General features: G+C 61.7%; 53 protein-coding genes, 1 tRNA gene and 1 pseudogene. 6 read left to right on the top strand and 49 right to left on the bottom strand.

What is annotated here, in order from left to right; translation table 11 throughout:
- The 3 genes from CMI59_RS10835 to CMI59_RS10845 form a co-directional block, all read right to left on the bottom strand.
- On the bottom strand, window positions 1-962 hold a 962-nt coding region (locus tag CMI59_RS10835; RefSeq protein WP_293328275.1), incomplete at its 3' end, for a biotin carboxylase N-terminal domain-containing protein.
- A gap of 11 nt (window positions 963-973) precedes the next feature.
- A complete protein-coding gene (locus CMI59_RS10840) occupies window positions 974-2,566 on the bottom strand; it encodes a carboxyl transferase domain-containing protein (RefSeq protein ID WP_293328276.1) in 1,593 nt (530 codons plus the stop codon).
- Window positions 2,567-2,578: 12 nt separating this feature from the next.
- Window positions 2,579-3,751: an isovaleryl-CoA dehydrogenase gene (locus tag CMI59_RS10845; protein WP_293328277.1), complete on the bottom strand. Its 1,173-nt coding sequence runs from the start codon at window positions 3,749-3,751 to the stop codon at window positions 2,579-2,581.
- Between the two features lie 139 nt (window positions 3,752-3,890).
- Between CMI59_RS10845 and CMI59_RS10850 the strand changes: the two genes are divergently transcribed.
- On the top strand, window positions 3,891-4,487 hold the full coding sequence (locus tag CMI59_RS10850) for a TetR/AcrR family transcriptional regulator (protein ID WP_293328278.1): 597 nt from the start codon (window positions 3,891-3,893) through the stop codon (window positions 4,485-4,487).
- A 7-nt stretch (window positions 4,488-4,494) separates the two neighbouring features.
- Window positions 4,495-4,896, top strand: a complete 402-nt coding sequence (locus CMI59_RS10855; RefSeq protein WP_293328279.1) for a nuclear transport factor 2 family protein — start codon at window positions 4,495-4,497, stop codon at window positions 4,894-4,896.
- A gap of 3 nt (window positions 4,897-4,899) precedes the next feature.
- Here CMI59_RS10855 and CMI59_RS10860 read toward each other — a convergent pair whose 3' ends face one another.
- Window positions 4,900-6,090 carry an acetyl-CoA C-acyltransferase gene (locus CMI59_RS10860; protein WP_293328280.1) on the bottom strand — a complete coding sequence of 397 codons (1,191 nt, stop codon included), beginning with the start codon at window positions 6,088-6,090 and terminating at the stop codon, window positions 4,900-4,902.
- Window positions 6,091-6,180: 90 nt separating this feature from the next.
- Here CMI59_RS10860 and CMI59_RS10865 point away from each other — a divergent pair, with 90 nt between their 5' ends.
- Window positions 6,181-7,089, top strand: a complete 909-nt coding sequence (locus tag CMI59_RS10865; protein WP_293328281.1) for a phosphatase PAP2 family protein — start codon at window positions 6,181-6,183, stop codon at window positions 7,087-7,089.
- 39 nt (window positions 7,090-7,128) lie between these two features.
- Here CMI59_RS10865 and CMI59_RS10870 read toward each other — a convergent pair whose 3' ends face one another.
- The 6 genes from CMI59_RS10870 to CMI59_RS10895 form a co-directional block, all read right to left on the bottom strand.
- Complete coding sequence (locus tag CMI59_RS10870) at window positions 7,129-8,118, bottom strand: kelch repeat-containing protein (RefSeq protein WP_293328282.1); 990 nt, start codon at window positions 8,116-8,118, stop codon at window positions 7,129-7,131.
- A gap of 93 nt (window positions 8,119-8,211) precedes the next feature.
- Entirely contained in the window at window positions 8,212-9,594 is a 1,383-nt protein-coding gene (gene mgtE, locus CMI59_RS10875) for a magnesium transporter (RefSeq protein ID WP_293328283.1), read from the bottom strand.
- 160 nt (window positions 9,595-9,754) lie between these two features.
- Window positions 9,755-9,841 (bottom strand) — tRNA-Leu (locus CMI59_RS10880).
- A gap of 103 nt (window positions 9,842-9,944) precedes the next feature.
- A complete protein-coding gene (locus CMI59_RS10885) occupies window positions 9,945-10,778 on the bottom strand; it encodes a phosphoadenylyl-sulfate reductase (RefSeq protein WP_293328284.1) in 834 nt (277 codons plus the stop codon).
- The gene (locus CMI59_RS10890; protein ID WP_293328285.1) at window positions 10,775-11,335 is read right to left on the bottom strand and encodes an NAD(P)-dependent oxidoreductase; all 561 of its coding nucleotides are present in this window, start codon (window positions 11,333-11,335) and stop codon (window positions 10,775-10,777) included. The genes CMI59_RS10885 and CMI59_RS10890 overlap by 4 nt, the downstream gene beginning before the upstream one ends.
- A 171-nt stretch (window positions 11,336-11,506) precedes the next feature.
- Entirely contained in the window at window positions 11,507-11,755 is a 249-nt protein-coding gene (locus tag CMI59_RS10895; protein ID WP_293328286.1) for a FliM/FliN family flagellar motor switch protein, read from the bottom strand.
- Window positions 11,756-11,818: 63 nt separating this feature from the next.
- On the opposite strand from CMI59_RS10895, the gene lipB reads away from it, so the two are divergent.
- Window positions 11,819-12,514, top strand: coding sequence for a lipoyl(octanoyl) transferase LipB (lipB, locus tag CMI59_RS10900; RefSeq protein WP_293328287.1), 696 nt, complete (start codon window positions 11,819-11,821; stop codon window positions 12,512-12,514).
- On the opposite strand, the gene CMI59_RS10905 is transcribed toward lipB, so the two are convergent.
- The 10 genes from CMI59_RS10905 to CMI59_RS10950 all read right to left on the bottom strand — a co-directional run bounded on the left by CMI59_RS10905 (window position 12,511) and on the right by CMI59_RS10950 (window position 24,247).
- The gene (locus tag CMI59_RS10905) at window positions 12,511-13,542 is read right to left on the bottom strand and encodes a polymer-forming cytoskeletal protein (protein ID WP_293328288.1); all 1,032 of its coding nucleotides are present in this window, start codon (window positions 13,540-13,542) and stop codon (window positions 12,511-12,513) included. The genes lipB and CMI59_RS10905 overlap by 4 nt on opposite strands.
- Window positions 13,543-13,650: 108 nt before the next feature.
- Complete coding sequence (locus tag CMI59_RS10910; RefSeq protein WP_293328289.1) at window positions 13,651-15,666, bottom strand: acetyl/propionyl/methylcrotonyl-CoA carboxylase subunit alpha; 2,016 nt, start codon at window positions 15,664-15,666, stop codon at window positions 13,651-13,653.
- Window positions 15,667-16,440 (bottom strand): hypothetical protein, encoded by a 774-nt coding sequence (locus CMI59_RS10915; RefSeq protein WP_293328290.1) that lies wholly within the window; start codon window positions 16,438-16,440, stop codon window positions 15,667-15,669.
- 11 nt (window positions 16,441-16,451) lie between these two features.
- Complete coding sequence (locus CMI59_RS10920; protein ID WP_293328291.1) at window positions 16,452-17,984, bottom strand: acyl-CoA carboxylase subunit beta; 1,533 nt, start codon at window positions 17,982-17,984, stop codon at window positions 16,452-16,454.
- 247 nt (window positions 17,985-18,231) lie between these two features.
- On the bottom strand, window positions 18,232-19,041 hold the full coding sequence (locus tag CMI59_RS10925) for an ATP12 family protein (protein WP_293328292.1): 810 nt from the start codon (window positions 19,039-19,041) through the stop codon (window positions 18,232-18,234).
- Between the two features lie 20 nt (window positions 19,042-19,061).
- The gene (locus CMI59_RS10930) at window positions 19,062-20,870 is read right to left on the bottom strand and encodes an AsmA family protein (protein WP_293328293.1); all 1,809 of its coding nucleotides are present in this window, start codon (window positions 20,868-20,870) and stop codon (window positions 19,062-19,064) included.
- Between the two features lie 11 nt (window positions 20,871-20,881).
- Window positions 20,882-21,574 carry an HAD family hydrolase gene (locus CMI59_RS10935; protein WP_293328294.1) on the bottom strand — a complete coding sequence of 231 codons (693 nt, stop codon included), beginning with the start codon at window positions 21,572-21,574 and terminating at the stop codon, window positions 20,882-20,884.
- Window positions 21,571-22,569 carry an RluA family pseudouridine synthase gene (locus CMI59_RS10940; protein ID WP_293328295.1) on the bottom strand — a complete coding sequence of 333 codons (999 nt, stop codon included), beginning with the start codon at window positions 22,567-22,569 and terminating at the stop codon, window positions 21,571-21,573. Before CMI59_RS10940 ends, CMI59_RS10935 begins: the two co-directional genes overlap by 4 nt.
- Window positions 22,566-22,946, bottom strand: a complete 381-nt coding sequence (gene crcB, locus CMI59_RS10945; protein WP_293328296.1) for a fluoride efflux transporter CrcB — start codon at window positions 22,944-22,946, stop codon at window positions 22,566-22,568. The genes CMI59_RS10940 and crcB overlap by 4 nt, the downstream gene beginning before the upstream one ends.
- Window positions 22,943-24,247, bottom strand: coding sequence for a replication-associated recombination protein A (locus CMI59_RS10950; protein WP_293328297.1), 1,305 nt, complete (start codon window positions 24,245-24,247; stop codon window positions 22,943-22,945). The genes crcB and CMI59_RS10950 overlap by 4 nt, the downstream gene beginning before the upstream one ends.
- Before the next feature lie 171 nt (window positions 24,248-24,418).
- On the opposite strand from CMI59_RS10950, the gene CMI59_RS10955 reads away from it, so the two are divergent.
- Window positions 24,419-24,625, top strand: a complete 207-nt coding sequence (locus CMI59_RS10955) for a (2Fe-2S)-binding protein (RefSeq protein ID WP_293328298.1) — start codon at window positions 24,419-24,421, stop codon at window positions 24,623-24,625.
- A 92-nt stretch (window positions 24,626-24,717) separates the two neighbouring features.
- Window positions 24,718-25,200 (top strand): bacterioferritin, encoded by a 483-nt coding sequence (bfr, locus tag CMI59_RS10960; protein WP_293328299.1) that lies wholly within the window; start codon window positions 24,718-24,720, stop codon window positions 25,198-25,200.
- A gap of 6 nt (window positions 25,201-25,206) precedes the next feature.
- Here bfr and CMI59_RS10965 read toward each other — a convergent pair whose 3' ends face one another.
- The 29 genes and pseudogenes from CMI59_RS10965 to CMI59_RS11105 all read right to left on the bottom strand — a co-directional run.
- Window positions 25,207-26,670: a DegQ family serine endoprotease gene (locus CMI59_RS10965; RefSeq protein WP_293328300.1), complete on the bottom strand. Its 1,464-nt coding sequence runs from the start codon at window positions 26,668-26,670 to the stop codon at window positions 25,207-25,209.
- A gap of 202 nt (window positions 26,671-26,872) precedes the next feature.
- Window positions 26,873-27,304, bottom strand: coding sequence for a 50S ribosomal protein L17 (gene rplQ, locus CMI59_RS10970; RefSeq protein ID WP_293328301.1), 432 nt, complete (start codon window positions 27,302-27,304; stop codon window positions 26,873-26,875).
- Window positions 27,305-27,372: 68 nt separating this feature from the next.
- The gene (locus tag CMI59_RS10975) at window positions 27,373-28,389 is read right to left on the bottom strand and encodes a DNA-directed RNA polymerase subunit alpha (protein WP_293328302.1); all 1,017 of its coding nucleotides are present in this window, start codon (window positions 28,387-28,389) and stop codon (window positions 27,373-27,375) included.
- Between the two features lie 154 nt (window positions 28,390-28,543).
- The gene (rpsK, locus tag CMI59_RS10980) at window positions 28,544-28,933 is read right to left on the bottom strand and encodes a 30S ribosomal protein S11 (RefSeq protein WP_167089670.1); all 390 of its coding nucleotides are present in this window, start codon (window positions 28,931-28,933) and stop codon (window positions 28,544-28,546) included.
- Between the two features lie 60 nt (window positions 28,934-28,993).
- Complete coding sequence (gene rpsM / locus CMI59_RS10985) at window positions 28,994-29,362, bottom strand: 30S ribosomal protein S13 (RefSeq protein WP_293328303.1); 369 nt, start codon at window positions 29,360-29,362, stop codon at window positions 28,994-28,996.
- Between the two features lie 334 nt (window positions 29,363-29,696).
- Window positions 29,697-30,269 carry an adenylate kinase gene (locus tag CMI59_RS10990; protein WP_293328304.1) on the bottom strand — a complete coding sequence of 191 codons (573 nt, stop codon included), beginning with the start codon at window positions 30,267-30,269 and terminating at the stop codon, window positions 29,697-29,699.
- Entirely contained in the window at window positions 30,266-31,597 is a 1,332-nt protein-coding gene (gene secY, locus CMI59_RS10995) for a preprotein translocase subunit SecY (protein ID WP_293328305.1), read from the bottom strand. The genes CMI59_RS10990 and secY overlap by 4 nt, the downstream gene beginning before the upstream one ends.
- A gap of 73 nt (window positions 31,598-31,670) precedes the next feature.
- Window positions 31,671-32,159 (bottom strand): 50S ribosomal protein L15, encoded by a 489-nt coding sequence (gene rplO / locus CMI59_RS11000; protein ID WP_293328306.1) that lies wholly within the window; start codon window positions 32,157-32,159, stop codon window positions 31,671-31,673.
- Window positions 32,160-32,190: 31 nt separating this feature from the next.
- Window positions 32,191-32,391: a 50S ribosomal protein L30 gene (gene rpmD, locus CMI59_RS11005; protein WP_293328307.1), complete on the bottom strand. Its 201-nt coding sequence runs from the start codon at window positions 32,389-32,391 to the stop codon at window positions 32,191-32,193.
- A 20-nt stretch (window positions 32,392-32,411) separates the two neighbouring features.
- Window positions 32,412-32,966, bottom strand: coding sequence for a 30S ribosomal protein S5 (gene rpsE / locus CMI59_RS11010; protein ID WP_293328308.1), 555 nt, complete (start codon window positions 32,964-32,966; stop codon window positions 32,412-32,414).
- Window positions 32,967-32,978: 12 nt separating this feature from the next.
- Window positions 32,979-33,332, bottom strand: a complete 354-nt coding sequence (gene rplR / locus CMI59_RS11015; RefSeq protein ID WP_293328309.1) for a 50S ribosomal protein L18 — start codon at window positions 33,330-33,332, stop codon at window positions 32,979-32,981.
- A 12-nt stretch (window positions 33,333-33,344) separates the two neighbouring features.
- Window positions 33,345-33,878, bottom strand: a complete 534-nt coding sequence (gene rplF / locus CMI59_RS11020; RefSeq protein ID WP_293328310.1) for a 50S ribosomal protein L6 — start codon at window positions 33,876-33,878, stop codon at window positions 33,345-33,347.
- Window positions 33,879-33,925: 47 nt separating this feature from the next.
- Window positions 33,926-34,324, bottom strand: a complete 399-nt coding sequence (gene rpsH / locus CMI59_RS11025) for a 30S ribosomal protein S8 (protein WP_293328311.1) — start codon at window positions 34,322-34,324, stop codon at window positions 33,926-33,928.
- A gap of 13 nt (window positions 34,325-34,337) precedes the next feature.
- Window positions 34,338-34,643 carry a 30S ribosomal protein S14 gene (rpsN, locus tag CMI59_RS11030; protein ID WP_293328312.1) on the bottom strand — a complete coding sequence of 102 codons (306 nt, stop codon included), beginning with the start codon at window positions 34,641-34,643 and terminating at the stop codon, window positions 34,338-34,340.
- Between the two features lie 42 nt (window positions 34,644-34,685).
- A complete protein-coding gene (gene rplE, locus CMI59_RS11035; protein WP_293328313.1) occupies window positions 34,686-35,246 on the bottom strand; it encodes a 50S ribosomal protein L5 in 561 nt (186 codons plus the stop codon).
- Complete coding sequence (gene rplX, locus CMI59_RS11040) at window positions 35,239-35,556, bottom strand: 50S ribosomal protein L24 (protein ID WP_293328314.1); 318 nt, start codon at window positions 35,554-35,556, stop codon at window positions 35,239-35,241. The genes rplE and rplX overlap by 8 nt, the downstream gene beginning before the upstream one ends.
- On the bottom strand, window positions 35,556-35,924 hold the full coding sequence (rplN, locus tag CMI59_RS11045) for a 50S ribosomal protein L14 (protein WP_167089696.1): 369 nt from the start codon (window positions 35,922-35,924) through the stop codon (window positions 35,556-35,558). Before rplN ends, rplX begins: the two co-directional genes overlap by 1 nt.
- 44 nt (window positions 35,925-35,968) lie before the next feature.
- Window positions 35,969-36,205: a 30S ribosomal protein S17 gene (gene rpsQ / locus CMI59_RS11050; RefSeq protein WP_293328315.1), complete on the bottom strand. Its 237-nt coding sequence runs from the start codon at window positions 36,203-36,205 to the stop codon at window positions 35,969-35,971.
- An 11-nt stretch (window positions 36,206-36,216) separates the two neighbouring features.
- Window positions 36,217-36,423, bottom strand: a complete 207-nt coding sequence (rpmC, locus tag CMI59_RS11055; protein WP_293328316.1) for a 50S ribosomal protein L29 — start codon at window positions 36,421-36,423, stop codon at window positions 36,217-36,219.
- Between the two features lie 63 nt (window positions 36,424-36,486).
- Window positions 36,487-36,906: a 50S ribosomal protein L16 gene (gene rplP / locus CMI59_RS11060; RefSeq protein WP_293328317.1), complete on the bottom strand. Its 420-nt coding sequence runs from the start codon at window positions 36,904-36,906 to the stop codon at window positions 36,487-36,489.
- Window positions 36,907-36,971: 65 nt separating this feature from the next.
- On the bottom strand, window positions 36,972-37,682 hold the full coding sequence (rpsC, locus tag CMI59_RS11065) for a 30S ribosomal protein S3 (protein WP_293328318.1): 711 nt from the start codon (window positions 37,680-37,682) through the stop codon (window positions 36,972-36,974).
- Complete coding sequence (gene rplV, locus CMI59_RS11070; protein ID WP_167089706.1) at window positions 37,682-38,062, bottom strand: 50S ribosomal protein L22; 381 nt, start codon at window positions 38,060-38,062, stop codon at window positions 37,682-37,684. Before rplV ends, rpsC begins: the two co-directional genes overlap by 1 nt.
- A 3-nt stretch (window positions 38,063-38,065) precedes the next feature.
- The gene (gene rpsS / locus CMI59_RS11075) at window positions 38,066-38,341 is read right to left on the bottom strand and encodes a 30S ribosomal protein S19 (RefSeq protein ID WP_167089707.1); all 276 of its coding nucleotides are present in this window, start codon (window positions 38,339-38,341) and stop codon (window positions 38,066-38,068) included.
- A gap of 11 nt (window positions 38,342-38,352) precedes the next feature.
- Window positions 38,353-39,186 carry a 50S ribosomal protein L2 gene (gene rplB, locus CMI59_RS11080; protein ID WP_293328319.1) on the bottom strand — a complete coding sequence of 278 codons (834 nt, stop codon included), beginning with the start codon at window positions 39,184-39,186 and terminating at the stop codon, window positions 38,353-38,355.
- A 43-nt stretch (window positions 39,187-39,229) separates the two neighbouring features.
- Window positions 39,230-39,520 (bottom strand): 50S ribosomal protein L23, encoded by a 291-nt coding sequence (locus CMI59_RS11085; RefSeq protein ID WP_293328320.1) that lies wholly within the window; start codon window positions 39,518-39,520, stop codon window positions 39,230-39,232.
- Complete coding sequence (gene rplD, locus CMI59_RS11090; RefSeq protein ID WP_293328321.1) at window positions 39,517-40,137, bottom strand: 50S ribosomal protein L4; 621 nt, start codon at window positions 40,135-40,137, stop codon at window positions 39,517-39,519. Before rplD ends, CMI59_RS11085 begins: the two co-directional genes overlap by 4 nt.
- Window positions 40,137-40,931, bottom strand: a complete 795-nt coding sequence (gene rplC / locus CMI59_RS11095) for a 50S ribosomal protein L3 (RefSeq protein ID WP_293328322.1) — start codon at window positions 40,929-40,931, stop codon at window positions 40,137-40,139. The genes rplD and rplC overlap by 1 nt, the downstream gene beginning before the upstream one ends.
- Window positions 40,932-40,968: 37 nt before the next feature.
- Window positions 40,969-41,277 carry a 30S ribosomal protein S10 gene (rpsJ, locus tag CMI59_RS11100; RefSeq protein ID WP_167089717.1) on the bottom strand — a complete coding sequence of 103 codons (309 nt, stop codon included), beginning with the start codon at window positions 41,275-41,277 and terminating at the stop codon, window positions 40,969-40,971.
- 70 nt (window positions 41,278-41,347) lie between these two features.
- Window positions 41,348-41,445, bottom strand: a pseudogene (locus tag CMI59_RS11105) (elongation factor Tu); the annotation flags it as partial.

Raw genomic sequence — 41,445 nt, forward strand, 5'->3', positions numbered from 1 at the left:
GCGACGCGGAGCTGCCATTCGACGAGGTCCTGCCCGGTGATCGCTTCCGTTACGGGATGCTCCACCTGAAGCCGTGTATTCATCTCCATGAAGAAGAAACGATCCCTGGAGAGACCGTTGGAGCCGTCCGCGATGAACTCGATCGTTCCCGCCCCACGGTAGCCGATGGCAAGCGCGGCCTTCACCGCCGCATCGCTCATCGCATCGCGCATGTCGGACGGCATGCCTGGCGCGGGCGCCTCCTCGATCACCTTCTGGTGGCGGCGCTGAAGCGAGCAGTCGCGCTCCCAGAGCGACACCGCATTGCCGTGACCGTCCGCGAAGACCTGCACCTCGATATGGCGCGGGCTCGTCACGAATTTCTCGATCAGCACACGTTCATCACTAAACGCGGAACTCGCCTCGCGCTGTGCGGACTTCAAAGCCTTGGCGAAATCGTCGGCTGCATCCACGCGGCGCATGCCCTTGCCGCCGCCACCCGCAACCGCCTTGATAAGCACCGGATAGCCGATGCGCTCCGCTTCGCCCGCGAGAAATTCCGGGTCCTGATTGTCGCCGTGATAGCCGGGCACGACAGGCACGTCCGCCTTTTCCATCAGCGCCTTGGCAGCGTCCTTGAGCCCCATGGCGCGGATCGCCTCCGCCGGCGGCCCGACGAAGATAATGCCCGCTTCCACACAAGCCTCGGCAAAGGCTGCGTTCTCCGACAGGAAACCGTAGCCCGGATGGATCGCCTCCGCGCCGGTGAGCTTCGCCGCCTCGATGATCTTTTCAGGACGAAGGTAGCTTTCCGCCGCCGCTGCCGGACCGATATGCACGGCCTCGTCGGCTTCCGCCACATGATAGGCATTCGCGTCGGCATCCGAATAGACCGCGATGGTGCGCAGGCCCATCGCCCGCGCGGTGCGGATGACACGGACAGCGATTTCGCCGCGATTGGCGATGAGAAGAGAGTTGAACATGGATCGCTGCCTCACATCCTGAAGACGCCGAACTTCGTGTCCGGCACGGGCGCATTGAGCGTGGCTGAGAAGGCGAGCGCCAGCACGCGGCGCGTCTCGGAAGGCGCGATGATGCCATCATCCCAGAGCCGCGCTGTCGCGAAATAGGGATGTCCCTCTTCCTCATACTTCTCACGGATCGGCGCCTTGAAGGCTTCCGCCTCTTCCTCCGTCCATTTCTCGGCATCGCGATGCACGGTTGCCAGCACGCTGGCCGCCTGTTCACCGCCCATGACGGAGATGCGTGCATTCGGCCAGGTGAAGAGGAAACGCGGGGAATAGGCGCGTCCGCACATGCCGTAATTGCCCGCGCCATAGGAACCGCCGATCACCAGCGTGATCTTCGGCACATTGGCGCACGCCACGGCGGTCACGAGCTTCGCGCCATCCTTGGCAATGCCGCCCGTTTCGTATTCGCGGCCGACCATGAAGCCCGCAATGTTCTGCAGGAAGAGAAGCGGGATTTTCCGCTGCGCGCAAAGCTCGATGAAATGCGCGCCCTTGAGCGCCGATTCCGAAAACAGGATGCCGTTATTCGCGACGATCCCGACCGGAATGCCGTGCAGATGCGCAAAGCCGCAAACCAGCGTCGTGCCGTAGAGCTTCTTGAACTCGTCGAAGGCCGAGCCGTCCACCAGCCGCGCAATCACCTCGCGCACATCATATTGCACGGAGAGCGAGGACGGCACCACGCCGTCGAGTTCCGCCATGTCGTAAAGCGGGGCTACCGGCTCTTTCAGCGGAATGTCGATGGACTTCTTGCGGTTGAGCGTGGACGCGATCTGCCGGGCAAGCGCCAGCGCATGCGCATCGTCCACCGCGTAGTGGTCCGTAACGCCTGACTTGCGCGAATGCACATCCGCGCCGCCCAGATCTTCGGCGGTCACGATTTCGCCCGTCGCCGCCTTCACCAGCGGCGGACCGCCCAGAAAAATCGTGCCCTGATTGCGCACGATGATCGTCTCGTCGGACATGGCCGGCACATAGGCCCCACCCGCCGTACAGGACCCCATGACGACCGCGACCTGCGGAATGCCCGCAGCGGACATGCGCGCCTGATTGTAGAAGATGCGGCCGAAATGCTCGCGGTCGGGGAAGATGTCGGCCTGGTTCGGCAGGTTCGCCCCGCCTGAATCCACGAGGTAGAAGCAAGGCAGATTGTTTTCCAGCGCCACTTCCTGCGCGCGTAGATGCTTCTTCACCGTGACCGGGTAATAGGTGCCGCCCTTGATCGTCGCATCATTGCAGACGATGACGCATTCCTGCCCCGCCACACGGCCGATACCGGTGATGATGCCCGCCGCATTGATGTCCTCTCCATAAAGGCCATGCGCGGCCATGGGCGAGAGTTCCAGAAACGGCGTGCCCGGATCGATGAGCCCGTACACCCGTTCGCGCGGCAGCATCTTGCCGCGCTTCACATGCCGCTCGCGCGAACGCTCATCGCCGCCCAGCGCTGCCTTTTCGCGCTGCGCGTTGAGATCGGCGGTGAGCGCCGCCATCGCCTCGGCATTCGCCTTGAACTTGTCGTCGCGCGTGGAGACGCCGCTTTGCAGGATGGACATGGCCCGCCTCCCTTACGCCGTCTCGTTGAAGAGTTCGCGACCGATCAGCATGCGGCGGATTTCGCTCGTACCCGCGCCGATCTCGTAAAGCTTCGCGTCGCGCAGCAGCCGGCCCGTCGGGTAATCGTTGATATAGCCGTTACCGCCCAGCGTCTGGATCGCTTCGAGCGCCATCCAGGTCGCTTTCTCGGCGGCATAAAGGATCGCACCCGCCGCGTCCTTGCGCGTGGTCTGACCGCGGTCGCAGGCCTTGGCGACGGCATAGACATAGGCCCGGCAGGCATTCATGGTCGAATACATATCGGCGAGTTTGCCCTGCATGAGCTGGAAATTGCCGATGGGCTCACCGAACTGCTTGCGCTCATGCACATAAGGGATCACCGCGTCCATGCAGGCCTGCATGATGCCGAGCGGCCCGGCGGAAAGCACGGCGCGCTCATAGTCGAGACCGGACATCAGCACGCGCACGCCTTCATTAAGCTTGCCGACGATATTCTCCTCCGGCACCTCGCAATCCTCGAAAACGAGTTCGGCGGTGCTGGAGCCGCGCATACCGAGCTTGTCGAGCTTCTGCGCCGGGCTGAACCCCTTCATCCCCTTTTCGATGATGAAGGGCGTAATGCCGCGCGGGCCGCCTTGCGGATCGGTCTTGGCATAGACGATCAGCACCTCGGCGTCCGGGCCGTTGGTGATCCACATCTTGTTGCCATTGAGGATGTAGCGGTCGCCCTTCTTCTCCGCCTTGAGCTTCATGGAGACGACATCGGACCCCGCCCCCGGCTCCGACATGGCGAGCGCGCCGACATGCTCGCCGGTCATCAGCTTTGGCAGATATTTGCGCTTCTGCGCATCCGAGCCGCAGCGGCGGAGCTGGTTCACGCAGAGATTGGAATGCGCGCCATAGGAAAGGCCGACGCTCGCCGAGCCGCGGCTGATCTCCTCCATCGCCACGACATGCTCCAGATAGCCGAGCCCCGTGCCGCCATATTCCTCTTCCACCGTCATGCCCAGAAGGCCCAGCTCGCCCATCTGCGGCCAGAGATCGCGCGGGAATTCGTTCGTCTTGTCGATCTCGTCGGCGCGAGGGGTGATCTTGTCGGCCGTAAAGGCGCGCACCGTGTCGCGGATCGCGTCGGCCGTCTCGCCGAGGTCGAAATCGAGCGAGGGGTATTCATTGGGCAGCATGGAAGCCTCTCCTCACAGAATGCCGGATCGACCGCGGCGGTCGGCGGGATTACGCATTTGACCGGCAGCCATCATTCCTTATTATAAAAACGAACATACGTTCTTTTATTTTTCGCCGCAAGCGGGGAACCCGTCCGAAATGTCCAGAACCGCCGGCTCATCTGGCGCCAAGACGCTGGCCGCGATCCGCGAGGCCGGGCTCCAGCTTATCTACGAACATGGCTATGAAGCGATGACACTGCGCCGCCTCGCCCGGAAGGTCGGGCTGCAGCCGGGGTCGCTCTACAATCACATCGCGACCAAGCAGGAGCTGCTGTTCGACCTCATCCACAATCACATGATTACCCTCATGGAGAGCCTGGACAAGGCGCTGGAAGGCCATACGAACCCTGTGGAGAGCCTCAAGGCGTTCACCGCCTTCCACCTCACCTATCACATCGAGAGAAAGCGGGAGGTCTTCATCGGCTCGGCGGAGCTGAGAAGCCTCGACCCGGAAAACCGCGAGATCATCGTCGGCCTGCGCCGAACCTATGAAGACCGTCTCTGCGCCATTCTGGAGGCAGGTGTCGCCTCGGGCGACTTCATCGCGGAAGACGTTCGGGTGGCCGCCTATGCCATACTCGCCATGCTGACCGGCATCTGCACATGGTACGATCCGGGCGGCCGCATCGACCGGAAAGCGCTGATCCGCATCCATGAGCAACTGGTGCTCGACGGCGTGACAAAAAACAGGTGAGGACCCCATGTCGAAAAGCCCCGCAGCCGAGAAGTTTCTCAGCCTCTGGTATGCCTATATCGAAAACCACGATCCGGCCCTGCTGGACAAACTCGTGGCGGAAAAGACCGGCATCTCCTCCCCCGCCTTCTTCGCGCCGAAATACGACCGCCCCTATGTGATGGCGATCCTGCGCGCCGTGGCCGAAGGATTACAGGACTTCGAATACACGAAGGAATGGTTCGACGGGAACGAGATGATCCTGGAATTCGAGGGCCGTCTCGGCGACACGAAGCTCAAGGGCATCGACCGCATCACTGTGAACGAAAACGGGCAGATGGAACATATCGAGGTTCTCATCCGCCCGTTGAACGGTTTGGTCGCACTGGCCGAGCATGTGAAGGCCGCACTGACGAAAGCGGCCTCCTAGACCTCAGAGACGTTCGACCGCCAGAGCCGTCGCTTCACCGCCGCCAATGCAGAGCGAGGCGACGCCCTTCTTCGCATCTTTCTGCTTCATCGCATTGAGCAGCGTCACGATGATGCGCGCGCCCGACGCACCGATCGGGTGGCCCAGCGCACAGGCACCGCCATAGACGTTCATATTGTCGTGGCGAATATCGAGTTCGCGCATCGCCGCCATGGCGACCACGGCAAAGGCCTCGTTGATTTCCCACAGATCGACATCGCCGGTTTTCCACCCGGTCTTTTCCATCAGCGTTTCGATGGCGCCCACCGGCGCGGTGGTGAACCATTCCGGCGCGCGGGCGTGGGAAGCATGGCCGCGAATGACGGCGAGCGGTTTCAGCCCGCGCCGTTCCGCCTCCGACATCTTCATCATGACGAGCGCCGCCGCGCCGTCCGAGATCGATGACGAGTTCGCCGCCGTCACCGACCCACCTGCCGCAAAGGCCGGCTTCAGTGTCGGGATCTTGGCTGGATCGGACTTGTCCGGCTGCTCGTCGCCCGTCACCTCCACCGAGCCCTTTTTCGACTTCACTTCCACCGGCACGATTTCATGGGAAAAGGAGCCGTCGTGATTGGCCTCACGCGCCCGCTTCAGCGATTCGATGGAATAGGCGTCCTGCATCTCGCGGTTGAACTGATAGTGCTTTGCCGTCTCCTCGGCGAAATGGCCCATCAGATAGCCGTCATAGGCGTTTTCCAGCCCATCGAGGAACATATGATCCTTCACTTCCGCATGGCCGAGCCGCATGCCGCCGCGCGCCTTGGGCAGGAGATACGGTGCGTTGGACATGCTCTCCATGCCGCCGGCCACGATCACCGCGCCATTGCCCAGCGCCAGCGCGTCATGCGCCTGCATCACGGCTTTCATGCCGGAGCCGCACACCTTGCTCACCGTGGTGCAGGGTGTGCTTTCATCGAGCTTCGCGCCCAGCGCCGCTTGGCGCGCCGGAGCCTGACCGACGCCCGCCGTCAGCACGCAGCCCATCAGCACCTCGTCCACCGCCGTATGGCTGAGACCGGCCTTCTCGCAGGCCGCCTCGATCGCTGTCGCGCCGAGTTCCGGCGCCTTGAAACTCGAGAGCGCGCCCTGAAAACCGCCCATGGGCGTGCGCGCAGCGCTGACGATGACGATGGGATCCTTGCTCGCGTCTGACATTTCCGCTTCCCGTGTTTATTATGGCCGCCGGGCTCCCGGCGATGATTGTTCGCCGGGGAGGATAGGAGAGATGGGGAGAGAGAAAAAGCCTTGTACAGCATTCTTCACGATATGAACTGGGTCCTTCCGCTGCGGAACGACCTCGCGACAAACATATTTTACGGCTTCACCTTTCTCGGCTACGCCCCCTTCTTCCTCATCTTCCTGCCCATCGGCTATTGGCTATGGGACCGGGATATGTTCACCCGCCTCGTCGTCCTGATCGGCCTGACTGCGGTTCTCAATGGCTGGTTGAAGGATTTCTGGCAGGACCCGCGCCCGGCAGCCCGGTTTCAGCTCGATGCCGACCGCGTCGCGGATTCCTACGGGCGCCCGTCGGGCCATGCCCAGGTTGCCGTCGCCATGTGGTTCTGGCTTGCCTGGGAAATGCGACGCCCATGGGCGTGGGCCGCAGCGGCCTTCATTGCCTCCGGCGTCATTTTCAGCCGCCTCTATCTCGGCGTGCACGACATCGACGACGTGCTGGCCGGCACCATCCTCGGCTTCATCACGCTCGGTATCTTCGCCTGGCTGGTCAGCGAGCGCGTCATCGCCTTCATCCGCAGTCTGCCCGCGGGCTTTGAATTCGCCGTCATCATCGTCTCGATCCCGGCCCTCTGGATCATCTGGCCCAATGGCGAAAATCCCGCACCGATCGCCAGCGTTCTCTTCCTGTTGCTGGGCTGGTTCGCCGGCGCGGCGCTGGACAAAAAGGCCGCCCCGCATAAGCCGGTCCTTCCCGCCTGGTGGCTCCAGATCGTCATGGCTATCGGCGGCACGCTGGGTCTCTTTGCGCTGCGTGCCGGTGCGACGAAACTGGTGGTGGCAACAGACCTCGGCCACCCCGTCGCGGGGCTGGCGGTATCGGCCCTGCTCGGTTTCTACGCCACCGGCATCGCACCCTGGATATTCCGCAAGCTCGGCCTGATGAAACCGGGCGCATCTCACGCCAAGGCATAGGGCGGCACGGCGGCGGCCTTCACCTTTCCGGCTTTCGGATTACTTGGCCGTGGAGAAAATTTCCACGACATCGCTCTCGGTGAACACCGAATAGAAACCGGCGCCGGGGCTGCCGCCCGCAACGACGAGTTTGCCGTCATCAGCTGCCGCGACCGCGCCATGACGTGGCGTCGGCAGCGCGACGGACTTGCGCCAGCCCGCCTGCCCGTCCAGGTCCATCACATAATGGTCGCCATGCGTTTTGGGCGGATCGCGCTGTTCGCCGCCCAATACGTGAATGGCATTGCCGAGAACGACCGCGACATGGCCCGCGCGGGGCGACGGCAGGTCGGGACCGCGCGACCAGCTTCCCTTGTCGACATCGAAAATATCGACACGCGACATGGCGTTGCCCGAGGCGGAAAGCCCGCCAATGACATAGATGCGGTTGCCCACCGCCACATAAGCGGCCTCCACCCTCGGTGCGGGAATAGCGGCACCCGTATTCGACCATTTGTTTTCAGCCGGATCGTAAGCGGTGACACGGGCCGCATCGGGTCCCTTGCCGCCAATCGCGTAAAGCTTGTCATCGACCGCGACGAGACCATGCCCCACACGCGGCGCGGGCATCGACGCACCATCCACCCAGGTGCCGATACGCGGATTGAAAATCCACAAGGACCGGCTCGGACCGCCCGACTTTTCGGGATGCGCCTTGTTCGACTTGTAGCCGCCGGACACATAGACGCGACCGTCAAGCGCCGCCGCCGCGGCCTGCTGCACGCCCGCGGGCATTGCCGAGGTCGATCGCCAGAAATTACCTTTGAGGTCGAAGATTGTCGTATCCGAACGCGGGCCTGCGATCGCATCGCCGCCCAGCACATAAAGCTCGTCGCCCAGCAACGCACTGGCGGCCATGACGCGGCCATTGAGCATGGGCGCGCCTTCCGTCCAGCCGTCGGCATTGGCCTGCATACCGGTAGCGGCCAAAAGGACAAACGCCGTAATCCCGCTCGACACCAAACGAGCGATACGCCGGATCCGGGTCATCTTTTCTCCTTCCCCTGCCTCACAATTGCCGGAACGCCCGAACCGCTCTCCCCCCAAAAGAAATGCAATATCCGGCATCCGCGCCCCGCAAGCCTAGTTGAAGAGGAACAGGGCTGCGAGCCCCAGAAAGGCAAAAAACCCGACCACATCTGTCACCGTCGTCAGGAAAACGGCGGAAGACACAGCCGGGTCCACTCCTATCTTGTCGAGACCTATCGGGATCAGGATGCCGGCGAGCCCCGCCGCCACGAGATTGATGATCATCGCCGCTGCGATAATCATCCCCAGCGCAGGGTTCTCGAACCAGAGCCCGCCAATGCCCCCCATCAGCAGCGCGAACATGATGCCGTTCAGAAAACCGACCATCACTTCGCGCGTCACGATACGCGACGCATTGAAGGGCACGAGATCCTTCGTCGCCAATGCGCGCACCGCCACCGTCATCGTCTGCGTGCCTGCATTGCCTCCCATGGAGGCGACGATGGGCATCAACACGGCCAGCGCAACCATCTGCGAAATCGTACCGTCGAAAAGCCCGATGACCGCCGAGGCCAGAATGGCCGTCAGCAGATTGAGGAACAGCCATGAGAAACGGCTGCGCGTCGTCTGAATGACCGTATCGGAAATCGCTTCCTCGCCGACACCGCCGAGACGCCGAATATCTTCCGTCGCCTCCTCGGTGATGACTTCAACGATGTCGTCCACCGTGATCACACCGACAAGGCGCTCGTCCTCATCCACCACGGCAGCCGAGATAAGGTCGTATTTGCTGAACAGCAGCGCCACATCTTCCTGGTCCATCGCGACCGGAATGAGCGTCTGTTCTTCCTCCATGACTTCCGACATCTTGACGGGACGCCTGGTGCGCATGACGCGCGACAAGGGCACCGTCCCCACCGGCTTGTAGCCGGGATCGACGACGAAGATTTCGTAGAACTCATCGGGAAGCTGCTCAGCCTCGCGCAGATAGTCGATCGTCTGGCCGATGTCCCAGAACGGCGGCACAGCGACCAGCTCGCGCTGCATGAGACGGCCGGCGGAGTATTCGGGATATTCCAGCGACTTTTCCAGAACCGCCCTGTCGGTCGCCGGGAGCTGTTCGAGAATTTCGCGCTGGTCGTGCGCATCCATGTCCTCGAGCAGATAGACCGCATCGTCGGAATCCATTTCGGCGACGGCCGATGCGATCACACTCGGATCGAGCATCTCCATCACGTCGTCGCGGACGGATTCGTCGAGTTCGTGAAGCGTTTCCGGGTTGAGGTCGGAGCCGAGCATCTCGACAAGCGCATGACGCTCGTCCTGACGCACCAGTTCCAGCAACTCGGCAAGGTCGGCCGGTCTGAGTTCGAGAACCAGCGAGCGCACCTTCTCCTTATCGGCGCGATCGATCGCATCGACCACCGCGCGGACAAAGGCCGGGCTCAAAAGATCGTCTGGTTCTTCCGTATCAGTCCTGGTCGCCAGATCTGCCAAGCGGGCACCTCCTGATCACTCAAACACGGGCGCGGACGCGGCAAAGCGAATCCGACGCATAAGCGTGCAGAGTGTGCGCTATTTGGCGATTGCCTGCCAGCCGGTAGGCGCCGGCGGCGAATAGAAGGGAGGACCGGAAATCCGACAGGTCCGAAGGACATGGTGCGGTCGAGAAGACTCGAACTTCCACGGGTTTTACCCCACAGCGACCTCAACGCTGCGCGTCTACCAATTCCGCCACGACCGCGCACGCATGTCCCAGACCAGATTCCGTTCTGGAGAGCCGCCCATGTAACAAATCCCTGACGGCTACTCAAGCGGCAAAATGCATCCGAACGCACAAGTTGGGATTAAATGCCGTCGCCGTCGGTATTGGTGACCGGAAGATGGATACCGCACTCGTCCTTGTCCTGCCCGGCCCAGCGCCCGTCGCGATAGGACCCGCCCTCGGGCACACGTTCCGTGCAGGGCATGCAGCCGATGGACAGATAGCCGTCCTTCACCAGCGGATGGCGCGGCAGCCGGTATTCGTCCAGATAGGCCTCCAGCTTCTCCTGGTCCCAATCCGCCAGCGGATTGAGCTTGAAGCGGGTGCCCAGCACGGCCGATTTGGCCTCTCCCGGCGCGCCAGTACCCCGGATCGCCTCTTCCTCGATCTTGTGCATGGCGGAGCGGGCGCTTGTCTGGAAGCGCTTCCGGCCCGTGATCGACATATCCACGCCCTTGAGGGCGCGCTCCAGCGGCAGCACCTTGCGGATATGGCAGCACTGGTCCGGATTGGCGTTCCACAGACCGCCCTGGGGGTCATCGGCCTTCAGGTCGTCGGGATGCGGGCCAATGGCGCGCAAATCCGCAAGCCCCAGCTTTTCCTGCAGCCGGTCGCGATAGCGCAGCGTCTCGCCGAAGAGCTTTCCCGTATTGAGAAAGATGACCGGCGTCGTCGGGTCGATCTGCGAAATCATGTGGAGCAGCACGGCCGATTCCGCCCCGAAGGAGGATACGGCGGCAATACGGCCCTGAAACTCGCGCTGGATCATAACCTCGAGAAGCTCCTGCGGCGCAAGACTCTCATAGGCGTCGCGCAATGCGCGCAGACGTTCCGACGTGACAGGCTCGGCATCCATCACCGCGGCCTGCCGGTCGGTCAGCCCCGTGCTTTTTCTCGTAAGGTCGAGTGCGGTCATGACAACCAGCCTTTCTCGTCGATAAGGGCGTCGGTCCGGCGTCCGAGTTCGGCAATGCCTGTTCCTTCGTCCCGCCACATCTCTCGCTGGCGGGCCAGTTCGTCGAGCCGCCCGCCCCACTCTGGCCCGAATTTTTCAGCCAGATAGCGCTTCAGCCGGCGTGCCAGACCCGGCGACTTGCCGCCCGTCGAAACGGTGAGCGTAAGATCGCCACGCCGCAGCATGGAGGGCACATGAAAATCGCAGAGCGCCCGGCGGTCTTCCGTATTCACAAGGGCGCCTGCCTCCCGCGCCGCTCTGGCCAGTTTCGCAGACTCGTCTTCCTCGAGACCCGCAATGAAAACCACGCCCGCCGTCTTCAGCGCCTCCGCCGAGGGCCGCCCGCCACGCAACCTGTCGCCAATCGCCTCGGCATAGTCCGGCGCCGGATCGCGTGCATAAACATCCAGCCGCACCGCACCGGCGTCATCCAGCAGGCGCAGCCGGCGTTGGGCATCCTCGCCCTCTCCGATCAGCACGATCTTCACGCTGGCGGTATCGATCAGGATCGGAAACATGGACGCCCGGCCTCCTGCTAAACTCCAATTCCCCAAAGAGATATGGAACCGGAGAAAATAATTCAAGAAGATAACGTATTATACAAATAATAACATAAATATTATGTTCTTTTTGCGCGCAAAAAAGGGCCGCGCCCGGCCCTTCCACTCGAATCCGGGGCGTTTAGCGCCCTAATCGGCTTGCTGGCTGATCAGTTCCGTGACCGAAATGGCGATCCGCTCGCCCTCCACGACGATCTGGCCCCTCGCAATCGGGATATTGTTGGCGAGGAGGAGGACATCGTCCTCATGGCGTGTATTGAGTTCGATCACCGCGCCGCGGCCCATCTTCAGCAATTGCTGAATTGGCAAGGTGGTCTTGCCAAGTACCACCGATAGTTCGACAAAGACCTTGTTGACGGAGTTCATTTTCGCGCCCATTAGCTTATCTGCCCCGTAGAGGAGCACCACCCGGAGCACAAATTCGCATGGCGGAGTTACCTCGTGGTTAACCAGACGAACAGCCAGACCCTTTCAGCCGACACACCATCCGAAGTGGAATGGCGCGTATCGGACACGCCCGTGCCCTATGAAGAGGCCGTCGCCGTCATGGAAGAGCGCGCGGCAGCCATTGCCGCCGGCGAGGCGCCGGAGCTGGTCTGGCTGCGGGAGCATCCGCCGCTCTACACCGCCGGCACCAGCGCCGATGAGCGCGACCTGCTGACGCCCGGCCGCTTCCCGGTCTTCAAGACGGGCCGTGGCGGCCAGTACACCTATCACGGTCCCGGCCAGCGCGTGGCTTACGTCATGCTGGATCTGAAACGCCGCAAGCCGGATGTCCGCGCCTATGTGCAGGATCTGGAGCGATGGCTCATCGCCGCGCTGGAACGGTTCAACGTGAAGGGCGAAATCCGCGAGGATCGCGTCGGCGTCTGGGTCCGCCGCCCTGAAAAGGGACCGGGCCGCGAAGACAAGATCGCCGCCATTGGCGTACGCCTGCGCCGCTGGGTGACGTTTCACGGCATCAGCCTGAACGTCGATCCCGATCTCGATCACTTCACCGGTATCGTGCCCTGCGGCATCAGCCAGCATGGCGTGACGAGCCTCGCCGATCTCGGGCATCTCGTCTCGATCCCGGAAGTCGACATGGTGCTGCGAGAGACCTTCGATGAGGTTTTCGGCGATAACGAGAACGCCTAAGGCAAATCCGCCTGCTTCATCCCCAGCACGATAGACCCGATCCCCGCGGTCACGATAGCAAGCCAGAAAAGGCCGCCCGCAATCGGCATGGAAAGCGCCACCCAGAACACGAATGTTGCAATGGCAACGCCGATAATGCGACCCAGCGCGCCCTCGCCCACCGCACCGAGCTTCGACCAGACAAAGGCGCCAGCCGCGACGATCGAAGTGATGAACCCTGCGATCACGCCGAGCGGCCACAACAGGATCAGAATGAAAGCCGCCGGAATGCCGACAATCGTCAACGCAACGGCGACTGCAAGAACCGGCACGCCGATGATCCAGGCCAGGCCGAAGAGAAAGGCGAGCAGCGGGTTGTCGCTAAACCCGTCGCACAGACGCGCGCTCCCCTCCGGTGACAGCAGGGCGAAGATCGCCGCGAGAATGCCGAATATGACCGCGCCGCCTGCCGAGACGCGATAGCCCGGCGCGGACCATTCCGACCGGCTCCGCTCTTCCCATTCGCGCGGCAGTTGCCGGTCACCCGGTATGGCCCGCGGGGCGGGACGCGGTTCGGCCTCCTCGGACGACCAGGCGTTTTCGCTCACTTTGCCGGAAACTTCCGCCCCCGGATCGATTTCAGCCCGCGAGGCAGCGTAATAGTTCACATCTCCGCCGATCTTCGCATCCGGTCCGAGCGTCAGCTTGCTGCCATAGAATGTGACATTGCCGTTGACCACACCGTTGATGAGCGCATCCTGCGAGCGGATGGAAACATCGCCATCGACCCTGCCGCTCATCGCGACGCGCCGCGCGGCAACCCAGACGTTCCCGTCGATAACGGCATCCGGCGTCAAAATCACGGTCTCGGCCAGCACATTGAGATCGCGGTCCGTCTTGCGCGAGAAGGTCACTTCCTGCCCGGTCAGGAACAGAGCGTCGTCCGTTCCCCATTCATAGCCTTTCTGGGCCGCATGAGCAGCACCGCCCGGCAAGGCGGACAGAACCGGCAGGATCATCAGCAACAGGGCCAGCAGAAACGCGCGCATCGTCGGTCCTTTCAGCTCGTGACGCTCAACCCGAACTATAGGCACAAGCGCCGCATATGAAAAAGGGCGCCCGAAAGCGCCCTTTTTTGTGCTTCTCGAACGGAAAACCTATTCGAATTCCATGATGACGGCGTCGACTGCCAGGCTGTCGCCCTCTTCGCAATTGATGCTCTTCACCACCGCATCCACTTCGGCGCGGAGAATATTTTCCATCTTCATGGCTTCGACCACGGCAAGCGCCTCGCCCGCCTGCACTTCCTGGCCGACCTCCGCATGAAGCTTCTTCACAAGGCCCGGCATGGGGCAGAGAAGCATCTTGGACGTGTCGGCGACCTTGAGCTCGGGCATCAGCGCTGCGAGCGCATAGCCGCGCACCGTATGCACGATGGCATTGGCCGTCGCACCGCGATAACGCAGCAGATAGCCCTGCTTGGCGCGGTCCGTCTCGACGACATATTCCTTGCCGTCGATCTTGCCCTTCCAGACAGCCTGTCCCGGCGTCCAGTCCGACCGCACCAGATGCTCGGAAAGCCGCTTGCCGTTCTCGTCGAGGAAGAAGACCTCCAGCCCCGCCGCCACATCCGTCGCTGAAACGCGCTGGTTCCACTCGTCCAGCGATACGATCCACTCCGTCGGCAGCACGCGCGGCCTGTTGGGCAACTGACCCGAAATCTGCACCGCGCGGTCCGCATGCATCTTGTTCATGTGAACCGCGATGACGGCGAGCATGACGGCGCGCTCATCGGCCAGATCCACACCCTTGAACCCGTCCGGATACTCTTCGGGAATGAAGTTGGTCGTCAGGCGGCCTTCGCGGAACCGCGGATGCTCCATGATCGCTGCAAGGAACGGAATATTGTGCCCGATCCCCTTGATATGGAAACTGTCCAGCGCTTTCGACATATGCTTGATCGCCGAGAGCCGGTCCGGCCCGTGCGTGCAGAGCTTGGCGATCATCGGATCGTAGAACAGCGAAATCTCGCCGCCCTCGAACACACCGGTATCGTTGCGGATGGTGAGGCCCTTCTCTGTCCCCTCCTGCGGCGGCTGGTAGCGCACCAGACGGCCGGTGGACGGCAGGAAGTTCCTGTACGGATCTTCCGCATAGATGCGGCTCTCCATGGCCCAACCGTTGATCTTCACATCCGACTGCTTGATCTTCAGCTCTTCGCCATTGGCGACGCGGATCATCTGCTCCACCAGGTCGATACCGGTGATGAGCTCGGTCACCGGATGCTCCACCTGCAGGCGGGTATTCATTTCGAGGAAGTAGAAGTTCTTGTCCTTGTCGACGATGAACTCCACCGTGCCCGCGCTCTCATAGTTCACGGCCTTGGCAAGCGCCACGGCCTGCTCGCCCATGGCCTTGCGGGTTTCCTCATCGAGGAAGGGCGACGGCGCTTCCTCGATCACCTTCTGGTTGCGGCGCTGGATCGAGCATTCGCGCTCCACCACATAGATCGCATTGCCCTTCTTGTCGGCCAGCACCTGAATTTCGATATGACGCGGCTGCGTCACGAACTTTTCGATGAAGACGCGGTCGTCGCCGAAGCTCGACTTGGCTTCCGACATGGACGAGGCAAAGCCGTCGGCCACTTCGGATTCCGACCAGGCGATACGCATGCCCTTGCCGCCGCCGCCGGCAGACGCCTTGATCATCACCGGATAGCCGATGTCGTTGGCGATCTTCACGGCCTCTTCCGCCGTCTCGATCACGCCGAGATAACCCGGCACCGTGTTGACCTTGGCTTCGTTGGCGAACTTCTTGGACTCGATCTTGTCGCCCATCACCTCGATGGCCCTGATGTTCGGCCCGATGAAGGCAATGCCGTTATCGGCCAGCGCCTGAGCAAATTTCGCGTTCTCCGACAGGAAGCCATAGCCGGGATGAACGGCCTCGGCGCCCGTCTCCTTACAGGCCGCGATGATCTTGTCCGCGATCAGATAGGATTCCGATGCGGGCGGCGGGCCGATAAACACGTGCTCGTCCGCCATCTCGACGTGAAGTGCGTCGGCATCCGCCTCGGAATAGACGGCCACCGTCTTGATGCCCATGGCGCGCGCCGTCTTGATGACGCGGCAGGCAATTTCGCCTCGGTTGGCGATCAGGATTTTCTTGAACATCTAGTCTTCGTCCCCTCGACAGGCAGCTACAAATTCATACCCCAAAGGCATGAGTCTGACATTCAACAGGAAATGACGTTTCCCATGATTGATAAACGAGGCCGAATTTACCGTTACCAATCCTAGCGATTCCAAGTGCAGCAACGAAGCGCCCTCCGGAACCCCATAAAGAGAAAATTCATTCGTATTCGGAATATCGTCATTGTGAAAAAACAAATTGTACCCGCCAAAAGCCTCTACAGCCTCGACCAACTTGCTTTCATCACACACCTCTAGACCTTGAACGAAGCCAACAAAATCTTGCTCAGAATGCCTGAAGGTAAATCCATCCGGACGAAAAAAATCTTCCTGATGCTTACCGCACGCTAACGTATCCAGCAGCCTTGCCTGCCAAGCGTCTATTGCCGAAAGACACTCAACACACCACTTGTAGTTAACCCCTGTATACGTCCCCGCTGTCACTAACAAGTTCGCCCATTTTTCATTCAGCTCGCTATCTTCAGCTTCTAGGGAAGCTTCCTCGATAAAAGGCACCAGAAATTTAAGCTCAACAGGTGACAACTCCCTATTGCGTTCACCGGCAAGAACAGACGCCCTCTCAACAACTCGCAGCGCTGTTTTCCAACGATGGAATCTAATTCTGTCGGACAACACATCGGTAATGTCTGCAACAGGACCAATCAGCCGAGTCAGAAGATGCATAGCTTCCCGACTTACATCAGCCGGGATATCTATGTTCGCCTTCAGCATTTTGTCATCGGCCTCTTCGGACATGGAGATCGCCCTCAGAGCGGAATGTTGTCGTGCTTCTTCCAGGGATTCTCGAGCTCCTTGTCGCGAAGGAGCGCGAGCGCGCGGGCAAGCCGCGGCCGCGTGGAATGCGGCATGATCACTTCATCGATATAGCCCCGCTCCGCCGCGACGAAGGGGTTGAGGAAGCGGTCCTCATAAGCCTTGGTATGGGACGCGATTTTCTCTTCGTCCCCAAGGTCCTGACGATGGATGATCTCCACCGCGCCCTTGGCGCCCATCACCGCGATCTCGGCGGTCGGCCAGGCATAGTTCAGATCGCCGCGCAGATGCTTGGACGACATCACGTCATAAGCACCGCCATAGGCCTTGCGGGTGATAACGGTGACTTTCGGCACCGTCGCTTCCGTATAGGCAAAGAGCAGCTTCGCACCATGCTTGATGAGGCCGCCATATTCCTGCGCGGTGCCCGGCAGGAAGCCCGGCACATCGACGAAGGTGACGATCGGAATATCGAAGCAGTCGCAGAAGCGCACGAAGCGCGCGGCCTTGCGGCTCGCATCGCTGTCCAGCACGCCCGCCAACACCATGGGCTGGTTGGCGACGACGCCCACCGTGCGGCCCTCGATACGGCCAAAGCCGGTAATGATGTTCTTGGCGAAGTTTTCCTGCAGCTCGAAGAAGTCGCCCTCGTCCACCGTCTTCTGGATCAACTCCTTCATGTCATAGGGCATGTTGGGGTTGCGGGGGATAAGCGTGTCGAGCGACGGCTCGTTACGGTCCTTGTCGTCGAAGAAAGGACGCTCCGGCACCTCATCGCGGTTCGACGACGGCAGGAAGTCGATCAGGCGACGAATTTGACCCAGCGTGATGACGTCATTGTCCCAGGCGCCGTCCGCCACCGAAGATTTCACCGTGTGGATGGACGCACCGCCCAGCTCTTCCGACGTCACGGTTTCGTTCGTCACCGTCTTCACCACATCCGGGCCGGTCACGAACATGTAGGAGGTATCGCGCACCATGAAGATGAAATCGGTCATCGCCGGCGAATAAACGTCGCCGCCGGCGCAAGGCCCCATGATGACGGAAATCTGCGGGATCACGCCCGAGGCCAGCACGTTGCGCGTGAACACTTCGCCGTAGCCGCCCAGCGCATCCACGCCTTCCTGAATGCGCGCGCCGCCCGCGTCGAACAGACCGATGATCGGCGCACCGGTCTTCAGCGCCATGTCCTGTACCTTGGTCATCTTGCGGGCATGGGATTTCGACAGCGAGCCGCCAAAGACGGTGAAGTCCTTCACGAAAAGATAGACCGGGCGACCGTTGACGGTGCCCCAGCCGGTGACCACGCCGTCGCCCGGGATCTTCTGTCCGTCCATCCCGAAATCGTGGCAGTCATGTTCCACGAACATGTCGAACTCCTCGAAGGAGCCCTCGTCGAGCAGAAGCTCGATGCGTTCGCGGGCCGTCAGCTTGCCCTTGGAATGCTGCGAGTCGATGCGCTTCTGACCGCCGCCGAGCCGCGCCGTGGCACGCCTCTCCTCAAGCTGGCGAAGAATTTCCTTCATGCCGCCCCCTTATTTGCTGGCTGGCTTCCCGCCGCTGGAAAACAGGCGGGCTGTGGCCGGGCGTGATGACATTATCCGGCGCCGGAAACCGCCTGCCCTCTCCCGATCGGAGACGCAGGCCGGCTGCGAACGCCTTCCCTGTGCGAGGCGCTTTCAATAGCACCCTGCACGAAAAATTGCCAATGGTACGCGCGGTTTACGGCGGTTTTCCGGGGGCATGGGCCATGCCCGGCGCGCCGACGCTGCGTCAGACCGGTTCTCGGTCCAGCAGGGCCAGAAACCGCGCCGTGTCGGCGATCTCCGAGCGGCGGGTTTCAAGGCGGATTCGCTCCTCCTCATCCTCCCCGCAAAGCTGTTCCGCCCAGGCTTCCTCCACATGGGCCGCCTGGTGGACCGCCTCCGCATCCATCCTGCCCCGCACCAGCGCCAGCGCGATCAGGGCAGAGCCCGTCAGCGTGGTCATATTGTGGAGCGCTGCGACCCGGAAGGCATCGAGCCCCGTTACGGCGCGGCGCAGCCGGTCCAGCGCATCGGCATCCTGCGGCACCTGAATGAGGCCGCTGGTCGTGACGAAGGCGGCCCCGAGTTCGTCCCGCGCCCAGTTCAGTACCGGGTCCCAATGCGCAGCCTGCAGGGCCACGAGCCCCTCGGGATATTCCGCCCGGTAGCAGGTGAGGTCCGAGCCGCCGAATTTGACGATTTCCTCCGCCACGGTGTCATGGCGCGGCTCCACCAAATCGAGTGCGGTATTGGCAAGCCGTGTGAGCCACATGACACGCGGATCGATTTCCTCGGTCTGCGCCTCCCATTCCTCGGCCATGGCGCGGGCCAGCGCCTCGCTGGGCACGACAAGCGCCCGGCGCGAAGGGGTCTTCACGCCCTTGCCGTCCAGCAGCACCGTATGCCCGTCCTCCAGCGGCGCGGCCTCCGCTTTCTTGTAGAAGCGTTTGGGCAGCTTTCTGAGCTTCTGTCCGCCGGGATGGGCGGCCTGCTCGTCGCCTTCTTTTCGTTCGGCGAGATCGAAAATGCCGCCGCTCTTGTCGCTATCGTCCTGCATGAAATCCTTACTCGAAATCCTTACTTGCCGAATAGATTGCCGATGCCCTTGCCGACATCCTCAAGCGCGCCGCCGACGCCTTCCGCCGCGCCCTTGGCAGCACCGCCAACGGTCTCGCCGACGCCCTTCACGAGGCCCGTCATGCCGCCATCCTTCGCCGCCGTCGCGGCAAGCGCGGCACAACCGCCGGAGCTTGCGACCGACCGATCGCCGGTACTCATCAGCGGCAGGAGCGCGCCCACACCGCCCGTCAGCGCGGTACCGGCCACCGCCGTTGCCACGCCGGTGACCACGCCCGTCCTGTCGAGACCGGCAGAGGGCGATGCCAGCGGCCCGGACAGGCGCACCGGAAAGGCAAGGCTGACAAGCGACGGGTTCTTGGGCTTGGGCTTCAGCAACAGGTCGACATATTCCGACCCGAGATTGACCGTGCCGCTACCCGTAGTGACGAGGCTGTCCGTCTCCAGCGCCAGCGCCTTCGACGTGCCGACGCCATTCTTGAAATCGAACCGGCTCAGCGCGCAAACAAGCTTTGCGCGGTCGCCCTTCTCGCCATTGGGAATGAGGACATTCACCAGATCGTCCGACACCATCGCGAAGGCGCGTGAATTGATACTGCCCTCACCCAGCGCAAAATTGGTCTGGCCGTTCGCACTGGCCGCGATCGCATGGAGCGAAGCGCCGCGCCCTCGAAGTTCCGCGCCGAAATCGGCCTCGGCACTCAGAAGGTCGGTCACATCCGCATCGCTCAGGAGACGGCCGAAATCCAGGGCGGAAGACTTCGCATCGAGGCTCACCGACTTTGCCTTGCCGTTGACGCCGATATCCGCCGTGATGGGACGGTCGCGATATCGCACACTCAAAGGCAGGTCGAGGTTGCCGTTGCCGATTTTGAGCGGCGCCTTGAAATCCGTGAGCGTCACTCCGCCGTAAACAAGCTTGTCGATGGAAAGGTCGAGATCGACATCTACCGTTTCGAGCGCATCGAAAGGAAGCGGATCGCTGCTGAAAAGTTTGCCGCCCGACTTTCCGCCGGAAGAACCGGTCTTGCCGCCTTTCAGCAGCGGCGTCACATCGAGTTCCGGGCTCGTGAATGCACCTTTCAGCGTCAGCTGCTTGTTCGCGCCACGCTGCAACGAAAGATCGCCGCTGACGCTGGTATCGCCGATGGTCAGCGCCGTCCCCTTGAGCGACAGGTCGGAGGCATCGCCGGAAACGACCGAGTCGAATGAAATCTCGGTGCCGTTCACCTCGCCCTTCACTCTGACATCGGTGGAGTTGAACCCCGGATCGAGCCGCACCTCGTCGAAGCTGGCTTCATTCACCTTGCCCGTCACGCCATCGCGATAGGTGATGGCGAGATCGGTGATTTTCACATCGGGGATGCTCGCCAGGCTGGGACCGCCCGAATTGTCTTCCGGTTTGGTAGGCTCGGGTGCGGCGCCGGTCGACAGCTCCCAGTTCCCCACGCCCTTCCTGTTCGTCTCCAGATAGATATCCGCGCCGTCGATCTCCACCGAGCGCGCATCGATCTTCCCGCTCAGCAACGGCAGAAGGGCGACCTGAATGCCGAGCTTCTTCGCAGTGAGCATGTTGGGCCGCGAACCCCAATCGGCATTGGCGAAGCTCACATTCTCCGCAACGACCGTGGGCACCAGCGAAACACCGATATGGAGCGGCCCCGAAATCTTGAGCTCACGCCCCGTGGCCTCTTTCGCCGCCTGCTCGATCTGCGGCGCGAAGCGCCCGAGATCGACGAAACTGAGCGCGACCAGCGCGCCACCCAAAACGAGGACGAGAACGACGAGAACCTTCAGCAGACCCTTCATGTCACTACCTCTTATCCTGTTGGCGTTTCCGCCGCCCATAAGCGATCCAGTGCCGGCAGAAGCTCGTCGAAATGGGTAAGCACCTTCCCGGCGCCGGCACGCCTCAGCGTGTCCACTTCATGATAGCCCCAATCGACACCCAGCGCATATGCGCCCGCGGCACGGGCCATCTCCATGTCATAGGTCGTATCGCCCACAAGCACCGTGTCGGCGGGCTCCACCCCCGCCTCCCTGATGGCGCGGCGCAGCATTTCCGGATGCGGCTTGGACGGCGCATCGTCCGCCGTCTGAAGGGTCATGAAATAGCGCCCGAGCCCATGCGCCTCCAGCGCATGCCGGAGCCCCCGCTGCGACTTGCCCGTCGCGACGCCCATCAGCACATGGTCGATGGCATAGAGCCCTTCCAGCGCGGCCCGCGCGCCCTCAAACAATGGCTCCACCAGATCGGCCCGTTTGCGCAGTTCGAAAAACGCATCCTTATAGGCGAGCGTCAGCTCGTCCCGCTTCGGCGCTTCCACATGCGGCACCAGCGTCGCGATCGCCTCGTCCAGCGACAACCCGACAATCGACAACACCTGCTCGCGCGGCAGCGGCTCCATCTCATGCTTGGTGAAGGCATGAGACATGGCAGCGGCGATCATGTGCTGGCTGTCGATCAGCGTGCCGTCGCAATCGAAAACCACAAGTTTCAGGCGATCGCTCAAAGCTCCAGCTCCTCGAAGGGGTTCTCGTCGTCTTCCAGGTCGAAGGCGAGCAGCTTCCAGCTCTTCTGCATATGCGGCGGCAAAGGCGCGACAAGATGCAGACGTTTGCCCTTACCCGCCGGATGCGCAATGTCGAGCGAGCGCGCATGCAGATGAAGCTGGCGCGGAATCTCGCCGCCCGGGTGGGCATTAACGCCGCCATATTTCCCATCGCCCACGATAGGCGTTTCGATGGCCGCCGCATGGGCGCGGATCTGATGGGTACGCCCTGTCATCGGCATGAAAGCGACCCAGGCAAGTTTGTAGGACGCCGTGCCGACAACCGCATAATGCGTCTCGGCATATTTGCCGTCGGGATCGCCTTTGGCGGCGGGGAACACGCGCTCAGCCCGCGGCCCGCCCTGCTTGGAGAGCGCCAGCTTGATGGTCCCGCGATGCGGCATCGGCACGCCCACCACCAGCGCCCAGTAAACCTTGCGGGCATCCTTCTGCTTGAAGGCTCGAGCAAGCTCCGTCGCGGCCCTGGTATTGCGCGCCAGAACGAGCACGCCGGACGTATCGCGGTCCAGCCGGTGCACAAGCTTGGGCCGTTCGCTCGCATCGAATGTGAGTGCGTCGAGCATCCCGTCCAAATGGCGCTCGGTCTTCGTTCCGCCCTGCACGGCAAGTCCCGCCGGTTTGTTGATCGCAATCACATCATCGTCGCGATAGATGACAAGCGAACGAACAAAGTCTGCATCTTCATCGGAGAGCTTCTGTTCCTTTTTCGGCGCAGGCTTTTCGATATCGTCGCCCATCGGCGGCACGCGCACGGTCTGCCCGGCCTCAAGCCGCAGATTGGCCTTCGCCCGCGCGCCATCCACACGAACCTGCCCGGTGCGCAGAAGCTTTTCGAGACGGCCATGCGTCAACGCCGGGTAACGGCGTTTGAACCAGCGATCAAGCCGCGTCCCGTCTTCAGCCTGCGAAACCTCGATCTGCTCGACAGCGCTCATACAAGAACCAATCGTACGAAATAAAGCCCGGCGAAGAGAGCCGCGATCGCGCCTATCACCGAGCCGCCCACATAGAGCAAGGAAAGAAGCCCATCACCGCGCTCCATCATATTGGCCGCATCGAGAGAGAAAGCGGAGAAGGTCGTGAACCCGCCAAGAAGGCCCGTCATGACGAAGCTGCGCATTTCAGGAGAGAGGTGGAACTTCAGCGCCAGCCCCTCTGCGACAAAACCCATAATGAAAGAGCCGATCAGGTTCGCACTGAAAGTGCCCCACGGAAAACTGGAACCGAACCAATGCAGCATCTGCGCGCTAAGCAAGTATCGTCCACTCGCGCCGACGGCGCCGCCAATTGCCACTGCGAAAAGTCCGTTCACTGACCCTTCTCCTGTCTGAGTTTCTGCCAATAAGCCAGCCGCTTTGCGATCTCGCGCTCGAAACCGCGATCCACCGGCGAATAGAATTTCTGGCGCGTCATCTCCTCGGGGAAATAATCCTGCCCCGAAAATGCGTTCGGCGCGTCATGGTCGTATTCATAGCCTGCGCCATAGCCGAGATCTTCCATCAGCCGCGTCGGCGCATTGAGGATATGGGCGGGCGGCGAGACGGAGCCCGTCTCCTTGGCCGCGCGCTTCGAGGCGCCGAAGGCCTTGTACCCAGCATTCGATTTCGGCGCCGTGGCGAGATAGATCGTCGCCTGCGCCAGTGCCAGATCGCCCTCCGGCGAGCCCAGGAAATCGAAAACCTCCTTGGCCGCCAGCGCCTGGTGTACCGCTTGCGGATCGGCCAGACCGATATCCTCGATTGCCGCGCGCACCAGCCGTCTGGCAATGAAGAGCGGATCTTCGCCGCCGACAAGCATGCGCGCCAGCCAATAGAGCGCCGCATCGCAATCGGAGCCGCGAATGGATTTATGGAGCGCAGAGACGAGGTTGTAGTGCCCCTCCCGTCCCTTGTCGTAAAGCGGCGCCCGTCGCTGAATGGCGGCAATCAGATCGGCGGTTTCGAACGGCTCGTCCGGCGCCAGCGCATAAACCTCTTCGGCCAGGTTCAGCGCATAGCGCCCGTCGCCATCGGCCATGGCGCGGAGGCTTGCCCGCGCCTCGTCGGTCAGCGGCAGCGGGCGGCCCTTATGCGCCTCGGCGCGCGCCAGCAGTTCCTCCAGCGCGGCATCGTCCAGCCGGTTCAGCACCAGCACCTGCGCACGGGAGAGAAGCGCGGCATTGAGCTCGAAAGACGGGTTCTCTGTCGTCGCGCCCACCACCGTCACCGTCCCGTCCTCCATGACCGGCAGGAAGCTGTCCTGCTGGGTCCGGTTGAAGCGGTGGATCTCGTCCACGAAAAGCAGCGTCCCCTGCCCCGTCTGACGGCGCGCCCGGGCGGCGTCGAACACCTTCTTGAGGTCCGCCACACCGCTGAAGATCGCCGACATGGGCGCGAAATGGAGCCCCACCCGGTTCGCCAGCAGCCGGGCGATGGTCGTCTTGCCCGTGCCGGGCGGCCCCCAGAGGATGATCGAGGAGAGATGCCCCGACGCCAGCATCCGCGCAAGCGGCCCCTTCTCGCCCAGCAGATGCGACTGGCCGACCACCTCTTCCAGCGTCTGCGGGCGCAGCTTGTCGGCGAGCGGGCGCGGCGCCCCCTCATCCATTCCGGCTGCTTCGAAAAGATTACTCATGCGCGGGATTTATCACGTTTGCCGGGCGTACTCACCAGCGCCCGGGAAGGCCGGTGCAAAAAACTGGGTGTGCGACAATTTGCAATTGCGAATGCCTTGCAATAACGGTTCGACCATGGCATATTGTCAGTGAAATCGGGATAAAGCCCGACCGAAGGGAAGGCCATCAGCATGATCGTCTGCGTCTGCAATGCCATCAGCGACCGTTCCGTGAAGCAAACGCTCGCGACCGCGCCGCATATTGCAACGCCGGCCGCCCTGCACCGCGCCCATGGTTGCAAGGCCCAATGCGGCCGCTGCCTGCCAAGCTTGGCCGAGCTGATCGCCGAAGCGAAGCTCGAAACCGCCCTCGCCTCCTCCGTTCAGGCCGCCGATTAATCCACAAATCGGTTCCTTTCATCGTTTGACCCCGTTCGCCTGAAGGGGGACGATGGGCGTGAGATTCCCCCGCGCGATCCAAGAGGCACCCCATGAAAGGCGACACCAAGGTCATCGAGTATCTGAACCGGGCGCTGAAGATGGAACTGACCGCCATCAACCAGTATTTCCTGCATGCCCGCATGTTCAAGGACTGGGGCTTCAAGCGGATCGCGGACAAGGAATACGAAGAATCCATCGATGAGATGAAGCATGCCGACAAGCTCATCGAACGGATCCTGTTCCTGGAAGGCCTGCCCAACCTGCAGGATCTCGGCAAAATCTATATCGGCGAAGACGTCGTCGAGTGCCTCGAATGCGACCTGAAGCTGGAGATGGAAGCGCAAGCCTTCTATCGCGAGGCCGTCGCCTTCTGCGAGGGCGCCAAGGATTATGTCACCCGCGAGCTCTTCGAGGACATTCTCGAAGGCGAGGAAGACCATATCGACTTCCTCGAAACCCAGCTCGACCTGGCGAAGAAGGTCGGCAGCGAAAACTATCTTCAGACCCAGATCGGCGAAGGCGGAGAAGGCTGAGGCGCCTTACCCGCTTACCGTCGCACTGAAGACCCGGTCGCCCCGGCGCACCGAGAAATCCCATTGCGCACGGCTCGTGCCGACAAGACCGGTAAGGTCCTTCACTCGCTCGATCTTGCGCCGGTTGACCTCCAGGATCACATCGCCGCGCTGGAACTTGATGCGCGACGCGGGCGAGCCCTGCTCCACGTCGAGCACAACCACGCCGCCCTGCCCGCCCATCACCGACAGGCCGAGACGGTCGGCAATGGCCGGCGAGAGATTGGCGACACGCATGCCCGAAAACGGATTGCGTCCGTCGATGCTGGTTTCATGCGCGGGCGGATCTTCCGGCGGCGCCACAAGCATGACACGCGCCGTGTGCACATCGCCGTCACGCATATAGGAAACATCCGCCTTGCCGCCGAGCCCCTTCGTGGCGAATCGGTAGCGCACCGCGGCCGGATCGATGACGTCATGCCCGTCCACGGCGCGGATCACATCGCCGACCTTCAGGCCGGCCTTCGCGGCAGGCCCGTTCGGATAGATGTCGCGAATAATGCCGCCGCCAGGCCGGTCGAGCCCGAGCGAACCTGCCATCTCCTTGTCGACCGCCTGAAGCTGCGCGCCGAGCCAGGGCCGCTTGATGTGACCGCCATCGCGCGCGCCGTCCACGATGAGGCGCACCATATTGGCCGGAATGGCAAAACCGATCCCGACACTGCCGCCTGATTGCGAGAAGATCGCCGTGTTGATGCCGGCAAGCTTGCCATCCATGGTGACGAGCGCCCCGCCGGAATTGCCCGGATTGATTGCCGCGTCGGTCTGGATGAAGAACTGATAGTCGGAAACGCCCACATGCGTGCGCGCAAGAGCCGACACGATGCCCGTGGTCACCGTCTGTCCCACGCCGAACGGATTGCCGACGGCAAGCACCAGGTCCCCGACTTCGAGCGTATCTGAATCCCGGAACTTCAGATAAGGCAGATCTTTGCCCTTCGTATCGATCTTCAGCACGGCGAGGTCGGTGCGCTTGTCCGCAAGCACCACCTTCGCATCGAATTCGCGCCGGTCCGTCAGCGCGATAGTGAGCTGTTGCGCGCCGTCGATCACATGATTGTTGGTGACGATAAGCCCGTCTTTGGAAACGATCACGCCCGAGCCGAGCGATTGCGCCACCCGCTCGCGCGAGGAGCCGCCCGGAACCTGACCGCCGAAAAACCGCTGGAAAAAGGGATCGTTGAAGAGCGGTGAGGCCCGCTCCTTCACCACGCGCCGCGCATAGACATTCACGACGGCAGGCGCGACACGCTTCACGACGGGCGCATAGGAAAGCTGTATCTGCTCGCGGCTCTGCGGCACCTGCGCGGCGGCGCGCGCCTTGCCGGAGGTCCACGGAAAAAGCGCCAGCGTGACGCTGAGCACGACTGCCGTGACCAGCATCAGCACCACGCTTCCAAATGACGATTGCGACATGATCTCCACCAACATACGGCTCGCCCCCCGGCAGAAACCGACAGGTGGCCCATGGCCTCACATTCCACCCGTCCATTCCGACCGCCGCGAACCGATTTTCCGGGTTCGTCTCATCGCTTTCAAGCGCCGATATACGACCTGACCGAATTGTCACAAAGCAAAAGGGGCGGCTGCCCAAAGCAACCGCCCCTTTGAAATCTCTGTTCGCTCTGAAGGATCAGGCGTTTTCGAGCGCCGCTTCCTGCTCACCCTCGACATAGACCGGACCGGAATCCTGTCCGCGGGCCGTCTCGTCGCGGTCGACGAACTCGATCACGGCCATCGGCGCGCTGTCGCCATGGCGGAAGCCGGCTTTCAGAACGCGGGTGTAGCCGCCATTGCGCTCTGCATAGCGCGGGCCGAGCACGTCGAACAGCTTCGCTGCCCACTCCTTGTCCGGCAGGGCCGAATAGGCCTGACGGCGGGCATGGAGGTCGCCACGCTTGCCGAGCGTCACCAGCTTCTCCACATAGGGACGAAGCTCCTTCGCCTTGGGCAGCGTCGTAACGATCTGCTCATGTTTGATCAGCGCGACAGCCATATTGGCGAGCATCGCCTTGCGATGGCTTGCCGTCCTGTTGAGCTTGCGGCCGGAATTTCCGTGACGCATGACCCGTCTCCTTGTCTATTGCGGCGTCTCCCAGACGCTGCGGTCAACTCAAACGCCCGATTGGGCAATCAATACTGGTCTTCGTAGCGCTTGGCCAGCTCTTCGATATTCTCCGGCGGCCAGTTCGGCACTTCCATACCGAGATGGAGCCCCATCTGCGCCAACACTTCCTTGATCTCGTTCAGCGACTTGCGGCCGAAATTCGGCGTACGGAGCATTTCGCTCTCGGTCTTCTGAATGAGGTCGCCGATATAGACGATGTTGTCGTTCTTCAGGCAGTTCGCCGAACGGACCGACAATTCCAGCTCGTCCACCTTCTTGAGAAGGGCGGCATTGAACTCGAGTTCCGGGCGGGTCTCTTCGACCTGCTTCTGCTCGGGCTCTTCGAAATTCACGAAGGTCTGGAGCTGATCCTGCAGGATACGCGCGGCATAGGCGACCGCGTCATCCGGCGAAATCGCGCCATTGGTCTCGACCTGCATGGTGAGCTTGTCATAGTCAAGGATCTGGCCTTCGCGCGTGTTTTCCACCTTGTAGGAAACGCGCTTCACCGGGCTGTAAAGGCTGTCGATCGGGATCAGGCCAATCGGCGCATCTTCAGGCCGGTTGCGGTCCGAAGCCACATAGCCCTTGCCCTGCGAGACGCTAAATTCCATGCGCATCTCGGCACCTTCATCGAGCGTGCAAATCACCAGCTCCGGGTTCAGCACTTCGATGTCCGCCGGCGCAGTGATATCGGCGGCGGTCACGATGCCGGGACCGGTCTTGGTCAGCGTCATGCGCTTGGTGCCTTCCGCATGCATGCGGAGCGCCAGCTGCTTGATGTTCAGAATGATGTCCGTCACATCCTCGCGGACGCCCGCGATGGAGGAGAACTCATGCAGCACACCGTCGATCTGCACCGCGGTCACCGCCGCACCCTGCAGCGAGGACATCAGCACACGCCGCAGCGCATTACCGAGCGTCAGACCGAAACCGCGCTCGAGCGGCTCGGCAACCACGGTCGCGAAACGCTGGGCATCATGGCCCGGATTGATCTCAAGCTTGTTCGGCTTGATCAGCTCTTCCCAGTTCTTCTGGATCACGTCTTGAACCTCGTGCCGTTAACGGATGCCGTTGGCATCCGGGCGGGCTAACCCGCCATCTGAGCTGTTTAACGTCCCCTCCACCATTCATTCGTGCGAGCGGACGTGACGAACCCGGTGCCGGCATGCAACGGGCTCTGTCAGATAGGTCGTGTCAGACGCGGCGACGCTTCGGAGGGCGGCAGCCATTATGCGGGATCGGCGTCACGTCGCGGATCGACGTCACGGTGAACCCGACGGACTGCAGCGCGCGAAGCGCGGATTCACGGCCGGCGCCCGGACCGCAAACTTCGACCTCAAGGGTCTTCATGCCATGTTCCTGGGCCTTCTTGCCCGCATCTTCGGCAGCCATCTGCGCGGCGAAGGGAGTGGACTTACGGCTCCCCTTGAAGCCCATCATCCCGGCCGAAGACCAGGAGATCGCATTCCCCTGCGCGTCGGCGATGGTGATCATGGTGTTGTTGAACGTCGAATTCACGTGAGCAACGCCCGACGAGATATTCTTACGTTCCTTGCGCTTCACGCGCGCCTTTTCCTTGGCCATGCGTCTCTAAACCTCTTGTGCCGCGCGCAACAAGCATCCGCGGCTGAAAACCTTCAAAACTTACTTCTTCTTACCGGCAATCGCCTTGGCCGGCCCCTTGCGGGTGCGCGCATTGGTATGCGTGCGCTGCCCGCGAACCGGAAGCCCGCGACGATGGCGCAGACCGCGATAGCAGCCCAGATCCATCAGACGCTTGATGTTCATCGCGACGTCGCGGCGAAGATCGCCTTCCACGAGATAGTCGCGGTCGATCGATTCGCGGATCTGAATGACCTCGGCATCTGTCAGTTCATTGACGCGACGCTCGGCCGGAATGCCGACCTGATCACAAATCTCTTTCGACTTGGCATCACCGATGCCGTGAATATAGGTCAGTGCGATGACAACCCGTTTGTTGGTCGGGATGTTGACGCCAGCGATACGAGCCAATGTTTTCTCCTGCTCACCCAGAGCGTTTTCGGCGAAAACGCTCTAACTCTTATGGTTAGATCGCCTTTCCGGAAAATCGCCCCTGTCTTCACGAGGGAGGCACTTTTCCTTAAAGCGACCTGGAATCGCTTACACGGCGCCTGCACGAAAAACCGGTTGTTCAGCTCCGGAAAAACCGCGGAAACCCGCCAATTTTTCGGACCCAACCGGAATCTACATCATCGGAGCCGTCGCGAAGGCCGGGATTATAGGATTTACCCCACCCCAGTCAACCGCGTTAAGCGAGATTCCTCTTTGTTTTTCAACGTCCAACCGGCTTACAGCCGGAAAATCCTTAAACTCCGAGAGCCGCCTCGATCTGGCGGGTCACCTCGTCGATATCTTTCATGCCGTCCACGGTCTTGAGCTGACCCTTGCCCGCGTAATAGGCGGAGAGAGGCGCCGTCTGCTCATGATAGACCTTGAGGCGCTTCGCCAGCGCCTCTGCATTGTCGTCTGCGCGCGGGCCGCCTTCGGTTTCCGCCGCGCGGCCTTCGATACGCGCCAGAAGCGCATTGTCGTCGACCTTAAGTTCAACCACAGCATCGAGCTGGGTGCCGTTACGGGCCAGCATCGCGTCCAACGCCTCGGCCTGGGCCACATTGCGCGGAAAACCGTCCAGGATATAGCCCTTGGCGCAATCCGGCTCGGCAATGCGATCCTCGATGATGCCGACCACAAGCTCGTTCGGCACAAGCTCGCCGGCTTCCATCAGCTTTTCGGCCTTCTTGCCGACTTCCGTCCCGGCCTTCACCGCGGCGCGCAGCATGTCGCCGGTGGAAAGCTGGGTGAAGCCATACCGCTCTTCCAGCCGTTTTGCCTGGGTTCCCTTACCCGCCCCGGGCGGACCAAGAAGAATGAGTTTCATCGGCGCTGCCCCCGCAGTTTCGACTTCTTGATGAGTCCTTCATACTGGTGAGCCAGCAAATGGCTCTGGATCTGCGAGACCGTATCCATGGTCACGCTGACGACGATCAGCAGCGACGTACCGCCGAAATAGAACGGCACCTTGTACTGCGAAATCAGCACTTCCGGCAGCAGGCAGACGGCGACGAGATAGATCGCGCCAACAAGGGTAAGCCGCGTCAGTACGTAGTCGATATATTCCGCCGTGCGGGTGCCCGGACGGATGCCCGGAATGAAGCCGCCATACTTCTTCAGATTGTCGGCCGTCTCCTGAGGATTGAAGACGATCGCCGTGTAGAAGAAGGCGAAGAAGATGATACCGGCAGCATAAAGCAGCATGTAGAGCGGCTGACCATGCGCTAGCAGGGCCGTCATCGTGTTCAGCCATTCCGGCCCCTGCCCGCCGCTGAAATTGGCAGCCGTCACCGGCAGCAGCAGCAGCGAAGAGGCGAAGATCGGCGGAATCACACCGGCGGTGTTCAGCTTCAGCGGAAGATGCGAGCTGTCGCCGCCATACATCTTGTTCCCGACCTGTCGCTTTGGATACTGCACGATCAGTTTTCGCTGCGCGCGCTCCATGAAGACGATCGCCATAATGACCGCGACGATCATGACGACGAGGAACAGAATCACGAAGGTGGACAGCGCCCCTTCCCGGCCGAGTTCCAGCGTGCCGACGATCGCATGGGGCAGCTGCGCCACAATGCCGGAGAAGATGATGAGCGAGATACCGTTACCGACGCCGCGCGAGGTGATCTGCTCGCCAAGCCACATCAGAAACACGGTACCGCCCACAAGCGTGATGGTCGTCGTCGCCCTGAAGAAGAGCCCCGGATCCATCACCACGTTCTGGGCGCCTTCAAGGCCGATCGCGATGCCATACCCCTGGATCGCCGCCAGGAACACCGTGCCGTAACGCGTGTACTGGTTGATCTGCTTGCGTCCCTGCTCGCCTTCCTTCTTGAGCTGCTCAAGATGGGGCGAAACGCTCGTCATCAGCTGGATGATAATCGACGCGGAAATATAGGGCATGATCGCCAGCGCGAAGATCGCCATGCGACCGACCGCACCGCCCGCGAACATATCGAACACGCCGAGCAGGCCCGACTGCTGCTGGTTGAAAACACGCGCCAGCGCCGCCGGGTCGATGCCGGGCAGCGGAATATAGGTGCCCAGCCGGTAAACGATGAGCGCACCCAGTGTGAACCAGATGCGCTTTTTCAGCTCTTCCGCCTTCGCAAACGCGGAGAAATTAAGATTCGCTGCAAGCTGTTCCGCCGCTGATGCCATTCAACTCACCTCTGCGCCGATCGCCTGGCGCCCCTTGAGAAATGCGAATCCCGTTTAACTCACGCGCCGCCGATTACTCGGCAGCAGCTTTCGCCTTGGCTTTCGGCTCGACAACCGTCACCGAACCGCCGGCCTTCTCGACCGCGGCCTTGGCGGCTTCGGACACGCCCGCAACCTGGAAGTTGAGTTTGGCCTTGAGCTCGCCCTTGTTGAGCAGGCGCACGCCATCCTTCACCCGGCGAAGGACACCGGCCTCGACCAGCGCAGCCGCATCGACCGTCGCGCCATCGGCAAGCTTGCCGGCGTCGACCGCCTGCTGCACACGGCCGAGATTGACCGTGTTGTAGTCCAGCCGGAACGGATTCTTGAAGCCGCGCTTGGGCAGGCGCATGTGGATCGGCATCTGGCCGCCCTCATAGCCCTTGATCGCCACGCCGCTGCGGGACTTCTGGCCCTTCACACCGCGACCGCCGGTCTTGCCCTTGCCGGAACCGATACCGCGGCCCACGCGCATGCGCGACTTGCGGGCGCCTTCATTGTCGGCGATTTCATTGAGTTTCATTGGCTTTGCCTCTGCAACCACTTGAGCCCGATTAGCCTTCGTCCACGATGCGAACGAGGTGGGGCAGCTTATTGATCATGCCGCGAACCGCCGGCGTATCGGCAAGGGTCCGCGTCTTGTGCATCTTGTTCAGTCCAAGACCCACCAGCGTGGCACGCTGGTCCGCCTTGCGGCGGATCGGGCTTCCGATCTGCTGAACCGTGATGGTCTTCGCCGACTTCTTGGCAGCCATTGTCCGTTACCTCTCCGCGCTTACTCGAGGCCGCTTTCGGCGGCGGCATCGGAACGACGGCCAACGATGTCGCTGACCTTCTTCCCGCGGCGCGCCGCAACCATACGCGGGCTCTGCTCGTTCTTCAGCGCGTCAAACGTCGCGCGAACCATGTTGTAGGGATTGGAGGTGCCGAGCGACTTCGCCACGACATCCTGCACACCCAGCGTCTCGAAAACGGCGCGCATCGGACCGCCGGCGATGATGCCGGTGCCGGGAGGCGCAGCGCGAAGCACAACGCGGCCCGCGCCATGACGGCCATCGACATCGTGATGCAGCGTACGCCCTTCACGAAGCGGAACCCGGATCATCGAGCGCTTGGCGGCCTCGGTCGCCTTGCGGATCGCTTCCGGCACTTCGCGCGCCTTGCCGTGACCAAAGCCGACACGGCCCTTCTGGTCGCCGACAACGACGAGCGCGGCAAAGCCGAAACGACGGCCGCCCTTCACCACCTTGGCGACGCGATTGATGTGGACCAGCTTGTCCACGAATTCGCTGTCGCGATCTTCCCGTTCACGATTGTCTTTACGTGCCACGTTCAAATTCCCTTAGAAGTTGAGTCCGCCCTCGCGCGCACCGTCCGCGAGCGCCTTGACCCGACCGTGATAGATATAGCCGCCGCGGTCGAACACCACTTCGGTGACGCCCGCATCCTTGGCACGCTTTGCCAGCAGTTCGCCGACCTTGCTCGCCGCATCGACATTGCCGCCGGCCTTAATGCCGAGATCCGGATCGAGCGATGAGGCGTGGGCAAGCGTCTTGCCCTCCTTATCATCGATCACCTGGGCATAGATATGCTTGGACGAACGGAACACCGAGAGCCTCGGGCGCCCATTCGCGTTTTTCGCGAGCCGCGAGCGGTTGCGCATTGCGCGCCGCTGGGAAAGGGTCATGTTCTTCATGGATACACCCGATTACTTCTTCTTGCCTTCCTTGCGGAAGATGTACTCGCCGGCATATTTCACGCCCTTGCCCTTATAGGGCTCCGGAGCGCGATAGGCGCGGATTTCCGCCGCCACCTGACCGACGCGCTGCTTGTCGATACCGCTCACTTCGATCTCGGTCGGCTTCGCACACTTGATCTCGATGCCGTCCGGGATCGGATACTTCACGTCATGGCTGAAGCCGAGATTGAGCTGGAGCGCCTTACCCTGCACTGCTGCACGGTAACCGACACCGTTGATCTCGAGCTTCTTGGTGAAGCCTTCGGTCACGCCCGTCACCAGGTTCTGCACCAGCGTACGGCTCAGGCCCCACATGGCACGGCCACGCGGCGCGCCTTCGCGCGGCTGCACGGAGATGCCTTCGTCGCCCATCTCCACTGTGACGTCGTCAACCAGCGTCAGTTCCAGGGTCCCTTTAGGGCCCTTTACCGACACCTTCTGGCCGTCGATCTTCGTTTCGACGCCCTTCGGAACCTCAATGGGTCTTTTGCCAATTCGAGACATGGTCTCTGCTTCCTGTCGTCAACTCGTTGCAGCCGGTCTGACGCGTCTTAGAAGACGCGGCACAGGACTTCGCCACCTACATTCTGTTCCCTCGCCGCCGCGTCGGACATAATGCCCTTTGGCGTGGAGAGGATCGAAATGCCGAGCCCGTTATGGACCGTCGGCATCGTCTTGACCGAAGAGTACACCCGGCGGCCCGGCGTCGAGACACGCTCGATCTCCCGGATGACCGGCTCACCCTCGGTATATTTCAGTTCGATCTCGAACTCGCTTTTGCCGTCGGCATATTCGGTCTTCGAATAGCCGCGGATAAAGCCTTCTTCAGCGAGAACGTCGAGCACCCAGCCACGAAGCTTGGAAGCCGGCGTAACCACCTTGGATTTGCCGCGCGTCTGCGCGTTGCGAATCCGGGTGAGCATATCGCCAAGAGGATCGGACATTGTCATGCGCGTAGTCTCCTTACCAGCTCGACTTCACCATGCCGGGAATCTGCCCCTTGGACGCGAGGTCCCGGAGCGCGATACGCGACATGCGCAGCTTGCGGTAGTACGCCTTGGGACGACCGGTGACTTCACACCGGTTATGAAGACGCGTCTTGGACGAATTGCGCGGCAGCTCGTTGAGCTTGAGCTGCGCCTGGAAACGCTCTTCCATCGAAAGAGACCCGTCCTTAGTCATCGCCTTCAGCTTGGCGCGCTTTTCGGCATACTGCGCAACAAGCTTGCGGCGCTTTTGATCCCGGTTGATGGCGCTTTTCTTAGCCATTCCTACCTCCGTCGGGTCCGCCCCATGCGGACCGTGAGAAACTTACTTCGTGAACGGGAAGTTGAACTTCCGAAGCAGCTCGCGCGCTTCGTCGTTCGTGTCCGCCGTGGTGCACACGATGATGTCCATACCCCAGACCTGATCGACCTTGTCGTATTCGATCTCGGGGAAAACGATGTGTTCTTTGAGTCCCATCGCAAAGTTGCCGCGCCCGTCGAAGCTCTTCGGGTTCAGGCCGCGGAAGTCACGCACGCGCGGCAGCGCGATAGTGATCAGCCGGTCGAGAAACTCATACATGCGGTCGCGGCGCAGCGTAACTTTTACGCCGATCGGCATGTCTTCGCGGAGCTTGAAGCCCGCGATCGAGGTCTTGGCCTTGGTGATGACCGGCTTCTGACCGGTAATCGCCTGCAGGTCTTCAAAGGCGGACTTGATCTTCTTGGAATCGCCGACAGCTTCGCCGACACCCATGTTGATCACGACCTTGTCGATCCGCGGGATCTGAAGCAGGTTCGCATAGTTGAACTGCTCCTTCATCTCGCCACGGATGGCCTCGTTATACTGTGCGCGCAGACGCGGCGCGTAGCTCTGTGCTTCAGCCATCGATCACATCTCCCGACGCCTTGGCGAACCGGACCTTGCGGCCGTCGTCCAGCGTCTTGAAACCAACTCGCGTCGCCTTGCCGGAAGCCGGATCGGCAATGGCGAGATTCGACAGGTGAATGGACGCCTCGCGGGTCGAAATACCACCGGCCGACACCTGGGACGGCTTCTCGTGGCGCTTCACCATGTTCACGCCCTGAACGAGAGCGCGGGATTCTTTCGGGAGCACGGCGAGAACTTCGCCGGTCCTGCCCTTGTCCTTGCCCGTCAGGACAACGACCTTGTCACCCTTTTTGATCTTCTGGGCCATCAGAGCACCTCCGGGGCCAGCGAGACGATCTTCATGTGGTTCTTCGCGCGAAGTTCGCGGGTCACCGGACCGAAGATACGGGTGCCGATCGGCTCGCCCTGGTTATTCACAAGCACCGCCGCATTGCGGTCGAAACGGATGACGCTTCCATCTGCGCGGCGGATATCCTTCGCGGTGCGAACGATCACGGCCTTGACCACATCGCCCTTCTTCACCTTGCCGCGCGGAATGGCTTCCTTCACGCTGACGACAATGATGTCGCCCACGGAAGCGTATTTCCGCTTGGAACCACCCAGAACCTTGATGCACATCACGCGACGCGCACCAGAGTTGTCGGCGACCTCCAGGTTTGTTTCCTGCTGAATCATAACTTCATCCGCCTTCGCTCGGACCGAACCTCACCCCTACGGGATCAGGACTCGTCCGTAATGACTTCCCATCGCTTGCTACGAGAGTGCGGGCGGCATTCCTGGATCTTCACGATCTGGCCGACCTTCGCCTGATTGCTCTCGTCATGAGCGTGATACTTCTTGGTGCGGCGCACGATCTTCTTCAGGAGCGGGTCCTTGAAGCGGCGCTCGATATTCACTGTCACCGTCTTTTCGTTCTTGTCGCTGACAACGACACCCTGGAGGATTCTCTTCGGCATTGCTTTCGTCCTCAGCCCTTATTCTGTTCAGCCGGCGCACTCTGCCGCTGCATGGTCTTGATCCGCGCAATATCGCGGCGGATCTGACGGAAGCGTGCAGTCTTCTCCAGCTGGCCGCTCGCCTGCTGGAAGCGAAGGTTGAACTGTTCCTTCTTCAGCTTCACCAGCTCGTCGTCGAGCTGATCCGGCGTCATATCTCTCACTTCACTGGCCTTCATGGCCCGACCCTTTCATTTCGTCGCCGCCGCACGGCGGGAAATTTGCCTTAACCGACCTCAAGCTCAACCGTGCTCACCGGGACGCGACACGAAGCGCGTCTTGACCGGAAGCTTGGCCGCACCGAGACGCAGCGCCTCTTCGGCGATTGCATGCGGAACACCGTCGATCTCGAACATGATCCGGCCCGGCTTTACCTTGGCCGCCCAATATTCCGGCGTACCCTTACCCTTACCCATACGGACTTCGGTCGGCTTCTGGGAAACCGGGACATCCGGGAAGATGCGGATCCACACACGGCCCGCACGCTTCATGTGACGCGTGATCGCACGGCGTGCCGCCTCGATCTGGCGCGCGGTCACTCGAGCCGGCTCCTGGGCCTTGAGGCCATAGGCGCCGAAATCCAGATTCGTTCCGCCTTTGGCAGCGCCGTGAATACGGCCCTTGTGTTGCTTGCGGAACTTTGTGCGCTTCGGTTGCAGCATCGTCGTTACTCTCTATCGCTCGATCGCGGGAATGTTTTCGTCCCGCCGATTGTGCTTAAGCCCATTTAGCCGTTCTGGTGCTCACGGCGCTGACGCTGGCCACTGCCATCGCCTTCCAGCGCGCGGCGTTCGGACGCCATCGGATCGTGCTCAAGGATTTCGCCCTTGTAGATCCAGACCTTTACGCCGCAGGTGCCGTAAGCGGTCTTCGCCGTCGCAACGCCGTAGTCGATGTCGGCGCGCAGCGTGTGAAGCGGCACACGGCCTTCGCGGTACCATTCCGTGCGCGCGATTTCCGCGCCGCCCAGACGGCCCGAGCAGGTGATGCGGATGCCGCCCGCGCCGAGACGCATGGCCGACTGCACCGCCCGCTTCATCGCGCGGCGGAACGCCACACGGCGCTCGAGCTGCTGCGCGATATTCTCCGCGACCAGCGTCGCATCGATCTCGGGCTTGCGGACTTCGACGATATTCAGATGAACTTCCGAATTCGTCATCTTGCTGATCTTGCGGCGAAGGACTTCGATGTCCTGGCCCTTCTTGCCGATCACCACACCCGGACGCGCCGTGTGGATGGAGACGCGGCACTTCTTGTGCGGGCGCTCGATCACGATGCGCGAAACGCCGGCCTGCTTGACTTCCTTGGCCAGGAACTCGCGGATCTTCAGATCCTCATGCAGCAGCTTGCCGTATTCGTGACGGCCGGCGTACCAGCGGGAGTCCCAGGTGCGGTTGATACCCAGCCGCAGACCGATCGGATTAACTTTATGACCCATCAGGCCGTCTCCTCGACTTGGCGAACGACGATCGTGAGCTGGCTGAACGGCTTCTCGATGCGACCCACGCGACCACGCGCACGGGCATGCCACCGCTTCATAACCAGATTCTTGCCCACATAGGCCTCGGAGACGACGAGATCGTCGACATCGAGGTCGTGGTTGTTTTCCGCATTCGCAATCGCGCTCTGCAGAATCTTCTTCACGTCCTTCGCGATACGCTTGCGCGAGAAGGTCAGGTCGGCCAGAGCCGTCTCCACCTTCTTGCCGCGAATGGTCTGCGCGACGAGGTTCAGCTTCTGCGGGCTGATGCGGATCATGCGACCCACGGCCTGCGCCTCATTCTCAGGCAGACGCCTTTTTGCTGCAGGTTTGCCCATGGCTTACCTCTTCGCTTTCTTGTCGGCCGTGTGGCCGTAATAGGTCCGCGACGGCGAGAACTCGCCGAGCTTATGGCCCACCATGTCTTCCGTGACCAGGACCGGCACATGCTTCTTGCCGTTATGCACACCGAAGGTCAGGCCGACGAATTGCGGCAGGATGACCGAGCGGCGGCTCCAGGTCTTGATGACTTCCTTGCGTCCCGAAGAACCCGACTTCTCTGCCTTCTTCAGCAGATACCCGTCGACGAAGGGGCCTTTTTTGACTGAACGAGCCATAGTTAGTTCCCTTAACCCTTACGCTTGTGACGGCTACGGACGATATACTTGTCGGTCGCCTTGTTGCTGCGCGTGCGCTTGCCCTTGGTCGGCTTGCCCCACGGCGTCACCGGATGACGGCCGCCCGAAGTACGTCCTTCACCACCGCCATGCGGATGGTCGACCGGGTTCATAACCACGCCGCGAACATGCGGGCGCTTGCCCATCCAGCGCTTGCGGCCGGCTTTCGCGATCGTGATGTTCATGTGGTCCGGATTGGACACCGCGCCGATCGACGCCATGCACTCACCCGAAACCATGCGCGTCTCACCGGAAGAAAGGCGAAGCAGCGCGTAACCCTGGTCGCGGCCGACGAGCTGCACATAGGCACCCGCGGACCGTGCGATCTGACCACCCTTGCCCGGCTTCATCTCCACATTGTGGACGATGGTGCCGACCGGAATGTTCTTCAGCGGCATCGCATTGCCCGGCTTCACGTCAACGCGCTCGCCCGAAACCACCTTGTCGCCAGCCTGCAGACGCTGCGGCGCCAGAATGTAGCTCAGCTCGCCATCGTCATACTTGATGAGAGCGATGAACGCGGTCCGGTTCGGATCGTATTCGAGGCGTTCCACCGTCGCAGAGACGTCGGCCTTGCGGCGCTTGAAGTCCACAAGACGATAGCTGCGCTTGTGCCCGCCACCGCGGAAGCGTGTCGTCACGCGGCCCTTGTTGTTACGGCCACCCGACTTGGTGAGGCCTTCCGTCAAGGTCTTCACGGGCTTGCCCTTGTGAAGACCCGACCGGTCCACGATCACCAGGCCGCGTTGCGCCGGGCTTGTCGGTTTGTACTTTTTAAGTGCCATAGCTTTAAGCTTCTTACCTTGGCGGCCCTAGCGGACCAATTCCTCAAAGACCCGTCGTGATGTCGATCGAATGGCCCTCTTCGAGGGTCACGACCGCCTTCTTGACGTCGCTCTGCTTACCCTTGATGCCGCGGAAACGCTTCGTCTTGCCCTTCCGGTTCAGCGTGTTAACCGCTTTCACCTTCACCTTGAAGAGAGCTTCGACCGCTTCCTTCACCTGAGGCTTCGTCGCGCTATCGACAACCTTGAAAACCACCTGGTTGTTCTCGGCCGCGAAGGTCGACTTCTCGGTGATGATCGGCGCCACGATGATGTCGTAATGCGTCTCGCTCATTTGAAGCGCGCCTCCAGGCTCTCGACTGCGGCCTTGGTCAGCACGAGCTTCTCGCGCCGCAGAATGTCGTACACATTGATGCCCTGCACCGGCAGCACATCCACATTCGGGATGTTGCTCGCGGCCTTGGCGAAATTCGAGTCGAGCTCCGCACCGTCGATGATGAGCGCATTGCTCAGCCCCAGCTTCGCGAAGGCCTCCTTGGCGGCCTTGGTCTTCGGCTCTGTGAGCTTCGCCTCGTCGATGATGACGAGATTGTCGCTCTTGGCCTTGCTCGAAAGAGCATGGCGCAGCGCAAGCGCGCGAACCTTCTTGGGCAGGTCGATCGTATGGCTGCGCACAACCGGACCAAACGCCTTGCCGCCACCACGGAACTGCGGCGCCTTGCGGTCACCGTGACGCGCACCGCCAGAACCCTTCTGACGCACGAACTTCTTGCCCGTGGCCGCGATCTCGCTGCGGCCCTTCGTCTTGTGCGTGCCGGCCTGACGCTTGGCGAGCTGATAGCTGACCATGCGATGCAGGATGTCCGCGCGGGGTTCCAGCGCAAACACTTCGTCGAGAAGCTCGACAGAGCCCGCCTTGCCGGCGTCGAGCGTGGTTACGTCCGCCTTCATCACGCACCTTCCTTGTCGGCGCCTTCGGCACCATTCGTCTCTTCAGCCGGCGCTTCGGCGGGAGCGTCTTCGGCAGCCACTTCCGCAGCTTCCTCGGCAGGCTTCGCAAGCTCTTCGCCAGCCCGGCGGAACGCACCCGGCATCGGGGCTTCGTCGGGAAGCTTGGACTTCACCGCGTCGCGAAGCATGATCCAGCCGCCCTTGGAGCCCGGCACCGCGCCGCGCACCATGATGAGGCCGCGCTCCGGATCGGTCTGCACCACTTCCAGGTTCTGCGTCGTCACACGACGCGCACCCATGTGGCCGGCCATTTTCTTGCCCTTGAACACCTTGCCGGGGTCCTGGCACTGACCGGTCGAGCCGTGGCTGCGGTGGCTGATCGACACGCCATGCGTTGCACGCAGGCCGCCGAAATTGTGCCGCTTCATCGCACCCTGAAAGCCCTTACCGATCGACGTGCCGCAGGCATCGACGAGCTGGCCGGCGACGAAATGATCCGCCGTCAGTTCCACGCCCACGTCGAGCAGGTTTTCCGGGGTCACGCGGAACTCCACGATCTCCCTCTTCGGCTCGACGCTCGCCACGGCAAACTGGCCGCGCTGCGATCTGGACACGTTCTTCGCCTTGGCAAGCCCGGCACCGAGCTGAACGGCGGTGTAGCCGTTCTTTTCCTCGGTACGCTGGCTGACAACCTGGCAATTATCCAGCTTCAGCACCGTCACTGGTACATGCCGCCCGTCTTCGGTGAACAGGCGGGTCATGCCCATCTTTTTGACAATCACACCGGAACGCATGGTCCCATTCCTCGTCTTGATCCAGAAAACAAGCTGCTTAGAGCTTGATTTCCACGTCCACACCGGCCGCCAGGTCGAGCTTCATAAGAGCGTCTACCGTCTGGGGCGTGGGGTCCACGATGTCGAGCACACGCTTGTGCGTCCGAATTTCGAATTGCTCACGGCTCTTCTTGTCGATATGCGGGCCGCGAAGCACCGTAAATTTTTCAAGCCGCGTCGGCAGCGGGATAGGACCCAGAACCTGGGCGCCCGTACGCTTCGCCGTGTTCACGATTTCCCGCGTGGACACGTCCAGCACACGGTGGTCGAAACCCTTGAGCCTGATGCGGATCTTCTGCTGTTGCATCTTCAATCCTTGCCTGTAATCGGCTTGGGCGGGGCGCGCCGCCAAGGCGCGCCCTCACCTGTTTCTTACATCACTCGATGATCTTGGAGACGACGCCGGCGCCGACGGTACGACCGCCTTCGCGGATGGCGAAGCGCAGCTTCTCTTCCATCGCGATCGGCGCGATCA

The sequence above is a fragment of the Parvibaculum sp. genome (assembly GCF_002684405.1).
Taxonomy (GTDB): domain Bacteria; phylum Pseudomonadota; class Alphaproteobacteria; order Parvibaculales; family Parvibaculaceae; genus Parvibaculum.

What these genes read in the sequence shown, in the direction of transcription:
- CMI59_RS10925 (WP_293328292.1), bottom strand. Translation starts at nt 19,041, where the DNA reads ATGCAGGACGATAGCGACAAGAGCGGCGGCATTTTCGATCTCGCCGAA.
- CMI59_RS10920 (WP_293328291.1), bottom strand. Translation starts at nt 17,984, where the DNA reads ATGAAGGAAATTCTTCGCCAGCTTGAGGAGAGGCGTGCCACGGCGCGG.
- rpmD (WP_293328307.1), bottom strand. Translation starts at nt 32,391, where the DNA reads ATGGCTGCCAAGAAGTCGGCGAAGACCATCACGGTTCAGCAGATCGGA.
- CMI59_RS10965 (WP_293328300.1), bottom strand. Translation starts at nt 26,670, where the DNA reads ATGTTGGTGGAGATCATGTCGCAATCGTCATTTGGAAGCGTGGTGCTG.
- CMI59_RS10910 (WP_293328289.1), bottom strand. Translation starts at nt 15,666, where the DNA reads ATGTTCAAGAAAATCCTGATCGCCAACCGAGGCGAAATTGCCTGCCGC.
- rplF (WP_293328310.1), bottom strand. Translation starts at nt 33,878, where the DNA reads ATGTCTCGAATTGGCAAAAGACCCATTGAGGTTCCGAAGGGCGTCGAA.
- CMI59_RS10950 (WP_293328297.1), bottom strand. Translation starts at nt 24,247, where the DNA reads ATGAGTAATCTTTTCGAAGCAGCCGGAATGGATGAGGGGGCGCCGCGC.
- rplO (WP_293328306.1), bottom strand. Translation starts at nt 32,159, where the DNA reads ATGAAACTCAATGAAATCGCCGACAATGAAGGCGCCCGCAAGTCGCGC.
- CMI59_RS10855 (WP_293328279.1), top strand. Translation starts at nt 4,495, where the DNA reads ATGTCGAAAAGCCCCGCAGCCGAGAAGTTTCTCAGCCTCTGGTATGCC.
- rpsC (WP_293328318.1), bottom strand. Translation starts at nt 37,682, where the DNA reads ATGGGTCATAAAGTTAATCCGATCGGTCTGCGGCTGGGTATCAACCGC.
- rpsQ (WP_293328315.1), bottom strand. Translation starts at nt 36,205, where the DNA reads ATGCCGAAGAGAATCCTCCAGGGTGTCGTTGTCAGCGACAAGAACGAA.
- rpmC (WP_293328316.1), bottom strand. Translation starts at nt 36,423, where the DNA reads ATGAAGGCCAGTGAAGTGAGAGATATGACGCCGGATCAGCTCGACGAC.
- CMI59_RS10930 (WP_293328293.1), bottom strand. Translation starts at nt 20,870, where the DNA reads ATGAAGGGTCTGCTGAAGGTTCTCGTCGTTCTCGTCCTCGTTTTGGGT.
- rpsN (WP_293328312.1), bottom strand. Translation starts at nt 34,643, where the DNA reads ATGGCTAAGAAAAGCGCCATCAACCGGGATCAAAAGCGCCGCAAGCTT.
- rplB (WP_293328319.1), bottom strand. Translation starts at nt 39,186, where the DNA reads ATGGCACTTAAAAAGTACAAACCGACAAGCCCGGCGCAACGCGGCCTG.
- CMI59_RS10885 (WP_293328284.1), bottom strand. Translation starts at nt 10,778, where the DNA reads ATGACCGCACTCGACCTTACGAGAAAAAGCACGGGGCTGACCGACCGG.
- rplV (WP_167089706.1), bottom strand. Translation starts at nt 38,062, where the DNA reads ATGGGCAAACCTGCAGCAAAAAGGCGTCTGCCTGAGAATGAGGCGCAG.
- CMI59_RS10895 (WP_293328286.1), bottom strand. Translation starts at nt 11,755, where the DNA reads ATGGGCGCGAAAATGAACTCCGTCAACAAGGTCTTTGTCGAACTATCG.
- CMI59_RS10955 (WP_293328298.1), top strand. Translation starts at nt 24,419, where the DNA reads ATGATCGTCTGCGTCTGCAATGCCATCAGCGACCGTTCCGTGAAGCAA.
- secY (WP_293328305.1), bottom strand. Translation starts at nt 31,597, where the DNA reads ATGGCATCAGCGGCGGAACAGCTTGCAGCGAATCTTAATTTCTCCGCG.
- CMI59_RS10870 (WP_293328282.1), bottom strand. Translation starts at nt 8,118, where the DNA reads ATGACCCGGATCCGGCGTATCGCTCGTTTGGTGTCGAGCGGGATTACG.
- rpsK (WP_167089670.1), bottom strand. Translation starts at nt 28,933, where the DNA reads ATGGCCAAGGAAAAGGCGCGCGTGAAGCGCAAGGAACGTAAGAATATC.
- bfr (WP_293328299.1), top strand. Translation starts at nt 24,718, where the DNA reads ATGAAAGGCGACACCAAGGTCATCGAGTATCTGAACCGGGCGCTGAAG.
- CMI59_RS11085 (WP_293328320.1), bottom strand. Translation starts at nt 39,520, where the DNA reads ATGAGCGAGACGCATTACGACATCATCGTGGCGCCGATCATCACCGAG.
- rplC (WP_293328322.1), bottom strand. Translation starts at nt 40,931, where the DNA reads ATGCGTTCCGGTGTGATTGTCAAAAAGATGGGCATGACCCGCCTGTTC.
- CMI59_RS10890 (WP_293328285.1), bottom strand. Translation starts at nt 11,335, where the DNA reads ATGTTTCCGATCCTGATCGATACCGCCAGCGTGAAGATCGTGCTGATC.
- CMI59_RS10990 (WP_293328304.1), bottom strand. Translation starts at nt 30,269, where the DNA reads ATGAAACTCATTCTTCTTGGTCCGCCCGGGGCGGGTAAGGGAACCCAG.
- rplR (WP_293328309.1), bottom strand. Translation starts at nt 33,332, where the DNA reads ATGAAGAACATGACCCTTTCCCAGCGGCGCGCAATGCGCAACCGCTCG.
- rpsJ (WP_167089717.1), bottom strand. Translation starts at nt 41,277, where the DNA reads ATGCAACAGCAGAAGATCCGCATCAGGCTCAAGGGTTTCGACCACCGT.
- CMI59_RS10905 (WP_293328288.1), bottom strand. Translation starts at nt 13,542, where the DNA reads ATGCGCGCGTTTCTGCTGGCCCTGTTGCTGATGATCCTGCCGGTTCTG.
- CMI59_RS10940 (WP_293328295.1), bottom strand. Translation starts at nt 22,569, where the DNA reads ATGAGCGCTGTCGAGCAGATCGAGGTTTCGCAGGCTGAAGACGGGACG.
- rplN (WP_167089696.1), bottom strand. Translation starts at nt 35,924, where the DNA reads ATGATTCAGCAGGAAACAAACCTGGAGGTCGCCGACAACTCTGGTGCG.
- rpsH (WP_293328311.1), bottom strand. Translation starts at nt 34,324, where the DNA reads ATGACAATGTCCGATCCTCTTGGCGATATGCTCACCCGGATTCGCAAC.
- CMI59_RS10860 (WP_293328280.1), bottom strand. Translation starts at nt 6,090, where the DNA reads ATGTCAGACGCGAGCAAGGATCCCATCGTCATCGTCAGCGCTGCGCGC.
- rpsS (WP_167089707.1), bottom strand. Translation starts at nt 38,341, where the DNA reads ATGGCTCGTTCAGTCAAAAAAGGCCCCTTCGTCGACGGGTATCTGCTG.
- CMI59_RS10850 (WP_293328278.1), top strand. Translation starts at nt 3,891, where the DNA reads ATGTCCAGAACCGCCGGCTCATCTGGCGCCAAGACGCTGGCCGCGATC.
- rplD (WP_293328321.1), bottom strand. Translation starts at nt 40,137, where the DNA reads ATGAAGGCGGACGTAACCACGCTCGACGCCGGCAAGGCGGGCTCTGTC.
- rplQ (WP_293328301.1), bottom strand. Translation starts at nt 27,304, where the DNA reads ATGCGTCACGGAAATTCCGGCCGCAAGCTCAACAGGACGGCAAGCCAT.
- CMI59_RS10845 (WP_293328277.1), bottom strand. Translation starts at nt 3,751, where the DNA reads ATGCTGCCCAATGAATACCCCTCGCTCGATTTCGACCTCGGCGAGACG.
- rplE (WP_293328313.1), bottom strand. Translation starts at nt 35,246, where the DNA reads ATGGCTGAAGCACAGAGCTACGCGCCGCGTCTGCGCGCACAGTATAAC.
- rplX (WP_293328314.1), bottom strand. Translation starts at nt 35,556, where the DNA reads ATGGCCCAGAAGATCAAAAAGGGTGACAAGGTCGTTGTCCTGACGGGC.
- CMI59_RS10840 (WP_293328276.1), bottom strand. Translation starts at nt 2,566, where the DNA reads ATGTCCATCCTGCAAAGCGGCGTCTCCACGCGCGACGACAAGTTCAAG.
- rplP (WP_293328317.1), bottom strand. Translation starts at nt 36,906, where the DNA reads ATGCTGCAACCGAAGCGCACAAAGTTCCGCAAGCAACACAAGGGCCGT.
- CMI59_RS10915 (WP_293328290.1), bottom strand. Translation starts at nt 16,440, where the DNA reads ATGTCCGAAGAGGCCGATGACAAAATGCTGAAGGCGAACATAGATATC.